Origin of the sequence: Nitratireductor alexandrii (assembly GCF_004000215.1) — a bacterium.
Classification (GTDB): domain Bacteria; phylum Pseudomonadota; class Alphaproteobacteria; order Rhizobiales; family Rhizobiaceae; genus Mangrovimarina; species Mangrovimarina alexandrii.
On record NZ_RBVY01000006.1, the window covers coordinates 229,254 to 286,543 of the forward strand.

Genomic DNA, 57,290 nt, shown 5'->3' on the forward strand with positions numbered 1-57,290 from the left:
GCGGAACGGACACGATGACGTTACGTCAAGTGATTGATTGGCAATGACGAACTCATCGGCATCGCGGCGCGGCAATTGGACCTGCGTCAAAATGTCATCCCTGTGGAGAATCACCGGGTCCGGGCCGCAACCGTGTCAACCGCACAGGTTCCAACGCGCCAGCACCGTATATTGCGTAAGCCATAGCTTACTGTGAACGAGCGCGAAGCCGCGCACCCAAAACCGGACCGGCGCGATCGCGCGCCTGGCGACCGCTGCATCGCCATAGGACAGCGTCATATGCGGAACGAATTGGCGCCCCGCCCGCAAGCCGTTTGCCCGCATGGCATCCCCGAGCCGCTCATAAAGCGCAAACAGCGGAGGATCGTCGCCAAGCAGAACGAGCGGCCGACGACGTGGAGCCTCGAAGGTGGCGGCGAAACGCAGGCTCACCTCGAACGGCGGCATCGCGACGGCGTTTCCCGCCTGGCGCGCGGCATAGACGAATTTCTCGCGCAAGCGCCCATAATCGCCGACATGATGCAGGGAAATGTGCAGACGCTGCGCGCCGAGCCGGTCTTGCCGCAGCCGGTTTTCGGCGACGAGTCGATCCGCCAGGCGCCAAGCCTGTGCAGCCGACTGCGGATCCGGAAAGATCGCGAAAAACAGCCGCTCCGGCCGTTTCGGCCTGACGGGAAAATCCCGAACGAAATCGAATACGCCCTGAATGGGAAGGGTTTGTTCGGGAACGTACGGCACGGGCCTTGCCTCCACACCCGCCCGCTTCCGCTTTCAAGCCGCACGCGCCGGCTCGCCCCATTCGATCGTTGCGCAAGCCTGAAACAAAACAAGAACATTTACAAGAGCACCCGGCGACGCCGACCGACACGCGGCCACCCCGCAGCCTGCTCAGGAGACCAGAGGCAGCAATTTCAGCGCCAGGTGATAGTGCAGCCGCATTTTCGGTTGCAGGGCCTTTTCACCGGTCAGCTCGTTGATCTGCGAGATCCGATAGCGCACCGTGTTGTGGTGGATGTTGAGCAGCCGCGCCGTCTCGCGGTAATTGCCGTTGCAATCCAGGAAGACCCGGAACGTTTCGATCAGGTCGATCCGGTGCGTCTCGTCGTGATCGATCAGCATGCCCAGCCACTCATGGACGAAGCGATGCACGTCCGGTTGCATCGCGCTTTTGGAAAACAGCCGATAAAACCCGGTCTCGTCGTAAAGATGCACCGCGCCGGCCTTGCTGGTGTTTCGGCCGTGCTCGAGCGCCTGTTCGGCCTGCTCGTAGGCGCGGTAGAAATGCTCCACCGCGGTGACCTGGCTGACACCCGCCGACCAGACCACTTCCTGCGCGCCGATCTTCAACAGTCTGGTGTCGATCTGTTCCTTGAAGACGTCTGGCTGGCACAGCCGCTCGTCGTCCTCGGGAACCAGTATGACGACGCGATCGTTGCGGATGACACCGGTGATGGTCTCGCTGTGCTTGGAGAAATGCACCCGCAAGGCGTTGGAAAGCGCGCGAAAGCGGTCGGTCCCGATATCGTGGAAGGCGACCACCACGCCGATGTAACGCGCGTGCAAGTGCTTGCCCATGGCGCTGTAGCGCGCCGCTAGCGCCGCCCGGGTCTGGCTGCCCGTGCCGCGGTCGATCAACGACAGGACGAATTCGTTCTGCCGTTCGAAGATGACGCTCTGGTCGGCCCGGATCTGACGAATTTTAAGCGATATCAGAACTTTCGCGTAGCTCAGATGGTCCAGCTCCTTATCGCTCAGCCTGCGGTTGCGTTCCACGACGACCAGCGTGCCGGTCATGCCGTTCGCCTGTTCGTAAGGCGTAAAGACGATGCTCGTGCGACGCCCCGTGCGGCGAGTGAGCGCGTTCTTGGCGTCGATCGTCTCGCTCGCCCAGCCCTCCTCCTCCAGAAGCGCCAGCGCGTCCTGCATATCCGGCTCGGGATTGGTCGGCGCGCTCAGCGCCAGGCCGTCCATCGGACTGATCACCATCACCGGGTTGGCCAGCAGCGCGTTGAGGTCGCCGAGCAGATCCTGCAGGGCCGAATCCGCCAGCATCGTCTGGCTGAAGCGGCCACCGAGCAGTTCGGGCTGCGCGACCTTGCCGGCCTTGGCTTCGAAGAACTTCGACATCACCGGCGTGATGATCTCCACCCAGGCAACGTCTTCGGGAACCACGATGATGGGAAAATCGAGCGCGTCGGCGCTGTCGATCATCTTTTGCGGCACGCGCTTCATGTAGCGGTTCAGCTTGAGGCCGAGCCCCGACGCGCCATGCTCGACCAGCTCGTGGACGAACCGGTCGAGCCGGTGGCGCAATTGAAGCAGCGGATAGGTCGAGGTCAGGGCCAGTTCCTGTCCGCGCAGCCACCGCACGGCGTCGGGCGCGTCAAGCACCGTCGCGGTTTCGACGACGCGGTCGAGCCCTTTCCGGCCGGCCAGCAACGATCCGTTCTGCATTGCGGGCAACGTGAGAATTTGCCCGACGGTCAACGCCATGACCTGCGCTCCCTTTCCTTGCCCCCGTATCGATGCGGGGACTCTTGTCGGCTTATATTTGTATTTTAGATACAAAAAAATTAGCCATCGATTCATGCCCGTGGTCAATAGTTTTTCGCCCTCGAGCCGATAGGGTTGCCGTCGGTTTAAGGGAGAGTGGACTGGTGAAGAACAACGACCTCGCGGTGGCGGAGGCGCCGTGCGACGCGCTTGCCTTTCTTCAGCAGGTCGTTGGCTGCAACACCGTTTCGCCGCCCGGCAACGAGATCGTTCTGGCCCGCATCATCGAGGCGCGACTGGCCGAGGCGGGCATTGCGGCGCAGATTTTCCGGGAGAACGAACACCAGGCGAACCTGATCGCGACCTTGAAGGGCGGCGCGCCCGGTCCGCGACTTGTTCTGAGTGGACATCTCGACACCGTGCCGATCGGCGACGCGCCTTGGAAACACGACCCCTTTTCGGGGGCCGTCGACGACGGCCATGTCTACGGCCGCGGCACGGCCGACATGAAAGGCGGCCTGCTGGCGTTGCTCTACGCCTTCATGCGGCAGAAGGAAATCGCGCCCGACCGGTGGTGCGGCGAATTGGTGTTCGCCGCCACCTATGCCGAGGAGGTCGGCGCGCTCGGCGCGGCCACCATGGTGCGCGAGCGGCAGATTCCCGAATTCGACGCCATGATCATCGCCGAGCCGACAAGCAACGGCCTGGTGATCGCGCACAAGGGCGTTTTGTGGCTGCGCGTGACCAGCTTCGGCAGGACCGCGCACGGCTCGATGCCGACGGCCGGCACCAATGCCGTCGACAAGCTGCATCTGTTTTACGAGCGCCTCAAATCGCTCGATCTCGGCGGCTCCACCACGCCGCTTCTGTCGGATCCGACCTTTGCCGTCACCACCTTCAACGGCGGCAGCAACACCAATGTCATTCCCGACCTGTGCCGGATGACCATCGACATCCGCACCGTGCCAGGACAGGACCACCGCGCCATCGTCGCCCGCATCGAGGCGATGGCCGCCGCGCTTGCCATGGAGGACCCGGACGCGCGTTTCGAAATCGAAACCACGCTCGATCTGCCCGGCCTACTGACCGACGAGGCCTCCAGAATCGTCGCCGACTGCCGGTCGGTGTTGGCCGAACGGGCGCCCGGCACGGACACGGTGCGCGGCGCGCAATATTTCACCGACGCCTCGGCCTTCGCCGCCCATGGCGGCGACATCGTCATTCTCGGACCCGGCGCGCCGGAACAGGCGCATCAGACCGACGAACACCTCGCCATCGACGCCTATTTCGGCGCGATCGAGATCTACCGCCGGATCATCGGGCGGTTTTTGAGCAGAAGCTAACAGGAGGAAAGGGAGATCATGATCTGTATCGCAAAGACCAAGGCCGCGCTCGCGGCTGCATTGCTGGGGGCCGGAACCGTGCTCGGAACCGGCATCGCCCAGGCCGAAACCACCTTGAAGGTGGGGCATGTTTTCGCCGCCGACCATCCCTGGCAGATCGCGCTCGAGGGCCTGTCCAAGGACGTGGCCGCGGCGACCGACGGCGAAGTCGTCATCCAAGTCTATCCGAGTTCGCAGCTTGGCGGCGACCGTGAAGTCGCCGAAGGGCTCCAGCTCGGCACCGTCGAGATGGGCTTGTTCGGCACCGGCGCCCTGCAGGTGCTCGACAAACGGCTGATCATCGAGGAACTGCCTTATGCCTGGCCGACCCGCGAGAAGGCCTATGCCGCCGTCGACGGCGAGCTCGGCGACGCGCTGGCCGAGATCCTGGCCGCCAAGAACATCAACACGCTCAGCTGGTGGGAAAGCGGCTACCGCCACATCACCAATTCGGCCCGTCCGATCGAAACGCCGGAGGATCTGAAGGGCATCAAGCTGCGCGTGCCCGAAGCCGAACTGCGCCTCGATACCTTCCGCGAGCTCGGCGCGCTGCCGACGCCGATGGCGTTTTCGGAAGTGTTCACCTCCCTGCAGCAGAACGTCGTCGACGGTCAGGAAAATCCGCTGGCGACGATCTACGCCTCCAAATTCTACGAGGTGCAGGAAAACCTGGCGCTGTCGGGCCATATCTGGGGCTCGGCGATCCTGACGATTTCCAAGCAGGCCTGGGACAAGCTCACCGACGAGCAGCAGACCATCCTGCGTGAGAAGGCGGAGATCTGGAAGGAGAAGGAACGCGAGATGATCCGCAAGAGCGACGAGGAGGTTCTCGCCAAGCTCGAAGCCGAAGGCATGAAGGTCACGCGGCCCGACCCCGCCGCGTTCCAGGAAATGGTCCAGCCGGTGTGGGAGAAATACGAGAGTGTCTTCGGTGAAGACCTGCTCGCGATCGTCCGCAAATACTCCAACTAGTTGAACATCTCGCGGGCCGGCGTCGGGCCGGCCCGCGAGCATCGGGGTGATATCGGCAATGACGCAAGCCTTGCATGCCGCAAAGCGGCTTCTCGTCAGGATCGTCCAATGGCTGCTTATGCTGATGCTGTTGGCGATCACGGGCGTGATGTTCGCCCAGGTCATCTGGCGCTATCTTTTGCAGTCGCCTCTGGTCTGGTCGGAGGAACTGGCCCTGCTGTTGATGGTGTGGATGACGTTCCTGGGCTCGGCGCTGATGCTGGAGCGCCGGGAACACGTCGCCATCGACCAGTTCGTTGAATGGCTGCCGCCGGCTCTCAATCGCCTGGCGCAGATCGTTGGCGCGGTGGTGGTCCTGGCCTTCAATTGCGCGCTGACCTACGGCGCCTTCGTGATCGCCGAGACGGCCAGAGAATCGATCATGCCAGGTCTGAAGATTTCCAGCGCATGGCAATATATCGGCGTCCTGATCGGCGGCGGCCTGCTCGTGCTGGTCTCTCTCGAGGCCCTGGTGCAAGCGCTGCGCGGCAGCACGGTGCGGGAGAAGCAATCATGAGCATCGTCCTGTTCGTCCTCCTTCTCGGACTGATCGTCATCAACGTCCCGATCGCCTTTGCGATCGGCTTCGCCTGCCTGAGCTATATCCTGGTCAAGGACATCAACATCGCCCTGGTCGCGCAGCGCGCGGCAACCGGCATCTATTCGTACCCGTTCCTGGCGCTTCCCATGTTCGTGTTCGCCGGCGTGCTGATGGAGCACGGCGGCATCACCCAGCGCATGATGCGGCTCGCCAACGCCGTCATCGGACATATTTCGGGCGGGCTCGCCGCGGTCACGGTCGCCGGCAGCGCGCTGTTCGGCGCCCTGTCCGGTTCGGCGATCGGCGACACCGCCGCGATCGGCTCGATCATGATCCCGGCCATGAAGGCCAAGCGCTATGCGGCCGGCTTCGCCGCCGCGCTTCAGGGCTGCAGCGGCGTGCTCGCCTCGCTCATTCCGCCGAGCCTGACCATGGTCATCCTCGGCGCGACCGGCAATATCTCGATCGCCGGCCTGCTGATCGGCGGGCTGGTTCCCGGCCTGCTGATGGCGTTCCTGCTGATCATGGTCTCGCTGCTCATCAGCCGCCGCCGCGGCTACGGCAAGGGCGAGCGCGCCACCTGGCGCGAATTCGTCGCCGCGGTTTCGGACTCCGTCCTGCCGCTGCTCCTACCGGTGATCATACTCGGCGGCATCCTCGGCGGCATCGTCACCGTCACCGAGGCCGCCGTACTCGCGGTCGTCTATGCGTTTTTCCTCTCGGCGGTGGTCTATCGCGAGGTCAAGCTCACCGATCTGCCCGAAATCAGCATGCAGGTGCTGCGCATCGCGGTGCCGGTGCAGCTCATCGTCGCGATCTCGCACCTGTTCGCCTGGATCGTGACCACGGAGCAGATCCCGCAGCAATTGACCGCCTTCTTCGCCGCGGTCGCGCCCGATCCGCTCACCTTCCTGATCATGCTCAACTTCCTGCTTTTGTTGCTGGGCACGTTCATGGAAAGCAACGCGCTGATCATCATCCTGATTCCGATTCTGATGCCGGTGGTCCAGCAATACGGCATCGACCCGCTGCATTTCGGCGTCATGTTCGTGGTCAATCTGTGCATCGGCGCCAACACGCCGCCGCTGGGGGTCACACTGATGACGGCGGCCAAGATCGCCGAAGTCCGCTTCGCCGAGGCCTCGCGCGCCGTGCTCCCGTTCCTTGCGGCGATGATCGTGGTACTGATCCTGACGATCCTGTTCCCGCAATTGTCGACCTTCCTGCCGAGCCTCTTCCTCTAGGTCGGGCCGGCGAGCCATCCAGGAGTGTGATGTTGGAAAAGACAGCCATCCAGATCAAGGAAAGCGACCATGTCGCGACCGCCACGGTCGAGCTTTTGCCGTCAGAGACGGTGATCGTGTCGGGCATCGGCAACGGCCGGCCGCTGAAGGTGGAGGAGCGCATTCCGCGCGGCCACAAGATCGCGCTGCGCGACATCGCCGCCCAGGAGGAAATCCACAAATACGGCGAAGTCATCGGCATCGCCACAAAGCCGATCTCCGCCGGCCATTGGGTGCATGTGCACAATTGCCGCGGCGCCAAAGGTCGCCGATTCGACACAAACCATGCGCAACAGCAAGGTGACTGACATGAAATTCAAGGGCTATCGCCGCGCCGACGGCTCGATCGGCATCCGCAACCACATCCTCGTCATCCCGACCGTCTCCTGCGTCAACCGGGTCGCGCTCGACATCGCCTCCAAGACCGGGGCGGTGACCTTCATGCATCCCTATGGCTGCACCTTCGACGCGGAGGAAAACACCACCACCGAGGACACGTTCATCGGCCATGGCCGCCACCAGAATGTCGGCGCCGTGCTGGTGGTCAGCCTTGGCTGCGAAACCGCCTCCGCCCGGCGCATCGCCGACGCGATCGCATCGACCGGCAAGCCGGTCGAGATGCTGATCGTCCAGAAGCAGGGCGGCGCGCGCTCCACGCGCGACACCGGCATCGAGATCGTCGAGCGTCTTAAGGGCGAGATCGCCGCAGAACCCCGCGACGAGGGCGATGTCAGCGAATTGATCGTGGCGCTGGAATGCGGCTCCTCGGACGCGTTTTCCGGGCTCACGGCCAATCCCGCCGTCGGCGAGGCCGCCGACATCCTGGTCGGCGCCGGCGGCACGGTGGTGCTGTCGGAAATCACCGAGATGGTCGGCGCCGAACGGGTCCTGTGGCGACGCGGCAAGACCGACAGGATCAAGCAGGACCTGATGGCGCTGATCAAGGAATACGAGATCGAGCTGTCGATGACCACGCAGGACGACAGCGGCGTCTTCATCTCCCCGGGCAATATCGAGGGTGGCCTGACCACGATCGAGGAGAAATCGCTCGGCTGCATCTACAAGGCCGGCACCCAGCCGATCGTCCAGATCGTCAAATATGGCGAACGGCCGACCGAAAAAGGCGTGGTCATCATGGACACGCCCGGTTTCGACATCGCCTCGGTGACCGGCAAGGTTGCCGGCGGCGCCCATATGGTGCTGTTCACCACCGGCAAGGGCACGCCGACCGGATCGTGCATCGCGCCGGTGCTCAAGATCAGCTCCAACAACGACACCTACAAGGCCCTACGCGAGGACATCGACCTCAGCGCCGGCGACGTGCTCGAAGGCACCAAGTCGCTCAAGCAGGTCGGCGAGGAAATCGTCGAGCTGGTGCTCGACGTCGCCAACGGCAAGGAGGCGAAGGCGGAGTATTTCAACATCCAGGAATTCGCCATCCCCAATGTCAGCGTGGTACGCAAGGAAGTGATCCACCAGAAGCTGGCCGAACAGAACGACTTCCGGTTCCAGCAGCCATGAAGCTTGCCTACATGTACGCCACGCCCGACGTGGCGCCCGCCAAAGTGACCGCCGTCCAGGGCCCGGTCGAGGCGACGATGCACACCATCGCCGCAACCGGCTATACCGGCGTCGAGCTTTTGGTGTGCGATCCCGGCCGGATCGACCGGCGCGCGCTCGCCGCCGCGATCCGCGCCGCCGGTCTCGACATGCCGGCCGTGTGCACCGGCGAGGTCTACGGCCAGGACGGTCTCTCCTTCGCCGACCCCGACCCGCTCCGCCGCCGGGAGGCGATCGAGCGCATGAAGGCGTCGATGGATCTTGCCGCCGAATATGGCGCCATGGTCAATGTCGGCCGGCTGCGCGGGCGCTGCACGGACGATGTCGAGCCGCGCCAGACCCTGGAATGGATCGGCAGCGCGGTCGAACAATGCGCCGCCGCCTTCGCCGACGTGCCGATCGTGCTGGAGCCGGTGAACCGCCACTACGCCAACTGCCTCTTGACCACGCGCGAGACCTGCGACTTCGTGCGCGCGCTTGGCGTGCCGAGCCTCGCCGTGATGCTCGACACCGCCCATATCCTGACCGAGCGGGAAACGGTGGCCGACGCGATCCGCGAGGCGGGCGCCCTGTTCCGGCATTTCCACATCACCGATTCCGACCGGCTCCCGGTCGGCGACGGCGCCTACGACATCGAGGCCGCGATGCGGGCCGTGATCGACAGTGGCTTCGACGGCTACGTGACGGTCGAGACCTTCCAGGTGCCCGATGCCGCGCATGCGATCGCGGCCAGTTTCGAGGCGATGCGCCCCTATTTTCCCGCTCGCGCCTGACGCGACCCCTAAAGAGGTGACTTCATGAAGATCGTTCGTTTTTCCCACCAGGGCAGCGCGTCCTACGGGCTGCTTGAAGGCGATTCGGTCGCCGTCCTGTCAAAACCGCCCTTCGACGGCATCGACAGGACCGGCCAGGTGCTGCCGCTCGAAGCGGTACGCCTGCTGGCGCCGGTGACGCCGAGCAAGCTCGTCTGTGTGGGCCTCAATTACACGCTGCACGCCGAGGAGTCGGGCGTGCCGGTTCCCGAAGAACCGATGCTGTTCATGTGTGCGCCGTCCGCGATCATCGCCGACGGTGAGGAGATCCGGCTCGACAACGCCGGCGACCGGATCGATTTCGAGGCCGAGATCGGCATCGTCGTCGGCACGAAGGCCCGCAACGTCGCGGCCGGCGACGCTGCAAAGCACATTCTCGGCTATACTTGCGCCAACGACGTGTCGAACCGCGTCCTGCAGAAGAAGGACGGCCAGTTCACGCGCGCCAAGTCCTTCGACACCTACAAGCCGGTCGGCCCCTGCATTGCCACCGATCTCGACCCGGACAATGTCGACATCAAGCTGTGGCAGAACGGCGAGTTGCGCCAGTCGTCCAACACCAACGACATGATTTTCCCGATCGGGCGGATCTTCGAATTCGTGTCGGGCATCATGACCCTGTTCCCGGGCGACCTGATCATCACCGGCACGCCCTCCGGTGTCGGACCGATGGCGTCCGGCGACGAGATCGTCGTCGAAATCGACAAGATCGGCCGGCTGCGCAACACCGTCGCCTGAGCAGGCGTCATAAGCGCCGGGGGTGTCGGGCTTCCCGCGCCTCAGGTCAGCGAGCCCCCTTCTCGACGCCCCGCCGCCTGCGGGGCGTTTTTTTTGCCCGCCACGAGTCGCCGGCAGCCGGCCTATCGCAGCAAGGCGGTCGGGTAGAGCGCGAGCGCGGGGATGTAGCTGATCGCCAGAAGCGCGATGATGAGGGCGATCAGGAACGGCTTTATCGCCCGCATGAACTGGCCGATGCTGGTTCCCGATATGCCGCAGGTCACATACATCAGCACCCCCAGCGGCGGCGTCAGCTGGCCGATGACCAGGTTGATGATCATCACGATGCCGAAATGGACGGGGTCGATGCCCAGGGTCTCGATCAGCGGCAGCAGGATCGGCACCAGAATGATGATCAGCACCAGCGTCTCCATGAACGTGCCGAGCACGAGCAGGATGATGTTGATCAAAAGCAGGATGAGCATCGGATTGTCCGAAACGCCGGACAGGAACGACAGGAGTTGCTGCGGCGCCTGGCCGATCGAGAGGATCCAGCCGAACGGCGCCGCCGTGGCCGCGATCACCAGGATCGACGAGGTGTCGCGGGCCGCGTTGGCGAAAACGCGCGGCAGTTCCAGAACCTTCAGCGTGCGATAGACGAGCAGGCCGACCAGAAAGGCATAGGCGGCGGCGATCGCCGCGACCTCGGTCGCGGTAAAAATGCCCATGCGGAAGCCGACGATGATGATCACCGGCATCAGCAACGCCCACGACGCGTCGAAAAAGGCGCTCCGCAACGTGCCGGCCGAAAAGGCCGCGCCGCGCCCAAACCCGCGCAGCCGGGTCATCACCGCCACGGTCACGACCAGCGCGGTCGCGATCACCAGCCCCGGCACGATGCCGGCGACGAACAGGTCGCCGATCGACACATTGGCCTGCCAGCCATAGATGACCAGCAGGATCGACGGCGGAATGATCGGCGCCAGCACGGCCGCCGACGCCGTCAGCCCGACGCTGAACCCCTTGTCGTAGCCGTGCTTGATCATCTGCGGCACGAACACGCGGGTGGTGGCGGCACAATCGGCGAGCGACGATCCCGAAATCCCCGACATGAAGACGTTGGTCAGCACGTTCACATAGGCCATGCCCCCGCGAATATGGCCAACCAGCGCGCCGGTCAGGGCGAACAGCCGCTCCGAAATGCCCGACGCGTTCATCAAGGTGCCGGCGAGGATGAAAAGCGGAATGGCGAGCAGCGGAAAGGACTGGACGCCGGCCGTCATGCGTTGCACGGCGATCGTCAGCGGAATGCCTTCCAGCCAGATCACCGCGATCGCCGAGGCGGCGAGCGCATAGGCCGTCGGCACGCCGACCAGCAGCAGCAACAGAAGCACAAGCAGCAACGTCGCGATCATGCCCCATCCCCCTCGCCGGCCTGGGCCTCGATGGTGCTCATCAAGGCCGTGCGAACCCCACCGTCAATACAGGCGCGGATCACGTGCAGCGCCGCGCATATGCTGGTGACGGGCAGGGCGAGCGTATAGAAACCGAAGGTGACACCCATCATCGGCGTCAGGTCGCCCCAGGTCGTGCGCGCATATTTGAGACCGTAATGAATGGTCACCCAAAACACGGCCAGGCAGGTCAGCACCGCCACGACCGACGCGACCAGCGCGTAGCGCGGCGGCAACACCCGCAGCACGATGTCGATGCGGATATGCTGGTGGGTCGACAGCGCGGAACTGGCGCCGATGAAGACCATCCAGGTAAACAGCATGGTCAAAAACTCTTCCGTCCAGGTGATCGGCGCGCCAAGCACATAGCGGAAGAAGACGGTGGCGGTCAGGATGATGAAAATCGCGGCCAGCAACAGCCACAGCGCATGATACTCGATCTCCCTGACCCGGTCGTCGAGCCACAGAACCAGCGTTTTCAACCGGACCTCCGCGGATAGGCGAGGAATGCCGGACCGCCTACGCGGTCCGGCGTCGAAGGCGGCTTACTGTCCGCGGATCGTCGCGATGGTTTCGCGCACAGCGGCGATCCGGTCTTCGCCCCACCGTTCGGCGAGCGCGGCAAAGACGGCTTCCGTCGACCTTTCGGCGAAGGCGGCCCTGTCGGGATCGTCGATGATGGCGATTTCGGTCGTGGCGGCGATCTCCTTCAGCATGTTTTCCTCGGCCCGCTGCTGAAGCAGCGTCATCTTCGCCGAGGCCGCGCCGACCTCTTCCAGAATGATGCGCTGATGGCGCGGGTCGAGGCGGGCCATCGTCTCCTTGTTCATCAGGATCATATTGTTCTGCAGCATGTGTCGCGACATCACGATATAACCCTGCACCTCGTAGAACTTGCGGGCATAGATGGTCGGAATCGGGTTTTCCTGGCCGTCGACTGTGCCCTGCTGCAACGCGGTATAGACGTCACTGAACGGGATCGGCGTCGGCGCCGCGCCGATGCCGCGGATCATCTCGACCCAGACCGGCGATTCCGGCACCCGGATCTTCAGGCCCGCCATGTCGTCGGGCGTGCGCACCGGCTTGTCCGAAAGCGTGAAATTGCGCCAGCCCCAGTACCAGATCTTGGTCAGCGGGATGATATTGTGCTTTTCCTCCAGCTCGTCGAAGGCCGGCTGCATCGCGGCGCCGGAAATCACCGCCTCGGCCTCGAGCCAGTTCTGCCACAGGAACGGCGCGCTCGGGATTTCCATCGCCGGAACCAGCGTGCTCGTGGCGGCCATCGAGGCGGCGGTCATGTCGAGCACGCCGTCGCGCAATTGCTGCACCATCTCGGTTTCCTTGCCGAGCTGCTCGCCCGGGAAGACCTGGATGGTGATCTCGCCATTCGTGCGTTCTGCGATCCGCGCGACGAACTCATCGTAGAGTTTGCTCGACATCTCGCCGGCGACATTGGGATGGCCGAACCGCAGCACGGTCTCGGCTTGCGCGCCGGTCGCCAACAGCATCGCCGCCGCGGCCACACAGGCGTGGAACGTTTTTCTCCAGATCATTTACCCCTCCCGGATCGAAAATTGCTCGTAAGGACCATACGGCCGGACACCTCCGTATCCGGCCGGTCTCGTTCGATCCTATGCAAAGGGTGCCCGAAAACTATTGACCAGCGGAATGAAATGCCGGTGCTGTTGTTGTGTCGGGGATACAATTGCGGCCGGGCGACCGCGTTAGACCGGGCTGGGCACGGCAGCGGCCGCCGGCGCATGGTCCGGCCAGCCGAGGATGGCTGCGAGAATATGCTCGACCAGCGCGCGGCCCTCGACCTCCACCGCGACGCTGCAGTTCGCCGGCGCGCGCGGCTTGATGTTTTCGAGCTTGCGTGTCGTCAGATTGCGGAAATCGCACACGGTCATGCCGCGCGCCGGCCCCTGTCCGAGCTCGATCTCCACCGGCGCTTGCCGATAGGTGATCAGGTCGGGAGCGATGAAGGGCACCAGCGCGCAGGGATCGTGCAGCGAGGCGGTGTCGAGCCCGTGTATCTCGCGCAACTGGTTGCGGAAAAACCCGAACAGTCCGCCGAAGACGCGCGCCACGCGCCCGCCTTCCGATAGCCGGGCGACATCCTGTTCGCACAGGCCGACCTGGCGGGTCACGTTGAGACCGACCATCCACAGCGGAATATCGCTGCGGAACACGATGTCGGCCGCCTCGGGGTCGCTCCACACGTTGAACTCGGCCACCGGGGTCGTGTTGCCGATCTGGGTCGTGCCGCCCATGACGCTGATGCCCCGCAGCCAACGGGCGAGCTGCGGCTCCTTGCGCAGGGCGAGGGCGACATTGGTGAACGGCCCGATGGGACACAGGACGAGTTCGCCGCGATGCTGCTTGGCCGTGTCGATGATGAAGTCGACCGCGTGGGCGTCGACGGGACCGCGCGCCGGCGCGGGCAGTTCGGCCCCGTCTATGCCCGTCTTGCCGTGAACGTCGCCGCCATGCCGGAAAATGCCGTTGAGCGGACGGTCGCAGCCGCGCGCCACCGGTATGTCGAGCCCCAGCAGGGTGAGAATGGACAAGGCGTTGGCTGTCGTCTTGTCGACCGACTGGTTGCCGTAGACCGTGGTCACGCCCACCAGATCGAGATGGCGCGCCGCATAAAGGATCGCCGTCGCATCGTCGTGGCCGGGGTCGCAGTCGATCAGTACCTTGTGCATCATCGTGTCCTAGAACTGTTTCGGGAGCTGGTGGAGCCGCGCTCGACCAGGAACGGGGCGATCGTCTGGCGTTCGGCGACCGCGTCCGGCGCGGCAATCATCGCGAACGCCGCCTCGACCGTGCGCGACGTCATCGCCTCGAGATTTTGATCCACCGAGGTCAGGTCGTAGGAAGGCCAGCCCGCCAGCGCGGAATTGTCGTAGCCGACCACCATCGGCCGCTCACCCTCCGGCGCGTCCGCTGCGCGAGCAGCGTCGAGCAGGGCGAAGGCGAGCGTGTCGTTGGCACAGAAAACCGCGTCAGGCGCGGCGCGCAGAATATCGGCCGCCACCACACGCGCCTCGGCATAGCTGTAGCGGCTCGACAGGCTCACGGCGAGATCGAAGCCGTGTGAGACGAGACGGTCGGTGAAACCCCGTTCGCGCTCCTTGCTGATGAAGCTGTTGTCCTCGCCGCCGAGAAAGGCGAAGCGCCGCGCGCCGCGCGCGACCAGATGGTCGGCCACCATCGCGCCGGCCGCTAGCCCGTCGCCGGCGACAACGCCGACATTCTCGTCGCCGTCATGGCGGTTCATCAAGACGAGCGGTTTTTCGCCCGCCACGCAGCTTTTTACGATCTCGTCGCTAAACGGCGCGGCCAGCGCAACGACTGCGTCGACCTGGTAGCTCATCAGCCGCGCGATGGCGTTTTCGGCCCCCTCGACCGTGTTGCAGGCAAACACGAGAGGCGCCAGCCGCCCGGCGCCGAGCTTTTCGACAAGAAGCTGCAAGGCGTGCGCGTGATAGGCGTTTTCCAGATCGGTCACCACCACGCCGACGATGCCGGTGCTCTGGTTCTTGAGGCCGCGCGCGATCAGATTGGGCCGATATCCGAGCTGGCGCGCTGCGGCCAGCACGCGATCGCGGGTCGCCTCGGAAATGCGCGCGTCGCCGGCCAGCGCCCGCGACACGGTCGAGCGCGAGATCTGAGCGAGCTCGGCGACCTCGATCGACCGGACTTTCTTGCCATCCTTTTGCAAGGTCGAATCCCTTCCGCTGTGCCTGAGCACCCGATGGGTGCCGCGAAATCTACCTCTTGACTAGCGCTTTCGGTTGCTATGATCTATGCACACGTGTGCACAACCTAGAGCACGGGTTGTCGCGAGGAAGCAAGTCCAAAAGCCCTAGGCCTGGAAGAACAACGGGGATCACGATGCATATTGGAAGACGTCAATTCATGGCCGGCCTCGCCGGCACGGCCTTTATCGGCTCGCTCGGCCGCCTGAACGCCCAGTCGGTATCGCTGTCGGTGCCGTGGATGGGCTGGCCCGAGGAACAGGTCCGCCCGCTCATGGCCGCCTTCGAAAACGAGAGCGGCGTGGCGATCGCGGAAGAACGCCTGCCGATCGTCGAGCTGTTCAAGACCCTTGAGGTCCGGCTTCAGGCCCGCAACGAAACGCCCGACGTCTATCTGGTCGACGGTCCCCTGACCGCCTCCTACGCCGCGCGCGGTCATCTGCTGGACCTCGGCGAGCTGATGGCGGGCGAGCGCGACCGCTTCGTGCCGACCACGCTGGTTCAGGGCACCTACAACGACACGCTTTACGCGATGCCGCTCGGCACCTCCTCGCAATTGCTGTTCTACAACAAGAAGCTGTTCGCCGAAGCGGGTCTGCCCGAGCCGTCGGCCGATCCCGCCGCGCGGATGACCTGGGAAGACCTGGTGCCGCTCGCCCGGGACCTGACCCGGCCGGACAGCTCGCAGTTCGGCTTCGCCTTCGAAAACATCAACCCCTACCAGTTGCTGGCCGTGCCGCAGAGCTGGGGCGCGGAAGTGATCGGGCCGGATGGCCTGACGGCGGCCGGTTATGTCGACGGCGAGGCCATGGTCGAGGCCATGAGCTGGTATCAGGCGCTGTTCCAGACGCACAAGGTCGGGCCTGTCGGCACGTTCCAGACCGGCGTTACCCAGGAGATGTTCGGCTCCGGCAAGCTGGCGATGATGGTCGGCGGCACCTGGAATCTCGTCGGACTGAACAAGTTCCAGGACCTGGATTTTGGCGTCGCCCCGCACCCCTATTTCGCCAAGGGCAAGCCGGTCACGCCGACCGGAAGCTGGCATGTCGGCATCAATCCACGCACCGCGCACATGGACGAGGCGACCGCATTCGTGAAGTGGCTGTCGACCCGCGACGCCATGGATCTGTGGTTTGAGCTGCGCCAGTACCCGCCGGCCCTCAAGCAGATCTGGGAAGAACGCGCCGACACGACCTTCGTCGACCCCGCCTGGGCGATCGTGCGCCACGAGCTCGCCGAGACGGCGACGCCGCGGCCGGCCACGCCGGGTTATCGCGAATACGAGGAGTTCCTCCGCACCGCGATGCAGGATATCCAGACCGGCGCCGATGTGCGCGACACCCTCGCCCGCGCGGCGCAGAATATCGATCGGGAAATGCGTAAATATCGCTGACCTGCAAACCCTATCCTCCCCCGACCGCGCGGAGCGGGACGGACATGTTTTCCGTCCCGCTCCCGTTTTGAGTGGCTCCCATGATCTCGTCGCGCTGGACGCCCTATCTCTTTCTCGCGCCGGCTCTTGCCGGTCTGCTCGTCTTCAAGCTGGTGCCGATCGCGGTCGCGGTCGGCGGCAGCCTGACGGGCATGTCGCTGATGGGCGACCTGCGCTTCGCCGGGCTTGAAAATTTCGAATATCTGTTCACCGATCCCGAATTCTGGTCTTCGCTGAAGATCACTCTGCTCTTCAACCTGATCATCAATCCGTTGCAGCTCGCGGTGGCTTTCGCGCTCGCGCTGCTGGTGTTCCAGCCGATGCCCGGCCTGTGGTTCTTCCGCACCTTGCTGGTTTTGCCGATGGCGGTTTCCACCGGCATCAGCGCGGTGCTGTTCGGGCTTTTCCTCGACGGCAATCTCGGGCCCCTGAACGGTTTCCTGGAATGGATCGGCATCGGCGCGCAACCCTTCCATCGCAGCCAGGAACAGGCGCTGGCCACCCTGATCGGCATCGCGACCTGGAAAGGCGCGGGGTACTGGATGCTGTTCCTGCTGGCGGGCCTCTACTCGATACCGGCCTCCGTGCACGAGGCCGCCCGGATCGACGGCGCTTCGGCATGGCAGCGTTTCCGCTATGTGACCCTGCCGATGATGCGCAAGCCGATGGCCTTCGTGCTGGTCGCCGACACCGCCATCAATTTCCTGTTCTTCGCACCGGTCTACATCCTGACCTCCGGCGGCCCGAGCGGCGCGACGTCGGTGCTGATGTTCCAGGCCTACCGCGCCGCCTTCACCTTCTCCGACATCGGTCGTTCGCTGGCGATCTCGACCATTCTCCTCGCGATCCTCGTGGTCATCGTCGTGCTCGAATTCCGCCTGCTCCGCGCGCCCGAGGAAGAACGGTCATGACCGCAAGCCCCCACGCCCTGATGCTGCGCTACGGCCTCCTTTCGGTTCTGGCCTTCATCGTCGTCTGCCCGCTGGCCTGGCTCGCCCTGGCCTCGCTGCGCCCGCAGGCCGAGATCTTCCAGCCGATCTCCGAGTTCGGCTGGAACACGTTCATCCCCTCGGTGCTGACGCTCGACAACTACCGCACGCTGTGGGAGGGCGACTTCCCGCTCGCCGTCAAGAACTCCACCATCGTCGCGCTGACGACGGTGGTCTTCGGCGTGACGGTCAACGCGCTGGCCGGCTTCGCCTTCGCGGCCTTCGACTTCCGTGGCAAGAACCTCTTGTTCCTGCTCGTCATCGCCAGCTTCATGATGCCGTTCGAGGCGATCGTCCTGCCGCTTTACGTGATGATCCGCGCCTTCGGCTGGACGAACAGCTATCAGGCCCTGATCGTGCCCGAGATCGCCAACGGCATGGTCATATTCCTGTTTCGCCAGTTCTTCGCTTCCATCCCGCGCGATTTCTACGAGGCCGCACGGGTCGACGGCGCGTCCTGGCTCTACATCTTCGTGCGCATCGCGGCACCGCTGTCCTGGCCGACGGTGGCCACGTCGAGCCTGATGCTGTTCCTCGCCCAGTGGGATTCCTTCTTCTGGCCGATCGTGGCGGCGAGCGCGCCCGATTACGCCGTGATCCAGGTGGCGATCGCCCGCAACATCAATTTCGAGCAGAACGATTGGGGCGGCCTGTTTGCGTCCACCAACCTCGCCATCCTGCTCGGCACCATCCCCTTCCTGCTGATGCAGCGCTTCTATGTCCGCAGCCTGATCTCCAGCGGCATCAAGTGACCCTAGGGACTCTCACGGAAAAGCGCCATGTCGACCATGAACGTTGAAAATCTCCGCAAGGCCTTCGGCGAGACCGAGATCTTGCGCGGCATCAGCCTCGACGTCAGGGACGAGGAATTCATCGCCCTGGTGGGGCCGTCAGGTTGCGGCAAGTCGACCCTGCTGCGCCTGATCGCCGGTCTGGACGAGGCGACATCGGGGCGCATCGCCATCGACGGCCAGGACGTCACCCGGCTTCCGCCCAAGCAGCGCGACGTGGCGATGGTGTTCCAGAACTACGCGCTCTATCCTCACCTCACGGTCAGGGCCAATATGGGTTTCTCGCTGAAGCTGCGCGGGGCCGCAAAGGCCGAAATCGAGGACAAGGTCGCGGGCGCCGCCGCCATTCTCGGCCTGGACGCCCTGCTCGACCGCTATCCGGGCCAGCTTTCCGGCGGCCAGCGCCAGCGGGTCGCCACCGGTCGGGCGATCGTGCGCGACCCTAAGCTGTTCCTGTTCGACGAACCCTTGTCCAATCTCGACGCCAAGCTGCGCGTGCAGATGCGCACCGAGATCAAGGCGCTTCATCAAAGACTGCGCAGCACGATGATCTACGTCACCCACGATCAGATCGAGGCGATGACGCTGGCCGACCGCATCGTGGTGATGCAGGCCGGGCGGATCGAGCAGGAAGGCGCGCCGCTCGACCTTTACGACCGGCCGGCCAACGCCTTCGTCGCAGGGTTCCTCGGCTCTCCGCCGATGAATTTTATCAAAGGGCGCCTGCAGGACGGTGCGGTCGTGACCCGGGACGGAACCCGCCTGCCCGCGCCCGGCACGCGTGTCGCCGACGACGGCAAGACGCTGTTGTGGGGCGCGCGACCGGAATCGATCGTGCCCGGCGCCGACGGTCTGCGCGGCACGGTTGAGGTGGTGGAACCGACCGGCCCGGACACGCAGTTGCTCGTCCGACTGGCCGGCGAACCGCTGATCGTGCTTTTGCGCACCCGCGCCGCCGTGCGGCCGGGCGAGGAAATATCCCTGCACGTCGCAGCGGGCGATATCCATCTGTTTAACGCAGACGACGGAAGCCGGCTCGACACCGGCGTATAACACCCGCCGTCGCAAGCGACCCCACGACCGCCGCCGGCCGGATCAGCCGGCTTGGTCCTTGCGCGCCAGCGCGACGGCCGCGACGATCTCGTCGGCGGCAAGCGCACGCCGATAAAGCCGCCTGCCGATCAGGAAGGCCGGCGTCCCGGCGAGCGCGAAAGCCTCGGCATGCGCGCCGTTGCGGGCAATCAGCGCATCGATCGCCTTCAGGCGCTGGTCGAGCCTGTCGCGTACAGCGCCGGCATCGGCGCCGACGCTGCGCAGCGCATCGTCGACCCGGCCATGCGTCAGCGCGCCTTCGAGCGCCATCACCGCGTCATGTGCGGCCGGGTAAAAACCGAGCGCCGCGGAAGCGTGCACCATGCGCGAGGCATACCAGGCGATGTCGCCGTTGATCGGCCAGTCCTTCATCACCAGCCGGATGGCGCCGTCGCCGCGCACGATCTCCTTCAACTGCGGATGAAGCGCCTTGCAGGACGGGCACAGATAATCGAAGAACTCGGCAATCGTCACGTCGCCCGCGTCATTGCCCAGCACCGGCAGGGCCGGATCGAACACCACCTCGTCGAGACTCGGCGCCGCGAAACCTGGCTGAAGCGGCCCGAAAGACGCGGCTGCGGCGCCGGCAAGCAGGCTTCGCCGCGACATCATCGCCTGGCCTCCACGCCCGGCACCGACAGGCTCGCCCGCAGGCCGCCCGCGTCCCGGTTTTCAAGCATCAGCACGCCGTCGATCCGCGCCATTGCTGCCTGGGCGATCGCCAGTCCGAGGCCGCTGCCGGTGGCGGACCGGTTTCGCCCACGCACGAATTTTCGCACCACCAGCGCCATCTCCGCTTCCGGAATACCGGGCCCTTCATCCTCGACGACGAAACGCACCGTCCGGTCGCCGCCCGCCTCGATCCGGCAGGTCACCGGCGTGTCGGCGGGCGCATGGTTGAGCGCGTTCTCGATCAGGTTTCTGAGCGCCAGCGCCAGGAATTGCGGCTCCACGCGGACGCTGCGCTGGACCCCGGCGTCGGCGTCCACCACCACGCGGCCATCGCCGGCGGGCAGCGACAACTCGGCCACCGCTGCCTCCAGAAGCTCTGCAGCGCGCGCCTCCACCAACGCCGGCTCGGCGTCGTTGGCCTCAAGCGCGGCAAGATCCAGAAGCTGCTTCACCAGCCGGGCGGTGCGGTCGACACCCAGCGTGATCTGCCGCAACGCGTTGGCATGCACGGCCGGATCGTCGCTCGCCAGCGCGATCTGCGCCTGGGTCTTCACCCCGGCAAGCGGCGTCTTCAATTCGTGCGCGGCAAAGGCGGTGAAGCTGCGTTCGCGCTCGCGCGCCTCCTGCACGCGGCGGAACAGCCCGTTCAGCGCCCCGACCGTCGGTGCGATCTCGCGCGGCAGGTCGACGCTGACCAGCGGCCGCAGATCGTTCGCCGGCCGCGCGGACAGGGTTTGCGCCATGTCGCTCAACGGCGACAGGCCGCGCCTCACGCTGATCAGGATCACCCCGGCCAGGAAAGGCAGGATCAACAGAGCCGGCACCACCAGCCCCTTGATGACGTCGCCGACCAGCCGATCGCGGATATGGAGGCTGTCGCCGACCATCACGCGCACGCCAAGCGCCTGGTTTTCGACCGTGAACACCCGCCATTGCTCGCCACCCACCTCGGCGTCCGAAAACCCCACCCCGGCCCCGGTCAGGCGCGTGTCGGGCGCATTTTGCGACCGGCCGACGAGCGTGCCCTCCAGCGACCAGATCTGGCACGAAAGCTGGCGCTCGTAGGAACTGCGATCCACCTCGAACGCGCCCAGGGCCTGGCTTGTCGCCGCCTTATCGAGCCCCGCCTCGATGCGGTGATCGGACAACAGCGAATTCACCATCCGCGCGGCCTCCATCAACCGTGCGTCCAGCACCCGCTCGACCTCGGCCTGGGTGCTCAGATAGATCCAGCCCACCGCCAGCAGCCAGACCAGGCCGGTCGACCCGATCAGAACGGCGATCAGCCGCGCGCGAATCGAGTTCATCCCGCGTCCTCCATCAGCCGATAACCGACGCCGCGAACCGTCTTGATGAAATCCGCGCCCAGTTTGGCGCGCAATTTATGGATATGCACCTCCACCGCGTTGCTCTCGAGCTCCTCCTGCCAGCCATAGATCGTCTCCTCCAGGGCCGATTTGGACAGGATGCTTTCCGGCCGCTCCATCAGCGCCTCCAGCACGGCAAATTCACGACGCGTCAGGCTCACCGGCGTGCCGTCGCGGCGCGCCGTGCGGCTGGCGGGATCGAGCACCACCCCGCACCAGTTCAGGGTCGGGCTGGGCCGCCCCTTGCCCCGGCGCACCGCCGCGCGCACCCGCGCGGCCAGTTCGTCGAGATCGAACGGCTTGCCGACATAGTCGTCGGCGCCGGCATCGAGCCCGGCGATCCGGTCCGCAACCTGGTCGCGCGCCGTCAGGAGCACCACCGGCGTGGCATCGTCGCGCCGGCGCAGATCGGCCAGCACGTCGAGCCCGGACCCGTCCGGCAGCATCAGGTCGAGCACGACGCAGTCGTAGCGCTGCGCCCTGACGGCCGCGCAGGCATCCTCGCGCGTACCCACCGCGTCGACCGTGAAACCGGCGAGCCCGAGCCCCACCGTCAACCCGTCCAGCAGCAGCGGATCGTCCTCGACCACCAGAATACGCATCGCCTTGGTCCATGTCGTCGGCCGCCCGTTCTGCGGCGCGGTCCGTTTTCAGCTCAAGATGAGCGGCTTTAAGCCACCAAAAGATGTTTCATTTTAGGATCGGGGATCACCACGATCGGGCTGCCGTCCCTTACCTGATCGTGAAGATGGATGACATCCTGGTTGATCAGGCGAATGCAGCCCGACGACACCGCCTTGCCGATGCTCCAGGTCTCCGGCGTGCCGTGTATCCTGTACAACGTATCCTTGCCGTTCAGGTGAATATAAAGCGAACGGGCGCCGAGCGGGTTGAGCAGGCCGGGATCCATGCCGCCATTGGCGATGCTGTAGGGTTCGAGCGACGGCTTGCGCGCCACCATCTCGTCGGGGGGCGTCCAGCGCGGCCATTTGCGGCGATAGGCCATGATAGCGCGGCCAGCCCAGGAGAACCCGTCGCGTCCCACACCTATCCCGTAGCGCATGGCGCGATTGCCCGCCTTGACGTGATAGAGATATTTGCCGGGCGTATCGACGATCAGCGTGCCGGGCTTTTCCGCGCTCGGATAGTCGACCTCCTGGCGCCAGAAGCGACGCTCGAGCTGGGTGATATCCACCTCCGGAATCGGAAACTGCTCGTCGGGCATCGCGTAATACATCGGCGGCACGGCCGGCTTCGGCGCGGCCTCGACGCGTTTCGGCGCTGCCGGCTCGGGCGTGCTGACACAGCCTGAAACGACAAGCCCGCTCAAGCCGGCGAGAAAGGCCCGCCGCCCCATCGGGCCCGTGGCCGTGCGGTGCTGCGCTCCGTCTTCGTCTGCCGCCGCCACGACGCGTTTATCCATGCGGCTATGCGCCATCTTAAAACTCCTTCTGTCTCGATGGCCGCCCAAAACCGCACCCAGCTTAAGGCTGCCTTAAGTTGGGCCCGACACCTCGAATGTCGAACCGGCCCGCCGCATCGGCGGGCGCAAAGGACCCGCGCGTAATGAAGACGATCGTTTTCGCCTTGTTGGCAATGTTCACGGCGGCCATGCCCGCGCCCGCTGCGGCCCAGCCCGGCACCCCGCTGCCGGTCGACGCGGCGTTCGGCCTCGACGTGGCACGCGCGCCGGACGGTCGGTTGACCCTCAAATGGGAGATCGCGCCGGGTTATTATCTCTATCGCGAGCAGATCGCCGTCAGCACTGCCACCGGCCAGGCCGTCGCCGTCGACACATCGCCCGGCACCCGCAAAGACGACCCCACATTCGGTCCGTCCGAGGTCTATTACGGCCAGGCCACCGCCCGCCTCGCCGAGCCGGTTTTCGGCACGATCGAGGTCACCTATCAGGGCTGCCAGGACGGCGGCATCTGCTATGCTCCGGAAAAACGCCGGGTCGACGCGCTGACGCTCGCTGTGTCCGCGCCGCCGCGCCCCGCACCGGGCGCGGGCGTGGCCTGGCTGACGGAAGAGGCGAGCACAGGCGATGGCGCACTGCCGGACGGGGCCGGTTTCGCGCTCGCCGCCGATGACGGGCTGATCGACACGCTGCTCGGCCAGGGCGGCGTCCTGCTGGTGGTCCTGAGCTTCCCGCTGTTCGGCCTCCTGCTCGCCTTCACCCCGTGCGTCTTTCCCATGTATCCCATCCTCGCCGGCGCTCTGGCGCGCGAAGGCGACAAGCTCACCGCACGGCGCGGCTTCGTGCTGTCGACGATCTACGTCCTGTCGCTCGCCCTGGCCTTCGCGTTTCTGGGCGCGGCGGCGGGCTGGTCGGGGCAGAACCTGCAGCTCGTGCTGCAGTCGCCCGTCACCATCGGCCTGCTGGCGATCCTGTTCGCCGTGCTGGCGTTGTCGATGTTCGGGCTTTACGAGTTGCAACTGCCAGGCGCGTGGACAAGCTGGATCGCCCGCCGCACCGGCGGTCTCGGCGGGTCGAAACGCTCGGCCGCGCTGCTCGGCTTTTCCTCGGTGCTGATTGTCGGGCCCTGCGTGACGGTTCCGCTCGCCGGCGCGCTGCTCTACATCGCCCAGACCGCCGACGTCGCGCTCGGCGCGGCGGCCCTGTTCGGCCTCGGCATCGGCAAGGGCCTGCCGCTGATCGTGCTCGGCACGCTGGGCGGGCGGGCACTGCCGCGCGCCGGCGCGTGGATGGACAGTGTCAAGCGCGTCTTCGGCTTCGGTTTCCTGGCCACGGCGATCTGGACCGCCACCCCGCTCCTGCCGGCAGGAATCGACCTGGCACTGTGGGCGGCGCTGCTGATCGCGATCGCCAGTTTCGCCTTGACCGCCAGGCTGCCCGCGCCAACCCCGCTTGCCGCCGCGCGCGCGCTCGGCGCCATCGCCCTCGTGTGCGGCGTCATCTTGATGCTGGGCGCCGCATCCGGCGGCACGGACCCGCTCAGGCCGCTGGCGCAGTTCGCCCAGCGGGGCACGCAGGTCGGACCCGGCCGCGAACTCGCCTTCGCCAGCGTCGGCTCTGCGACCGAACTCAAGGCCAGGCTCGGCGCCGCCGGCGGCCGGCCCACCCTGGTCTACTTCACCGCCGACTGGTGCGTGACCTGCCGCGTCATCGAACGCTCGGTCCTGCCCGACCCGGCCGTGGCCGACGGGCTTGCAAACTTCCAGCTCGTCAAGGCGGACCTGTCGGAGTTCAACGACGACAACGCGGCCCTGATGCGGGCGATGCGCGTCGCCGGGCCGCCGACCATGGTGTTTTTCGACGCCGCCGGAAGCGAGGTCGCCAAAACCCGCCTGATCGGCTCCGTCACCGTCGACAGCCTGACGCGGTCGGCCGCCGCGGCGCGGGAGCTGTGACATGAACGCCGTCTCGCTCGGGCCGCTCGTGCTGGCGGCCGATCGCTTTGCCGTGGTGCTCGGCCTGTTCGTGTTCATGATCGTCACCGGCATCATCAGCCGGCGCGTCGATCCGCGCTTCAATGCCTGGTCGTGGTGGGCGTTTCTCGGCGGCCTCGCCGCCGCCCGCCTCGGCCACGTTCTCCTGCATCTGCAAAGCTTCCAGGCCGAACCGCTGCGCGTCTTCGCTCTCTGGCAGGGCGGGTTCTACTGGCCGACCGGCGCCGCCGCCGTCGCGGTCAGCCTGTTCCTCGTCCTCAGCAGCGCCAGGCAGCGCCTGTGGGCGCTGCTGCCGCTGGCGCTCGCCGTCGTGGTCTGGAACACGAGCTGGCAGCTCACCGGCGGCACCAGGCCGCTCGCCGTCCCCGAGCGCGCCTTCGAGACGCTGGCCGGCGCCTCCTATCGGCTCGGCGAACGCGACGGTATGCCGCGCGTGGTCAATCTGTGGGCGACATGGTGCCCGCCCTGTCGCCGCGAGATGCCGATGATGGCTGAACTCGCCGCCGCCACCGAGGGCGTGGCGTTCGTCTTCGCCAACCAGGGCGAAGGCAAGCAGGCCGTCCGGCGCTATCTGGAATCGGCCGGCCTGTCGCTGGAAACGATCCTGATCGACCCGTTCAGCGAGCTGTCGCGCTTTTATGATGCGCCGGGACTGCCGGCCACTCTGTTCATCGACGCTGAGGGCATTCTTCGCCACGCCCATCTCGGCGAGATTTCGCGCGAGGTCCTCCAGTCCAACATCGACCGCCTCGCCACCCGATGAGGCCAAACAGGAGAACTCCGAAATGATCGACCGTCGAAACCTGCTCGCAGCGGGCGCGGCCGCCGCCACCGCTCTCATCCTGCCGGTGCGCGCGGCAAAGGCGCAAAACTATCCCTCGGTGGAGGAAGTGCTGTTCGACCCGCAAATACCGGTGATCGGCAACCCGCAGGGCGACGTGACAATCGTCGAATTCTTCGACTACCAGTGCCCCTATTGCAAACGCGGCCATCCCGATCTCGTCGAGGTGGTGCGCGCGGACACAAAGGTGCGGCTGGTAATGAAGGACTGGCCGATCTTCGGCGCGCCCTCCGTCCACGCCGCCAGCCTCGTTCTGGCCGCCGGCGAGGCCTATCAAAGCGCGCACATGGCCCTGATGGCGACAAAAGCCCGGCTGAGCAGGGAGGAGATCGACCGCACGCTCCAAGACGCCGGCCACGACCCCGAACGCCTGCTGGCGCGCTCGAGGCAGGATGCGGCGCGCATCGACGGCATTTTGGCCCGCAACATGGACCAGGCCAACGCCTTCGGCTTCCGCGGCACGCCGTCCTTCCTGTTCAACACCGCCATCCATTACGGCGCCATGAGCCGGCAGGCGATCGTCGACGCGATCGCGCAGGCGCGTTCGGGCTAACGGCCCCGTTTCAGGCCGAACCGGACTTTTCAGGAACGGCCACCGCCACGCCATAGGCGCTCTGCGCGGCCTCGCGCGACAGATAGCCGTCGAGCACGTCGTCGACGACCGTTTCGGGCGCTCGTCGCGCGGGGTCGCCCCAGCCGCCGCCGCCGGGCATGGCGATGTGAACCCGGTCGCCCGCGCGCACGACGACATTGGCGAATTTGCTCGGCGAGACCTTGCCGTAGGTTTCACGGGCGTCGTTCCAGTCCTCGCGCCCGGCCAGTTTGAACCGGGTCGCCGCCAGCGCGGCCACCCCGCCGCCATTAAGCCCCCACGGCGCCACCTGCTGCCGGTCGCCGACATGGCTGACGACGACCTCGTCGGCGCGGCACAAGATGGTCTTTTGCATCCCGAGCCCACCGCGAAACTCGCCCGCCCCGCCCGAATCGGGCACCAGCGACCAGTCCTCGACCAGCCACGGATAGCGCGTCTCGTAAACCTCGACGGGAATGGTACGGCAATTGCCGTTCATGCTGGAGACAGCATCGTTGCCGTCGGCGCCGTTGCGTCCGCCCCAGCCCACCGTGTGCAGATCGTAGGAGGTGTAATATTCGCCGCTACGCGGATCGGTCCCGCCGAACAGGAAGTTCGACCAGGTGCCGCCGTCGGCGGCCGGCACCCTGTCCGGCACCGCCTGCGCCAGCGCTCCCAGCACCGTATAGACGATCCGCGGATGACACTCCGTATTGCCTCCGACCGACGGGGCGGGAAACTCCACATTGAGCAGGCAGCCAGGCGGAACCAGCACGCGGATCGGCCGGAAGCAGCCGGCATTCTTGGGAATGGTGAAGTCGGTGATCTGCAGGAAGGCGTTGAAGGCCGCCGCCTGCGGCACGCTGAGCGGCGTGTTCATCGGCCCGCGCGCCTGCGGGGCGGTGCCGTTGAAATCGACCACCGCCTCATTGCCGCCGACATGAACAGCAGTTCTTATCGGCAGCGCGCGCGCCTCAACCCCGTCATCCTCCATCATGTCTTCGAACGCGTAGCGGCCGTCCGGGATGTCGGCAATCTCAGCGCGCATGCGCGCCTCCGAATAGTCCAGCAGATCGGCCGCGGCACCCGCGAAACCGGTTGCGCCGTAGCGTTCGACGAGTTCCAGAAGCCGTCGTTCGCCGAGATCGACGGCGGCGATCAGCGCCCGGTAGTCGCCGTAATTGGCGCGCGGCGTGCGCACATTGGCCAGCATCATCTTCCACACGTCGGGACAGTCCTGCCCGGCACGCTTGATGCGCACCGGCGGGATCCGCAGCCCCTCGGAAAACGCCTCCGTCGCCTCGGCGAAGAAGCTGCCTGGCACCATGCCGCCGATCTCGCCGATATGGCCGATCGCGCCGGCAAAGCCAACCAGCGCGCCCTGGCGGAAAATCGGTTTCAAGAACGTGTGCTCGGGCGTGTGCATGCCGCCCCGATACGGGTCGTTGTGGACGATCACGTCGCCCTCTTCCAGCGTCTCGACGGGATATTCATCGACGATCGCCTGGACGATCAGCGGCATACCGCCGATCATCGAGGGGCAGAAATCGCCGACCGCGATCATCGCGCCGGAGGCGTCGAACAGGCCGCAGGTGAAGTCGAGCGATTCGCTGAAGATCGGCGAATAGGCGGTGCGCATGACGGTGACGCCCATATCGCGGCAGATCGAGGCCAGATTGCCGTCCAGGATCTTCAGGTCGACGACGTCCGTCTTGCCGCGATAGGTGGCGCGATCGACAGCGCCGGACGACGCGGCCACGTCCTGCGCGCCGTTTTCGGCCCATTGCAGGCACCATTCGCCGCACACGAGACCGCCCTTGTCGCGCTCGATCGCCGCGTCCCGTCGATACAACAGAACGCCGCAATTGCAGCATTTGTCGTAGGATTCGACATAAAACCCGTTGGCGGCAAAACGCATGGTCAGGCTCCCTTGTTCGCTGTCTTGCCGGCGGAGATCACCAGATTGCCGTACACGTCGACCTCCAGCCGGAATCCCGGCCGCACCACCGTCACCGAAACGTCCTCCTCCACCAGCGCGGGGCCGTCGAAACCATGGCCCGCGGCCAGCGCTTGGCGTTTGAACACCGGCGTCGGCAGGCACCCCTCCTCGAACGTCACCATCCGCGTCGCATCGGGCTCGGCCGGCCCGGCGGCGACGGGCAGCCGGGGAAGTTCCGGCTTCGGCATGTGGGCGATCGCGGTACAGCCCATGTCCACCATCTCGATCGGCTCGTCCGGCAGATGGAAACGGTAGCGCTCCTCGAACCGGTCGTGAAAGTCGCGCCAGATCGCTTCCATTCCCTCGGCCATGAAACGATCGACCGTCAGCGGCACCTCGAGCTCGTAGTTCTGGCCGAGATAGCGCATCTGCATCGAGCGCCGCAGTTCGATGCCGCCGTCATGGCCCTGCTTGTGCAGGTCCTCCAGCACCTCGCGCGAAAGATCGGCCAAAACCGCGTTGGCGCGCGCCAGGTCGAAATCCCGCGACGATAGCAGCGTCGAGCGGCGGCGGTCGCTGCGCGCATCCGCCATCGTGAACCCGTAGGCGGAGAACTGGCCGGGATGGTTGGGCACGATGCCAAGCGGGATATTCGCCTCATGCATCAGATCGCACACATGCAGCGACCCGGCACCGCCAAACGTCATCAGCGTGAACTGGCGCGGGTCGAACCCCTGCTCGATCAGCACCGCCCGCAGGGCGCCCACCATGTTGTTGTTCATGATGCGCAGGATCGCCAGCGCCGCCTGCTCCACGCTCCAGCCATGCGGCGCCGCCACGGTTTCGATCGCCGCGCGCGCGGCCGCCGCGTCCAGCGTCATCTTGCCGCCAAGAAACGACTGCGGATCGATCCGGCCCAGAACGAGATTCGCGTCCGTGACCGTCGGCCGTGTGCCGCCGAAACCGTAGCAGGCCGGCCCCGGATTGGCGCCGGCGCTCTCGGGACCGACATGCAGGCCGCCCACCTTGTCGATCCATGCGATCGAGCCGCCGCCGGCTCCGATCGTGCGGATGTCGATCATGGGAACGCGGAGCGGAATGCCGAATTCGAGCTCGTAATCGTCGGTGAAGCGTTCCCGTCCCTCGACCACCACGGAGACATCGGTCGAGGTTCCGCCAATATCGAGCGTGACCAGATTGTCGATGTTCTTGACCGCGGCAAGATGCTTGGCCGCCGTCACCCCGCCCGTGGGTCCGGACACGGCCAGGTTGACCGGTTGCGCCTCCGCGACCTTTGTCGACATCTCGCTGCCGTTGGATTTCATCAGCGCGATCCGGCCGGTGACGCCGGCCTCCACCACCCGCGCGCGGAAACTGCGAACCTGCTGGCCGACCAGCGGCTTTACATACGCATCCGCCAGCGTCGTCATCGCCCTTTGATCCTCTTTCCAGCGCGGATCGATCTCGTAGGACAGTGACACCGGCAGGTCCGGCGCCTCCTTCGCGAAAATATCGCGGATTGCCAGTTCGTGGTCGGGCCTCAGGAAGGAAAACAACAAGTTGACGGCGACCGCCTCGACCTCGCCGGTCTCCGCCAGATGGCGGGCGAGCCGGCGCACGGCCTCTACGTCGAGCGGCACGATCACCGCGCCGGTGTGGTCGACACGCTCGGTCACCTCGAAGGCGTGGCGACGCAGGCAGAACGGTTTCGGCTTCACCCACGACAGGTCGTAGTGCGAGCGCCGGTTGCCGCGCTGGATAAAGGGCACGTCTCGAAAGCCGCGTGTCGCAAGATAGGCGACGCGCGCGCCCCGGCGTTCCAGAAGCGCGTTGGTGGCCACCGTAGTGCCGAGACGCACCGAGCTGATCTGCCCCGGATCGGCCACCTGCTGCAATCCGGTGATGACAGCGGCGGTCGGATCGCCCGGCGTCGACAGGACCTTCCAGGCCTTCAGGCTGCGCTGCTCCTCGTCGTAGAGCATGAAGTCGGTGAACGTTCCACCGGTGTCGATTCCAAGGTGCAGACTCATTCGGTTTTCCCGCGACAATGCTTGTGCGCGCCGGTCGGCGCGTCACGGTTTGGGTCTGAGAGGCGCGACGTTGTCAGCGCTTGGCGCGCCGCAACTGATCGAGCCAAACGATCACGATGATCAGGGCGCCGGTGATGATCCGCTGCCAGAACGGGTTTACGTTCAAGAGATTGGCGCCGTTGTTGATGGTGGTCAAAAGCAGCGACCCGAGCAGGGGTCCAGGCACACTGCCCACCGCGCCGAACAGACTGGCCCCGCCGATCACCGCCGCCGCGATCGATTGCAGCTCCCAGGCCTCGCCCGTGGTCGCCACCCCGATCGAGATGCGGCTGGCCGTCAGAATGCCGACGAAGGCCGCACAGCTGGCCGACAGGATATAGGCCAGATAGATGGTGCGCGAGATGCTGATGCCAGACAACCGCGCCGCCTCCGAATTGCTGCCGACGGCGAAGAGGTGGCGTCCCCAGCGGCTGTGGCTGAGAAGCACATAGGCCGGAACGGCGACCAGCACCACCATCCACGCCAGCGACGGGATGCCGAGAAAGCTCTGCCGCGAGAAGGCGGTAAAGGCGTTGGGCAGGCCCGCGATCGTCTGGCCGTCGGTGAGCAAAAGGCCGATACCGCGCAGACCGGTCATGGTCGCCAGCGTCATGATGAACGGCGGCAGACCCATCCTGAGGATGCCGAAGGCGTGGAACGCGCCCACCACTGGGCCGATGCCCATGGTGATGAAGACAGCCAGCCAGATCGGCAGGCCCGCTTTCAGCAGCACCGCAACGACGGTGCTCGACAGGCCGACGATCGCACCCACCGAAAGGTCGATGCCGCCGGTGATGATGACGAAGGTCTGGCCGACGGCGATAATCGCCCACAGCGACGCCTGACGCGCCAGATTGGACAGGTTCGCCGAGGTCATGAAGCTTTCCGTCATCAGGCTCAGGCCGAGCCAGACGAGCAGCACCAGCCCCAGAAGGGTCAGGCTTCTGACGAACGCGAAACGCGATTGGCGCTGCTCAGCCCTGGACAGCCCGGCTTCCTGCGTTTCCGGTGCGGCGTCTTTCATGCGGCTTTTCCCCCGTTGGACGTCTTGTTGGCCGTCCCCATCGCGTCGGCCAGAATGGTCTCGTGATCGACGCCGCGCGCACCGTAGCTGCTGACCTGCCGCCCCTGGCGGAAGACATGCAGCGTGTCGGACAGATCGTAGACCTCCGGCAGGTAGGAGGAGATCATGATGATGCCGGCGCCCTTGCGCAGCAATTCGGCGAAGAGACGATAGATTTGAAGCTTGGTGCCGACATCCACGCCCACCGTCGGCTCGTCGACGATGAACAAATCGGCCCCGTGATTAAGCCACTTTCCCAGAACGATCTTCTGCTGGTTGCCGCCCGAAAGCGTCCAGGTCGGCGCCTGTTGGCCGGCGGCGGAAATGTCGAGCGCGCGCATCTGCGTCCCGATCGCCTCGGCCTCGCGCCGTCGGTCGATCAGGCCGCGCGGACTGAGACGCCGGAAGATCGGCAGCGTCAGGTTGAAACCGACGTCGAGATTGAGGCACAGGCCCTGATCGCGCCGGCTTTCCGGCAACAGCACGATTCCGGCCGCGATCGCCTCGGCCTCGTTGACACCCTTCAACGCGCGGCCGCCGATCGTCACCTGGCCCGCGGTGCGGCGGCGCCTGCCGAACACGCACTCGACGAATTCGCTGCGGCCGGCGCCGATCAGCCCGTAGAGCCCGACGATCTCGCCGCGTCGTACCGACAGCGAGACGTCCGAAAATCCGGGACCGGACAGGCCCTCGACGCTCAAAAGCGTCTCGCCGAATGGGATGTCTTCCTTATGATGGATCTCGCCGAGGGAACGGGCGACCATGTCGCGGATCAATTGTTCCGGCGTGGTTTCGGCGACCACCCGACTGGCGACCAGTTCACCGTCCCTGAGGACGGAAACGCGGTCGGCCAGTTCGAAAATCTCTTCCATCCTGTGACTGATATAGGCGATGGTGACGCCTTGGCTGTGCAGCCGCCTGACCAGCGCGAAGAGCTGGTCCGTCTCCGCCCGTGTGAGATAGGCCGTTGGCTCGTCGAGGATCAGGAGCTTGGTGCCGCGGATTGCCGCCCTGGCGGTGGCGACCAGCTGCTGCTGGCCGATGGTCAGCGCCGACAGCGGCGCGGCGGCCGACAGGCGAAAACCGAGATCGTCGAGAATTTCCTGCGAGCGCCGCACCATGGCGCGCTCGTTCAGCAGGCCGAGCCGCTGCTGTTCCATTCCCAGGAACATATTGGCGGCCACCGTCAGGTGCTCGCACAGAACGACTTCCTGGTGCACGGCGTTGATGCCGAGATCGAGCGCTTCCTGCGGAGCGGCGAGCGCAACCTCCTGCCCCTGCCACAGAATGCTTCCCGAACTGCGCTTGTGAGCGCCGGTCAGGATCTTGATCAGGGTCGATTTGCCGGCCCCGTTCTCGCCGATGATGGCGTGGATCTCGCCGTGTCGCATGGCGAGATCCACGCCCTTGAGCGCGTACGTCCCCGGAAAGCGCTTATGAACGTCCTTGAGTTCGACGAGAAACCGCCCTTGCTGGCTGGTTTCAGCGGTTCCGCGTGGTTGATCAAGTAAGGTCATCGTCTCCCACCGGGTTGGTTCTTGCGCGGACTCTCAGTCGATTTTCGGGTTGAGCAGTTCCTGCGAACGCTCGCTGTCCATATTCTCCTGGGTGATCACGTTGACCCCGGTGTCGACCATCTCGGGCACCTTTTCGCCCTTCGAGGCCGCATAGGCAATCTTCACCCCGTCATAACCCATCCGCATCGGATCCTGGATGATGAGCGCGGCGACGATGCCGTCGGCAAGATGCTGAACCAGCTGCTCGTTGCTGTCGAAAGCCACGATCTTGATCTGGTCCTGAAGATTGTTCTCCGCCACGGCCTGGCTGACGGCGACCGCCATCTTTTCGCTGCTCGCAAAGATGCCACGCAGCTTGGGATTGGCCAGGATGACATCGTTGGCGATGTTAAGCCCGGTCACGATCTGGCCGTCCGCGACCTTGTCGGCCACAATGCGGATATCGGGATATTTGTCGGCCAGAACGGCTTTGAAACCCTCTGCCCGCTGATCGAGCGATTCCGCGCCCGGCACCGAGGTGATGAGCATGACGTCGCCCTCGGCGTCGCCATGAGCCTTTGCGATCGCCGCGGCCAGCGCCTCGCCAGCCGCGCGGCCGCCTTCGACATTGTTGGTGGTGACGAAGGAGGCGTAGGCATCGCTGTTGGCGCCCGAATCGACACCCACCACGATGGTCTTGGTTGCCGCCTCGTCGATTGGCTTGCCGAGCGCCTCGTATTGCGACGCAGCGATGACGACCGCGAGCGGATTGTTGGCCACGGCGTTTTCGAGAACCGAAATCTGTCCGTTGATGTCGGAATCGGTCTGGGGACCGAGTTCGGCGATCTCGATGCCGAGTTCGTCGCCGGCCTTGCGGGCACCCGCCAGAAGCACGCGCCAATAATAGGTCGAGGTATTTTTCACGATCACCGGGATCGTGCCTTCTGCGGCAGCAGTCGTCGGCGTTGCGGCGTGCGCCGCAAGCCCGATGATCGCCGCCGCGATCAGGCTTCTGGTTTTCAGCATGGTCCTCTCTCCCTTTGTTGCCCGGCCCCATGACCGGGCTTTCGGACATGTCCCGGCTCCGGGTGGAACCGCGACCGTCTCTCGTCAGTCGGCCCGGTCGCCTGCCGCGTCCGGACACTGGGTCCGGACGCGGACTGACGCGATGTCAGGGCCGACCGGATCGGTCATCGCCGCGCGAACGGTTCTCCTCCCGTCCGGCGCCAGGCGACTGGTTCATGCGGGACAGCGGTAAACGCGCCCTTATCATTCGTCTTCGTCACGCGACGCGCCCTCCGCCGAAACGGGGACGCCGGGCGCCCAACCGCCTCCGACCGGGCGCCGGCCGCGTCAGGCCGCCTTTGCGGCCCGCTGCTTCAGCGCGGCGATCGCCGCCTTGACCACCGCCCCGACCTCGGCCCGCTCCTCACCCACAAGATCGAGACGCGGGCGACGGACATGTTCGGGCGCGCCGTAGACGAGATGCTCGGCAAACTTGATGTACTGGACGAGCTTGACGCTGGTATCCAGATGGAACGCCGGCATCAGCAGCCGATAGAGGGCGCGCGCCTCGGCGTAGCGGTCGGCCTTGCACATCTCGAACAGGGCCACGCACTCGGCCGGCCACACATTGGTCATGCCCGATACCCAGCCGACTGCACCGACGGCGACGCTCTCCACGATCAGGTCGTCGATGCCGCAGAAAACCGCGTAGCGATCCCCGACCCGGTTGTAGATGTCGGTAATGCGGCGCGGGTCGCCGCACTCTTCCTTGACGCACATGATCGTGTCGACATCGGCGAGCGCTTCCAGCTCGTCGGGCCCGACATCGACCCGGTAGGCGAGCGGATTGTTGTAGATCATGATCGGCAGGTCGCTCGCCGCGCCGACGGCGCGATACCATGCGACCGTCTCGCGCGGGTCGGTGCGATAGGCGAGGCTGGGAAACAGCATCAGCCCGTCGACGCCCATGCGCCGATAGTCGCGCGCCGCCGCCGCCGCGGCGTCCTCGGAAAGATCGGCCAGGCCGGTCAGGACCGGCACGCGACCCGCCACGACGTCGCGCGCCGCCTCGATGACGGCTTCCCGCTCATCGGCGCGCAGCGACGCGTTTTCACCCAGCATCGGCAGCATGATCACCGCCGAAACCCCATTGACCACCAGCCGGTCGACGCTTCTGCGCGTGGCGTCGAGATCCAGGCTCCCATCCGCCTTGAGTTTCGTCGTTACGGCTGGGAACACCCCGGTCCAGTTGATCATTGGTCGTCCCTCTCACTCTGCAGACCGGGCATCGCCGGCTATTTGCCGAATGTATACATTCTTCATTCGACCTTGCAAGAGGGAAACGAAACGCATAGCAATATTTGTCACCAGATGGATTCCCGCTCCATGAACAAGCCCCTGATCGAAAAGAACACGGTTGCCGACCAGGTCTGCGTCGAGCTCAGGCGTCGCATCGTTGCCGGCGAGTACGAAAGCGGCATGAGGCTGCGGCAGGAAGAGATCGCCGCCGAGCTCGGCATCAGCCGGAGCCCCGTGCGCGAGGCGCTGCGTCAGCTCGAGGCCGAGGGGCTGGTCACGCTCACCTCGCAAAAGGGCGCCAAGGTCGCGCCGATTCTCGCCGAGGAGATCACCGAACTCTTCGAACTCAGGCTGCTAATCGAGCCGCATCTTCTCGCCCTGGCGATCCCCGCCAGCACCGAATCGGACTTCGAAGCGGCCGAAAAGACCATTTCTGAGATGAAAAACGCCGATATGTCGCAATGGAGCAAGCTGAACTGGCAGCTTCACCTGCAGCTCTACCAGCCTGCCCAGCGGCCGACGACACTTGGCAAGCTCGAACGGATCCACCAGACGATCGACCGCTATCTGCGCGTTCAGGTGACGCTGACCGACGGCCGTGAAAAAGCGCATGAGGAACATCAGGCGATCCTGCAGGCCTGCCGTGATCGCGACACGGAACTGGCCACGGCAATGCTGCGCAGCCACATTCTGGCTGCGGCGCGCTCCTCGCGCGGCGCGAGCTAGGCCCGCGCCTGCGAAACTTTGCACGTCGATGCAGGGGGCGCCGGCGGGCGCTCGCGCGCCGTCTGCGCATCGCCCCTCGACGGCGGCGTTTAAATGTGCTCAAGATGCATAATGTCGACATTTTGAGGAGTGAGAGATGCCCGACCGTTTGCTGCGGCTATCGCCGAACGACCATGTCGCCGTCGCGCTGACGGCGCTGGAACCGGGCGAGGCGCTGTCGCCCTTTTCAGACGCCACGGTTCGCGGGCCGGTGCCGGCCGGACACAAGGTGGCGCTGCGTTCGGTCGGGACGGGCGAGCAGGTTCTGCGCCTCGGCCAGCCGATCGGCATCGCCGCCAGGCCCATCGCGGCGGGCGAGCATGTCCACATGCACAATCTCGACTATCCGGGCTCGCTCGCCGGCCACACCATCACCGTGACGCCGCCGCCGGCCTTGACCAACCGTGAGCCGCCGACCTTTCTCGGCTATCGCCGCGACGATGGCCGGGTCGGCACGCGCAACTATATCGGCGTCCTGACGACGGTGAACTGCGCTGCCGGGGTCGCCCACCTGATCGCCAATCGCTTTGCCGATCCGGCCTGGCGCAACGAGCATCCCCATATCGACGGCGTGGTGGCGCTGAGCCACGGCAGCGGCTGCAGCGTCTCCGACGGCAGCCCCTCGATGGACATGCTGCGCCGGGTGCTCGCCGGGTATGCCCGCCACCCCAATTTCGCTGGCGTGCTGATCGTCGGCCTCGGCTGCGAGGACAATCTGATCGAGCTTTTGTGCGAGCAGGAGGGACTTGAGCTCGGCGGCACCGTGCGCAGTCTCACCATCCAGCAAGTCGGCGGCACTCGCGCGACGGCCGATACCGGCGCCGCGATCGTGCGCGAGATCATGGCCGAGACTGGCAACCAGGGCCGCGAACCCCTTCCGGTTTCGGAGCTCTGTGTCGGCCTGCAATGCGGCGGCTCCGACAGTTTTTCCGGCATCAGCGCCAATCCGGCGCTCGGCGTCGCCGCCGACATCCTGGTCGGTCACGGCGGAACCGCGATCCTGTCCGAAACGCCGGAGATCTACGGCGCGGAGAACCTGCTCCTGCAGCGGGTCGCAAGCGAGGATGTTGGCCGCCGGCTGATCGAACTGCTCGACTGGTGGAAGGACTACACCGCGCACGAGCCTAAGGGTTTCGACAACAACCCCTCCCCCGGCAACCGCGCGGGCGGCTTGACGACGATCCTGGAAAAATCCCTGGGTGCCCTGTCCAAGGGCGGTTCGACGACGCTTATGGAGGTCTACCCCTATGCCGAAGCCGTGCGCAAGCGCGGCCTGGTGTTCATGGATTCGCCCGGCTACGACCCGATCTCGGTCACCGGCCAAATCGCCGGCGGTGCCAATCTGATCTGCTTCACCACCGGGCGCGGCTCCTGTTTCGGCTGCCGGCCCTCTCCCTCGCTGAAGATCGCGACCAACAGCGCCATGTATCGGCGCATGCAGGACGACATGGATGTCAATTGCGGCACCGTGCTCGACGGCGAGGCGTCGCTGGAGGAAGCCGGCCAGGCGATTTTCGAGGCAATGGTGCGCACCGCCTCCGGCGCGCCGACAAAAAGCGAGTTGCTCGGTTACGGCGAGCACGAGTTCCTGCCCTGGCACGTCAACGCCTGGGTCTGAGACCGGCCCGGACAGGCGGCCGCCACGACGATGCAAACCGCAAGCGCGGGCTCGGGATTGCCGCCAGTCTTGTCGGCATACCCGGGTCTTTCGGCCAAGCGTCGCACCCGCTAAAGATGAGCTGTAGCGGCTTCGCCGTCGCGACGCTCGACATGTGGCGCGGCACGGGCACCGGAATGAAAGACCAAGCGGCTGATGCGGGAAAAAGCTGAAAATATTTCGGAATTTCTTCTCGGCCTTTATGCCAATGCCGCCGAAGCGTCTCCGGACGAATTCCGCCGACAGACCTTGCGGCGGCTCGGCGGGCTGATCGCATTCGATTTCGCGCTCTGGGGCGGGGGCCGCGCCGAAGACCGCCGGGTGAGCGACCTGACCGCGCTCGGTCAAACGCCGCGCGTGATCGAGGACTGGTCGGCGGTGGCGGATACGGACGCCTTTTGCGACATCGCGCTGAACCGGATCGGACAGACCGCGCGTTTCGACGATGTCGAGAATTATCGCCGCACCCCCGCCTACAACGAGCACTGGAAGCGTTTTGGTGCCCGGCAGATGATGGCCACGATCGCGGCCGAGCCGCAGGACGGTTATGTCAGCTTCGTCGGGCTCTGTGCCGACACCGAAACGGCGGTCTTTTGCGATGCCGCGCGCAGGCTCAAACACGCGCTGATGCCGCATCTGTCGGCAGCGCTCCGCATCAATCGGCAAACGACGCTTTGCCGTCACGCCGACCGCGACGAGGCTGTCGGCCTGATCGGCCGCGACGGCTGGGTTCTGGCCTCGCATGGATGTTTCACCGAATTGCTGCGAGGGGAGTCCGACCGGCCGGACCGGCTGCCGGCCGCGCTGCGCGCCGCCCTGCCGACCGGTTCGCCCTGGCAAGGTCGAACTGTGGCCGCGATCGCAGAAAGGCTCGGCGAGCACTACCTGCTGCGCCTGCGCCATCTCGGGCCGCTCGCGCGCCTGACCGGCCGGGAGCGCGAGATCGCGCAGCATTATGTCGACGGCCTGACCTATCGCGAGATCGCCACAGCCCTCCGCATCGCCCCGTCGACGGTGCGCAACCATATCTTCAATCTCTACGGCAAGCTCGACATCGCCAGCAAGATCGAACTGGCGCGGCTTTGCGGCCGGGAAGCGGACGCCGCGCCGCGCCCCGGTGTGCCGCACAGCGGGTGAAGCACGTTTCGGCTCTGCGGCGAGACGACCGGGCAGCCTGCCCGTCTTCACGCCGTTGCCGGTAGGGCATATGTCTCATTCACGCCGACCGTGCGACCTTGGTAAGCTTCCTGCCATGCTGCGAGCGGCTCGCCGATGGCCGCGCGCTGAACGGAAACGGCGATGACGCCCCGGCCTTGGCGGCGCGGCGCGAGGATGACGAGATGGCACAAACACGCAATGGCGGCAAAAGAACCCTGGCTGGATGGGTGGTCGCGGTTCTGAGCACGGCGATGCTCGCCATTGCCGGCACGCCGACCCTGGCGGAAATCGACGGCCACGGCCCCGACGCCTGGCGTGTGACCGGCGTTTCCCCCCGCGACGCGCTCAACGCCCGCATGGGACCGGGCACGGCCTACTCGGTGCTGACGCGTTTTGCCCATGACGAGCGCGGCATGCAGCAGGTCACCTGTGTGCCTTATTACACCCCCGCCCACCGCGCCGCGATGTCGCGGGCCGAGATCGCCGCCCTGCCGCCGCGCTGGTGCCTGATGCGCAGCGCGGACCTGGCCAGGGCCGGCTGGGTCAACGCCGACTATCTCGAACCCGATTATGGCGGGCCGGCAGGCGGCGGCGATCTCAGCCGCGAACCGGGCGACGATCTCATCGTCGCGGGGGAGGAACTGGTCAGGACCCTTTACGAGATGCGCTCGATCGAGGATGCGGGCGGCAACACCGGGCTCTATCGTCTTCAGGGCGCAAAACGCTATTTCCATCTCGAGGTCGCCAGGGCGTTGGTGTCGGGGCAGGCGGGCGCCGATCCGATCTATGGCGCGCAGGATTTCGACGGCCATTGCGAGGAACCCCGGCGGGACGCCGACAGGCCGATGTTTCGCGGCATGATCACCGTCCATGTCGACTGCGTCAATTTCGGCCGGCCGCAACGCGCGACCTACAGCCTGCGGGCCGATCCCGACCAGGCGGGCGCCCCCTTGCGGATTTTCCGCATCGACCATGACGGCTGGTCCTTCCCCTAACCTTTTCCCTTGATCTCCTTCCCCTGACTTCGGCCGCGCCCGGCGCTGCCTCGCTCCCCATCCCGACCACACGAGGAAACCCAGATCATGCACCCTTTCGTTCACCGCATCGCCGCGCTGGCGCTGACAAGCATCCTGTTCCTGACAGCCGGAAAGGCCGTTGCAGTGGAAACCGTCCGGCTCGGAACCGTCACCGCGGTCATCGACGCGCAGGCCTATCAGGGCGAAACGCTGCGCGTGCCCAGCGAGGGCACGGCGACGGCGACGCTGAGTAATTTCGGCCCGCTCAGCCGCGTCTCCGTTCAGGCACACGCCGTGGACGGCAAGAGCCGGATGAAAAACGTCCTGGTCGTGGAATTCTCGCTGATGGGAGCCGGGCCGGACGCGCCGGCTTCCGACCCGAGCATATCCTGGTGGCCCGAAGGCATGGGCGCGCCGTTTTATGTTGCCGGCGACGAGGGCGGCTCGGTCGAACTGACCCTCGACACGCTGACCCTTGGCGGCGAACCGGAGACCTCCGGCAGCTTCGTCGCGCGGCTCTGCCGCAAGCAGGACATGTTTTCCGAACCCGATGCCGACGCCTGCATCGATGTGGAGGGGACGTTCGACACGCCTCTGGTCGCGGACTAGAGTTGCAGGCAAAGCGGAAACCGGTTCGCCGTTCGCAAACGCGTCAAAATAACAAATGGGGCCGGTCTGCGCGTCCGTGAAAAGCAGAACGGCTCCAAGGCCGCGGCGGGCGGCTCCGGCGTGTCGGCGGCGCAAAAGCCGGGACGGCGGCGGAGCCGGATGACCGTCCGCCGCCGCAGCCGGTCATAGCCACGCTTGGTAAAGGAGCCCGCTCGCCAGCGATCCGACCAGGGCAAGCACGATATAAAGCACGAACACCGGGCGCCGCACCAGGGCGAAGACGGCGATCGCGGCGGGCAACGACGTCACGCCGCCGGCCACGAGAAAGGCAAGCCCGGCACCCGGCGCCATGCCCTGCTCGATCAAGCCCGACACCAGCGGCAGCGCCGCGTAGCCGTTGAGATAGGCGGGGACGCCGACCAGGGTCGCGGTGACGATCGGCGCGATTCCCGCGCCGCCAAGGCCGGAGGCGATCCATTCCTGCGGAACATAGGCCAGCATCAAGCTTTCCAGCAGGAAGGCGAGGCTGAGCCATTTGAGCAGAAACAGCGTCGCCGAGCCGGCCGCGCGCGCGAAGCGGGTGCGCCGCTCGGGCTCGGACCAGAACGACCAGGCGACCGGGCCTGGAGCGCGGACCGCCGACGCGCCGCAGCCGCCATTGCCGACGCCCGGCCGCAGCGGATCGCCAAGCAGTCCCATCTGCATCAACAGATGGGTCGCGTAGCCGCCGAACAGTCCGAGCCCCACGGCCGCGAACGTCTTGGCGAGCGCGAACTCGAACCCGAGAAGCCCCGATGTCAGGACGAACATCGACGGGTCGATCACCGGCGAGGCGAGCCAGAACGCCATCACGCCGGACAGCGGCACCCCCATGGCCAGGAGCGCGGCAATCAGCGGGATAACCCCGCACGAGCAGAACGGCGACAGACCGCCGAATGCGGCGGCGATCGCGATCATGACCAGCGGCGAACCGGCAAAGACACGGGCGATCAAATTGTCGGCCCCGCTCGCCGTCGCATAGGCCGCGACCGCGATCGAAAGCACGAGATAGGGCGCGGTCTCCGCCAGCGAGCCAATCACGAACCACAGGCTGAGCCGCGCCTGGGCCGGGGCCAGCGCGGCGAGGAGAGCCAGGATCAGGGCGGTAACCAGCCAGACGCCGCCGCCGCGCCACGCCTCGCGGACAAGGCCCGTTCCCCGATTTCCGATCCGCAAAAAAGCTTCCGTCATCTCGACCTGTCCGGCTGTTGGTTTCCGGGAGCGGGGCAGACGGCCCCGCCCTGTGACGGCACGACACCGATATATCGACAGCGCACAGGCGCTCGTCCGCCCTGCGACGTATCTGTTTAAAAACTATATAACTAATTTTCTAGTTTAATCAAGCGCCATCCGTACCTGCCAAGGACCGACCGCCGTGACCTGGATCACCTGATCTTGGCGCAACGGCGGGCGACCGTCACAAGCCCGCCATTCGAGCCGGCGACCGCGTGCGTGACATCGAAAGGGTCACCGGCGACTGTCGAGCACCTTCTCCCGTGAGCGAAGCAGCAGCAGACCCAGCCATACCAGCACTGCCATGGTTGCCGAATAGCCGGCCAGCGGCCAGGCCGTGTCGCCGTCCAGCAGCGTGATCCAGGCCGTTCCGACGACGCTTACGATCAGGCTTTGCAGGCAGAAATAGAAGGCGACCGCCGCGCCTGCGATGTGGTCGAACTGCGACAGAGCGCCATTCGCGGTGACCGATACCGTCAAGACGATACCGACCGCCGCGACCCACATCGGCAGGATGAACGTCGCAAAGGACGCCGTGCCGAAGAGTTGGGCAAGCCCCAATAGCGTCGCCCCGCACAGGAGCAGGGCCATTCCGCGGGCCACGCACCCGGCGACGCCCCATCTGGTAACGAACGCCTTGGTAAAGCGGGTGGTCGCGATCATCACCGCCGCGACACTTGCGAAGGCGAGGCTGAAGCCGATCTGCGAATAGCCGGCCGGCCCTATCAGCACGCGCGGCGCCGTCGAGAAAAACACGAAAAACGTGCCCATCGCCGCGCCGAATGCGGTCGTGTAGACCCAAAAGGCCGGACTTCGGAAAATCGGCAGCACCGATCTGCGGCTTTGCGCCCGGTCCAGGGGCCGCGTTTCCGGCCATTTCAGGCTGGCGTTCGCAACCGCGATCGCGGCCATCGCCGCTAGCGCGACGAAAATCGCCCGCCATCCGAAAATGCCGGCGATCGACGCGCCGACGATCGGGCCCAGCGCCGGAACGAATGCGAGGATCGAACCGAACAGGCCGTATATGACCGCGCCTTCGGGGCGTTCGGCATAGATGTCGCGGATCGTCGCGAAGGTCGCGACCAGCATGGCCGACGCGCCGATCGCCTGGAGGACCCGAAACGTGACGAAAAGCGTCGCGGTGGAGACCGAGGCCATCCCGACGGAAGCGGCGAGGAACAGCCCTGCCCCGCACAGCAGGACCGGACGACGCCCGACGCGGTCCGACAAGGGCCCGAAGACCACCTGCCCGACGCCAAGCATCACCATGTAGAGGCTGAGCGTCAGTTGAATCACCAGCGGCGTGGTGTTCAGCACGCCGGGCATCGCCGGAACGACGGGAAGATAGATGTCCATTGCCAGCGACGCCAGGACATCGAAGGGCGCCATCAGAAGCAGGGTCGACGGCAGCGTATAGGCCCATTTGGGGCGCGGTGTGGTCATGACGAAACGTCCGCTCGAAAGGAAAACGAACGGCGTCCACGCGTCAGGGACCGGCTGGAACGAGACGAACGGAACGCCGCAGCAACAAGGAGAGTTGCTGCGGCCTATCTGTCTGTTGAAACGACGCTTCCCATACCTGCCACCGGAAAACAGCTGATGGTGCGGCGCTTATCCGACAAAGCCGCGTTTGGCAATATCGTGGCCGTCAAATGCCTCAGCGCGGCGCCTGGCGCTCGAGCACGGCGTAAAAATCCTCGAAGATTGCGTCGCGATTGATGTCGAAGGCTTCCAGCATCGCGTGGCGCCCGCCGGGATGGCGCCAGTAAAGTTCCTCGTCGAGAACCGGGGAGGTGGTCAGCGTGGTGGCGACGTAGCTTGGGTCGAACAGCCAGGCGATGTTGATCACGTCCCAGATCACCCAGGTCTTGGTCTGCGCCTCGCTGATCGCGAACATCTCGTGCAGCGGATTGTGCGTGTAGAGATGGAACAGATAATCGCCGATGGCGCCGCGGCCTTTGACGAAGCGCTCCATCTCCGGCAGCGATATCTTCAGCTGCGCGCCGACATGGTAGCCCGGCAGGTAGACATGCGGCACGCCGCAATCGAACAACAGCCGCGAGGCCAGCCGGTCCTGCACCAGATTGAGCGACGGCTTGTTGGAAAACGGCGCATGGGAGGGAAAGCCCGAGGTCCACACCACGACGATGTTTTCGATGATGTCGGGTGCCATCAGCAGGGCCGAGGCGACATTGGTCAACGCCCCCATCGCGGCGATGTAGAGCGGGCCGTCGCCCTTGGCGCGCGCGCGTTCGATGATGAACCGCGCCGCCGGCGTGTCGAGCGGCTCCTCAAGGCTGGTCAGATAGCCGGGCGAGCCGCGAAACGCCTTGCCGTCGGCCGGCAGATGGCATTTGTCGAACACGCGCAAAATTTCCTGATAGGAGAGCTCCGCGCCCTCCTCCGGTCCGACGAAGCGGATGTCCTCGGCCCGCCGCCCGGCCGCGACCACTCGTTCGGCCCAGCCGCCGAGCCCGCCCATGAAGCGCTCCTCCTCGGCGTCCTTGGGCCCGCCGGCGCGCACGATCTCGGTGCTGCGGATCAGCCCGTCGCGATGATGCGCGAAGGAAAACGGCACCGCGGTCACCCCTTCCAGATCGAGCCGCTCGGGACAAAGCAGCGCCCAGGCCAGCGCGTACTGGTCGTCGATCTCGTTGGCCGCGTCGGTGTCGATGATGACCCGCGGCCGCGCCGCCGGTCGCCCCAGGCGCTTTCTCACCAGTTCGGGAGGAAGTGTGGGGAAGCGCTCCAGGATCGAAGCCGGTGTCGTCATGATGGTCGTGTCCTCAATTTCCGAAACCCTTGCCGAACGCCTCTTCCTTGATGAAGCGTTCCGACAGGATGAGCAGGATGATCCCCGGCAGGGTGACGATCAGCGTGATGCCGGCGGCCGAGGCGTCGAGCGTGCCGCCGGAAATCTTGGAAAACAGCAGCGTCGGCAGCGTGACGATCTGGCCCTGGCCGAGGAAAAAGGTCAAAAGGAAGATGTTGGTCGATACCAGGAAGGTGAACAGCGCTCCCGCCACCACGCCCGGCAGCAGCATCGGCAGCGTCACGCGCCACAGGATCTGCCGGCGGTTGGCGCCCAGGATCATCGCCTGTTCCTCGAAATCCCGGCCCAGCCCCTGATAGACCGCCGTCAGCATGCGCACCATGTAGGGAATGGTCGGGATCAGATGGGCGATGATGATGCCGACATAGCTGCCGGCCAGGCCGAGCCGGATGAAGATCATCAACAGCGCGATGCCGATGGCCGCCTCCGGCACGATTAGCGGCAGGGACAGGAAGAACTCGAACGCGCTCTTGCCGCGAAAGCGCTCGCGCGCCAGAACCCTGGCCGCGGGCAGGCAGATCGCCAGGCAGATCACCGTGACGACGCTGCCGATGAAAACGGTATTGACCGTCGCCTCCCAGACCCGCGAATAGGGCGAGAACACGTAGTCCCAGGCGAGCGGCAGCATCGACTTGTCGCGCTGCTCCAGCCACCAGGTCGACGGCAGCAGGTCCGGCCAGGCCCAGCGGAACGCGAAACTCTGGATCAGCAGCGGAATGAACGGCCCCAGAATGAAGCCGGCGATCACGATCAGATAGAATTTCTGAAACGGCGACAGGCGCTCCGACAGGCTCTGCACGTGTTTGAAGGCCATCTCAGTTCCGCCCCATATTCATCTCGTAGCGCCGATAGGCGGCCAGATAGGCGAAAAGGATGACCCCGGAGACGAGGCCGATCGACACCACCGTCGCCATGCCCTGTAGCTGCAGCGTGTAGTCGGCGTCGTTGAAATAGCGCCACGCCACCACCGGCAATGTGTCGGGAAAGCCGCCGCCGAGGATGAAGGGCGCCTCGAAGGCCCCGACATTGAAGGCGAAGCAGATCAGCGTCGAGGACACGATGCCGGGCAGGATTTGCGGCAGGGTCACGCGGAAAAAGATCGTCTTGCGGTCGGCCCCCAGGATCGCGGCCGCCTCCTCCGTCTCGCGCCCGATCCCCAACAGGACCGCGTAGACGGCGAGCGTGATGAAGGGCACCTGTTTCCACACATAAACGGCGATGATACCCCAGCCGTAATGGGTCTTCAGGATCTGCGGAAACTGGCCCGGATCGTCGATCAGCCCGGCAAAGGCGGCGAGTCTCGACAACATGCCGCCATTGCTCAGCATCAACACGGCGAGTGCGATGCCGACCGTGTAGGGGATCATCAGCGGCAGCTTGTAGAGATATTTGTAGAAGGTCTTGCCGGGAAACGCCTTGATCAGCGCCAGCGCGAGAAGAACCGCCAGCACCAGCGCGATCACCGTCGACACGGTGGCGTAATAAAGCGTCAGCCCGAGCGACCACCAGAACGAGGTCGACGACCACAGCGCCCCGAAATAGGAAAAATCGGGAAAGGTGTTGACGCCGAACCAGGGCGCGAAGCCGAGCGACTGCAGAACCGCCAGCACCAGCGCCCCGCCGAACAGCACGAACAGCACCGCCAGGATCGGCGTCAGTTGCAGGATGACGCGCAGCCGCTCCCGTCTGCGCATCGTGTCGTGTCGTGCCTGTGTCACCGTGGCCTCCGGGCGGAGCTTCCGCCGCCGCCCAAGGCGGCGGCGGCGTTGGCGTTACTTGTTCAGGTTCTCCGCCGCGCGCGCGACGATGTCGGCGATCGGCGCGTCGCTACCGCGCTCGATATAGTCCAGCCAGGTCGCCTCGATCACGTCGACCAGCGTGGCGTTGGTGTCGGGGGCGGTGTTGGCGTCGAGTTCGGCCGGGTCCACGCCGACATGGCCGGGCGAGGCCTCGGCGAGCGCGGCCACGTCTTCATCCGACAGTTTCCAGGGATCGATGCCGGCCGGCATGCCGACATTCTTCAGCTTGGACACCTGCGAATCGACCGAGGTCATGTAGTTGACCAGCACCAGCGCGGCGGCCGGGTTCGGCGCGTTGGCCGGGATCGCCAGATAGTTCTTGTTCTTGATCATGTTGCCCTTGGGAAAGATGAATTCCTGGGCTTGTTCGGGATAGGTCCCGGTCGCAAGGCCGGTCGCCACGGCGTAGAGGCCGAACTTGCAGTTGAAGTTCACCTCGCCGTTGAGGAACAGCCCGTCGAGTGCGGCATTGTCTTCGGGATAACGCGGCTTGCCGCCATTGGCGTCCAGAAGCAGCGGCTCCAGTTCCTTGAGGTATTCTAGACCCGGCGTGATCAGGCGCGCGAGTTCGGCAGCTCCGATCTCGTCGAGCGAGGCCTGGAAGGCCTCCGCGCCGTTGCCGTCCGGATTATGCGCGTAGATCGCGGCCTGGACGAACGTGTTGCCGAGATAATGCGGCGGCTTGATATAGGTGAACTTGCCCGGATTCTTCTCCAGATAGGCGCGCAGTTCCTCGAAGGTCGACGGCACGTCGCCGGCCTCTACGCGCGCGGCGTTGACCGCGCACACATATTGCTCGCCCGACCACGGCATTTCCTTGCCCTCGGTCTCGACGCCGAAATCCCGGAAATTGAGCAGCGAGCGGCTGTCGGACTGGTCCCATTCGATGTTGACCGCGTTCGGCAGCAATTGCGCGAAGCTGCCGAACAGCGCGTCCTGGCGCTTCAGGGTGGCGAAATTCTCGCCGTTCAGCCAGATCGCGTCGACGCTGCCCTCTCCGACGCCCTTGCCGGAATTTTTCTCTGCCAGCACCAGGTCGATGGCGTCCTTGGTGCTGGTGATGCGCACGGGGTTGAGCTTGACGCCCTCCGCCTCGAGCGCCGGCGCGACCACGCGGTCCATCCACACGTTCAAGACATCGTTGCCGCCCCAATAATAGAGATTGACGGTCCCTTCCTCCTTGGCCCGGGCCTGGACTGTGTCCCAGCCGGCCGATCCGTCCAGGAACGCGTCGCGGAACTGCTGGGCCTGTTCATCGGCGAAGGCGGCGGTGCCGTACATCACGAGTGCGGCGGCGAGATATTTTGGGGTCGATCGCATTGTTTCCTCCCGTTGGTGCAGTCAAATCTCGGTTTGGATCGTTCGCCTGGGCATCAGCCAGATTCGGTCCGGCGCAATGTCGAGCCACACGGTGCTGCCGACATCGACAAGCCGGCGCGACTGTTCGCTGACGGACAGCCGCGCCTCGCCGCACGCCACCGTGTAGTTCACGTTGGCGCCGAAGAAGTCGCGCGCCACGATCTCGCCGGACAGCGCCTGGTGGGTCGCCGCGTCGGGCCGCTCGAGCATGTCGATCGCCTCCTCGCGCAGCACCACGTCGATCTCCTCGCCGGTCCGCAAATCCGCTCGCGGCGAGACCTTGAGCGTGCCGAAGGCGGTTTCCGCGCGGTCGGGCGCGGCAAGCCGGGCGGCAAACAAATTGCTTGCCCCCATGAAATCGGCGACATCGGTCGTGCGCGGCCGCCGGTAAAGCGTGTCGGGCGTGTCGTATTGGGCGAGATGCCCGTCGAAAATCACCGCCACCCTGTCGGCCAGCTCCATCGCCTCGACCTGGTCGTGGGTGACGAAAATCGTGGTAATGCCGAAGCGCTGCTGGAGGTTGCGAATGAAGCGCCGCATCTCGCCCCTGAGCTTGGTGTCGAGATTGGCGAGCGGCTCGTCCATCATCAGCACCGACGGCTTGGTGATCAGCGTGCGCGCGATCGCCACGCGCTGCATCTGGCCGCCGGAAAGCTGGGCGGGAAACCGGTGCCGAAATCCGCTCAGCTGAACGACGTCGAGGATCTCGGCGAGCCGTTCTTCGATTTCCGCCTTGGGCACCTTGCGCACGCTCAGTCCGAAGGCGACGTTTTTTTCCACCGTCATGTGCGGAAACAGCGCATAGCGCTGAAACACCATGCCGACATTGCGGTCCTGCACCGGCAGATGCGACACGTCCTTGTCGTCGAACATGATCTCGCCGCTGGTCGGCGCCTCCAGCCCCGCGACCATACGCAAAGTGGTGGTCTTGCCGCAGCCCGAAGGGCCCAGCAGCGCGACCAACTCACCGGACTCGATCGTCAGATCGATATTCTCGATGGCGGTAAACGTGCCAAAGACCTTGCGCACACCGCTGAGCTGCACCTTCGTCAAGCGCCGGTCTCCTCCCTTGGCCTATCGTATCCAACCAATTTGTTAATACAAATTAATTCTAATCAAGCGACTATGTCAACCGGGTCCGGGCATTTCCCGCGGTCGCTGAGCACCCGTTTTCAGTGCGGCAAACCGTCATGCGCGCGGATCGGCCCGAGCCGCTCGAGCGCACTCCAGGCGGCGAATTCCTCGAACGTCCGCGCCCAATGTCCCGGAACGAGCACGAAATGATGCTCGAGCCCGTGTTCCATCACCGTCGTGACCACGTCGCGCGCCGTGAGCCCGCTGCCAGACGCGGGCGCGGTAAAAGCGCCCACCCACCCGCGACAGCCGGTAAAGCCGCTCTCCGGCGCCTTGTGCACCGCGGCTTCGAGCGCGAAAATGGCCTGGCCGTCGCGCGCCACGCGCAGGATCGTCATCGGGCCCTCTGCGAACTCGTAATCGGCGATGGCGCCGAAACACGGCCCCGCCTCGGTGCCGCGCCCGATCATCGGATGGTTGATCCAGGCCGGACGTTGTTTGGCCATGTAAAGCGGCCCGCCGCCGCCATGCCACATCAGGATGCGGTCGGCATCGAGATCGGGCGAGGTCATATCGAGCAGGCAGCCCACCCGCCCCGTCATGGCGGAAACCGCGATCTGCGTCACCGCGCCGAGCACGTCGCCCTCGGACGCGACCGGCAGATTGTCGACCTCTTCCAGCCAGCTGAAGGCCGCGCCGGGATGCATGCCCGGCTCCTCCTGCAGGGCCGGCCAGTCCGACACTGCCAGCGCATCGTAGTCTCCCTCGCGGGCGATCGCCCGCAGCGCCAGCGCGGCGCGCGCGGTGAGCGTCATCTGTTTATCAGACACGCCGCGAATGTCGGCCGCTGCCGCCATGCGCGCGACTTCCTCGGCGACGGTGTCGTCGCTGGCAGCGGCCATGCCCGCCGTCATGCGATGGATGTCGATATGGTCGACATCCACCCCGAGCCCTGCTTTCAGAGCGTTGCTGGATACGTCCATATTGTAGAAGGTCGGCGCCAGCCCGCCGACGACGCCGATGCGCGCCGTCCGCAGCGCCGCGCGCGCCGCCAGCGCCCTGATCGTCTGGCCGAGCCGGGACTGGAGGGCAGGATCGCCGGGCGCGCCGAAATACCACTGCACCGGAGCGCGGGCGAGGTCGCGCACCCCGCGCGCGATCGACATGCTCATGTTGAGCGACACGAAATTGTTGAGTTGGATGTCGCCTTCATGGCCCGGCTCCGGCGTCGCCCACACGCCCATCGGCACGCCCGCGACGGCGATCTGGCGCGCGACGTCGCCCATCGTGAACCCGCCATGCAGCAGGAGCAGGAACTCGGCCCCTTCCGCCAGGCAGTGGTCGACCGCCGCCTGGGCGGCGCAGCCGTCCATCGGGATTTCCGGCGCGACGACCAGGCGGGCGCCAAGCGCGTCGACAAACGGCTCCAGCATGGCGACGGCATCGGTGAAGACGCCGTGCCGGTCCGGAAAATAGCTGGGCAGCGAGGCCCGGATCAGACCAACGGTTATGGGCATTGCAAACGAGCTTCCCTGTGGAACGGCCTCATGACCGCGCGCCGGTGCCGCAGGCCAGGCGGCGATGAAACGGGCAGAGTGAGCGGCATCGCCGAAACCATGAAATCAAAACCGCGTTAGCTGAGCTGTTCCTGGCGCCGGCTGCCGCCCAGGTTGAAGGTGATCGGCGTGTTGCGGAAAACCTCTTCGAAAAACACCGTGCCCTGCTCGTCGTCGAAGGCGGTGCAGGCCTGGACCAAAAGCGGCGTCTGCACCGGCACCTGCAGGAAGGTGCCGATTTCGTCGGACGCGACACAGGAGCGGATCGTCTCGCAGGCGCGGCTCCACTCCAGGCCGAAACGGCCGGACAGAACCCGCAGGATCGACTGGTCCTGGCCGGTCTCAGGGAAATCCTCCGCCGTAATTCCCGCCACCCGCGCGGTGGGCAGCCAGGTATTGACCAGCATTTTCGGTTCGCCGTCGACCGTGCGCAGCCTGCGGATACGCACCAGCGACTTGCCCAGCATGTCGTGGACCGCCTCGGGCGCATCGCCGTCGAAAAAGGTGATGTCGATCAGCCGGGCGCCGGGTTCGCGCCCCTCCTTCAGCACCGAATCCGTGAACGAGGTCAGGCACGTGCTCGACGGCGGCGACAAGGTGTCGACCAGATAGCCGCTGCCCTGGCGTGCGACGAGATAGCCCTCGCTCACCAGCATGTCGAGCGAGCGGCGCACCGTGACCCGGCTGACCTCGAACGTGGTGGCCAGCGCGTCCTCGGTCGGCAGGCGTGTGCCGACCGAATAATAACCGTCCTGCAGGCGTTTGCGCAGCGTGTCGTAAACGCGCTTGTATTTCGGACCCGGCTTGTCGTTCATGGTGCGCCCACCCGCAACAGGATCAATTTGTCCGACTCTATTGATCATAGCGTGGATTGCCAAACGCTCTTTGTCTGACTGTAGAGCGCGATGGCCTCGCGTCCCATCTCGCGGCCATAGCCGCTCTGTCCCATGCCGCCGAACGGCGAGGCCGGATCGGTTTCGCCCCAGCAATTGGTCCAGATCGTGCCGGCTTTCAGCCGCGCCGCCATCCGGTTGGCGCGCCCGAGATCGCGCGTCCACAGTCCGGAGGCGAGCCCGTAGATCGTGTCGTTGGCACGCGCCAGCACCTCGTCTTCCTCCGAAAACGGCAGCACGCACAGGACCGGGCCGAAAATCTCCTCGCGCGCGACCCGCATGTCGTCCGCGACCCCCGTCAAAATGGTCGGCGCGACGAAATAGCCGGGGCGATCGAGCCGCGCCCCACCGGCCGCGCACGCGGCCCCGGCGGCGACGCCATCCCCGACATAGGAGAGCACCGTGTCCATCTGCTTGCGCGAGATGACCGGCCCCAGATCGTGGCCGGGCTCTGCCATGCCCGGTCCCACAGACAGCGCATTCGCCAGCTTGGTCAGGCCATCCACCACCCTGTCGTGGATGTTGCGATGGACATAAAGCCGGGCGCCGGCGGTGCACGACTGGCCGTTATTGCCGAACAGCGCCCAAAAAGCGCCGGGAATCGCGCGCTCCAGATCCGCGTCGGCAAACAGGATGTTCGCCGCCTTGCCGCCGAGCTCGAGCGAGACCTTCTTCAGGTTCCCCGCCGACGCTTCGACGATCCGCCGGCCAGTCTGCGTCGAGCCGGTGAAACCGACCTTGTCAACGCCTGGATGGGCGGCAAGGGCGGCGCCGGCCTCGTGGCCGAGGCCCGGCACGACATTGAGCACGCCCGGCGGAAACCCGATCTCCAGCGCCAGGTCGGCGAGGTAGAGCACGCTGAGCGGCGTCTGCTCGGCCGGTTTCAGAACCACCGCATTGCCGGCGGCGAGCGCCGGCGCCAGCTTCCACGCCGCCATCAGCAGCGGATAGTTCCATGGCGTGATCAGCCCGCAAACGCCAACCGGCTCGACGCGCGTATAGTTGAAACGATCCGGCACGGAGACCGGAACCGTCGCACCCTCGATCTTCGACGGCCAGCCGGCGAAATAGCGAAAATGCCGGGCCGAATAGACCGCGTCGACATCGCGCGCCACCGCAAACGGCTTGCCGTTGTCGAGCGCGTCGAGCTGGCCGAACACCGCCTTGCGTGCCTCGACCGCCTCGGCGAGCCGCCACAGAAGCTGGCCGCGATCGTGCGGCGTCATCCGCCCCCAGGGGCCGGCCATGGCCGCGCGCGCGGCTTCGACCGCGGCGTCGATCTCGGCCACGCCGCCGGCCGCGACCTCCGCGATCACCGCTTCCGTCGACGGGTCGACCACCGCGAGCCGCGACGCGGCCGCGACGCGGGCGTCGCCGATCCGCGCCCCCTGCGGCGTCGCCAGGAACGCCTCGACCTGAGGCAGAAGGGACAGGCTTGCGCTCATGACACCACGGCGGCCAGCCGCGCGAGCCGCTCGCGGCCCGGTCCGCGCATCCACGCTTCGGCCGCTTCCGGCCCCTCGGCGCCGTAGACGGCGATCGCGTCGCTCCAGATCGCGCGCCCACACATGAAGCCGGCCATGTCGACGCCCGCCGCCCGCGCCAGGCCGAGCGCGCCCTCGAACTGCTCGAACGTGACGCCGGCGCTCAGATAGACGATCGGAATGTCGCCGGCGGCGTCTGCGGCGCGGCGAAACGCGGCCTCGGCGTCCTCCCGACTCATCGCCGGTTCGCCAAAACCCTCGACAAAATTCAAATTTACCGGCACTTCGACCTTCAAAACGTCGATTTCGAAGCGAGAATCGGCAAAAATACGTGTCGCCTCGGTCACAAGTTGAGGTTTTAGGGTGGCAAAATCCGACGAGGCGCCGTCCGGCACCGCCCGGTCGTAGACGATCGGCTCGAACAGGAACGTCACCCCGGCCGCGCTGCATTGCCGGCCGATATCGGCGACGAGCGCGAATTTCCTCTCGTTGATTTCAGCCGGGTCGCGCGGCCCGAAATAGAGAAAGAACTTCAGCACCCGCACACCGAGGCCGGGATAGTCGGAAACGCTTAGATTGTCCGGCAGGACCGTGATCCGGTCCTCGTTGGAGATCCGGTAGACGTCGGCCTCGAAGGCCAGCATTTTCTCGCAGCCCGGCGCGAAATACGGCAACAATTCGCGCCCATGGACGGCGTCGACCAGCAAGGTCGTCGCCTGGCCGCTGAGCGCCTCGACCACGAGCCGCTTGAAGCGGAACAGATCGTCCGGCGCCGCCGCCGGACCGCGCGCCTCGCGCAACGCCTTTTCCAGCCCGCTGCCCTGGTCGACCGCCACGCCGCAGATCGGCTTTTTCAGGAAAGATCCGTTTGCGGTCATGCGCGGTGGTCCTCGATGCGTGGAAAGAACGGGCTGTCGGAAGGCGCGCACCACAAATCGAGCATGCGCGGATCGGGCTCCAGCAGCGAAATCGAAAACCCGCCCATCTCCTGGGTGGTGACGTAGGAGCCGATCATCGGCGCGACCGCGTCGATGCCGCGCCTGGCAAGCGCGGCGCGGGTCTCGCGGTAGACGGTCAAGAGCTCCATCAAGGTGGTGCCGCCCATGCCGTTGACGATCACCGCCGCGCTCGCGCCCTCGGCGATCGGCCGGTCGGCGAGCAATGCGGCCACCATGCGCTCGACGAGTTCGTCCACCGGGCCGACCTTGACCCGGCCGATGCCGGGTTCGCCGTGCACACCCATGCCGAGATAGATTTCGTCGTCGGGCAGGCAAAACATCGGCTTGCCGGTCAAGGGCGAGATGCCCGCGCTGGCCGCCGCGGCCAGGGTCGTGGTGCGGGCGCGCACGGCTTCGCCGAGCGCCATCAAATCGTCGAGACCCATGCCCCGTTCGGCCGCCGCGCCCAGGATCTTGTAGACGAACATCGTGCCCGGCGCGCCGCGCCGGTCGTGCAGCCGCGCGCGCGGCGCCGAGGAAATGTCGTCATACATCGGCAGCGCGCGGACCTTCAGCCCCTCCTCCTCAGCCAGCATCACCGCCGCGCGGCCGTTGATCATGTCGCCCGAATGCTGCGAGATCAAAAGCAGGGCGCCGGCCGGTCCGGCGATCTCGCGAATGCCGTCGAGGATCAGATCGGCCGACGGCGCGGCGAAGACGTCGCCGACCACATTGGCGTCGAGCAGGCCCGCGCCGACGAAGCCCATCGCGATCGGCTCGTGGCCGGACCCGTTGCCGATCAGGAGCGCCACCTTGCGGGCGGGGTCCTTGACCTGCCGCGCCCGAACCACGATCCGCGGATCCTGGGCGCCGCGCCGGACCTGCGGGTAGGCGGCGACATACCCGTCGATCATGTCGTCGACCATGCGCTCGGCGCTGTTGAAGAGTTTTTTCACGACGCGTCTCCGATGTCGGCCAGCGTCTCGAGAAGATGGACGACGGAGGTCGCGCCGGGGTCGACATGGCCGACACCGCCGCCCTCGACATATTGCGCCCGCCCGCGCCGCGCGGCGAGTTCGCGCGTGGCCTCGCGCCCGGCCGCCGCAGCAGTCACCGCCTGCGGCAGCGAACCGCGGCCGGCAAGCGCACGCACCGCCGGCGCCAGCGCGTCGACCATGCTCTTGTCGCCCTCGGCCACATGGCCGAGATCGCGGATGCGCGCCTCGGCCCGCGCCAGCCCGTCGGCGAGCGGCGCGCCCGCGTCGAGATGGCGTTCGATCTCGTGCAGGATCAGCCCGAACAGCGTGCCGGACGCGCCGCCGGAAGCCCGCATGAACGCCTTGGCCCGCAGGCCGGGCCCGGCCGCCGCCGCCTTGACCAGGCCGCGCCGCATGGTGGTGCCGTGATCGCCGTCGCCAAGCGCCGCGTCGAGCGTGTTGAGCGGCTCGACCAGCCCGTCGAAACGGGCGGCAAGTGCCGTGAAATAGGCCCCGGCGCTCATGCAAACACGCGCTTCATGAAGGAAAGCGCCGCCCGCGCGGCCTCCGTCGGATCGGCCTCGATCGCGCGCCAGATGTTGAGATCGGCGCTGGTGGAATGGCCCGGCACCACGAACATCTCCGCCGTCACCCAGCCATCGTAGCCGATGGCGCGCAGCGCCGCAGCGCTGGCGGCGAAATCGTAGCGACCCGATCCGGGCACGCCGCGGTCATTGTCGGAGACGTGGAAGTGGTAAAGCCGCTCGCCCGCCGTGGCGATCGCGGCAGGCGGGTCCTTTTCCTCGACATTCATGTGAAACGTGTCGAGCAGCACCCCGATCTGGGCCGAGCCGGTCGCTTCGGCGATTGCGACAGCTTCGGCGGCGGTGTTGGTCAGGTCGGTTTCGAAGCGGTTGATCGCCTCGATGCCGAGCCGCACCCCGCCATCGCGCAGCCGGCCGTCGAGACGGCCGAGCGTTTCGGCCGCGCGCGCGGCGCGGTCGGCCTTGCGGGCCGGCTCGAAGACGCCCCACGGCGCCGCCACCACGCCGGCCAGGCTTCGCGCGCCGAGCGCCTGGGTGGTGGCGATCGCCTCGGCCAGAACCGCCTCGGCCCGCGCGCGCATAGCCGGATCGTCGGAGGTCGGATCGGCATCGGCGGCCAACCCGGTGGAGCAGGTCAGTTCGAGGCCGAGCGCTTGCGCCTGGCGCCGCAGGTCCGCGGCCCGATCGAGCCCGATGCCCAAAAGCGACAGCTCGACACCGTCGAAGCCGATATCGGCCGCGGTCCGCAGGATCGGCGCCAGGTCGTCCGACCAGCTCCGCATCCAAAGTCCGGCGTGGATTCCGAATTTCATTCCGACATGTCCCGAGGCTGAATGTACGAACAGATTAGTATGAACAAATTTGTTACGTCAACCACCTTCGGCCGCGCGCAGTGCCTTGCGGTTGATCTTGCCCGACGAGGTCATCTCGAACGCCTCCACATAGGCGATCTCGCGCGGCGCCTTGTAGGGCGCCAGACGTTCGCGCACATGCGCGCGCAGATGCTCGCCGAGTACGGCATCGCCGGCATAACCGGCCGCCAGCCTGACGAAGGCCTTGACGATCGCGCCGCGCTCGGCGTCCGGTTTGCCGATCACCGCCGCCTCGGCGACCGCCGGATGGGCAAGCAGGCATTCCTCGATCTCGGCCGGACCGATGCGGAAACCCGACGACTTGATCAAATCGTCGGAGCGGCCCTTGTACCAGAAATAGCCGTCGGCATCGCGCACCGCGAGATCGTGCGTGCGCATCCACGGGCCGAGCCGCAACTCGGCCTGCTTGTCCGGGTTGTTCAGATAGCCGAGATAACGGGTCGGCGCGCTTGCAGGCGTGACGATCTCGCCGGGCTCGCCGTCTTCCACCTCGTTGCCCTCCGCGTCGACCAGGCGCACAATATGACCGGGATAGGCGACGCCCATCGAGCCGGGTTTGCGCGGATAAAGCGCCGCGCAATTGCCGATCAGATGATTGACCTCGGTCATGCCGTAGAACTCGTTGCAGACCACGCCGAGCCGGGTCTCGGCCCAGTTGAGCGTATCGGCCGCCAGCGCCTCGCCGCCGGTGCAGATCACCCGTAGCGCCAGATCGTATTCGGCGCGCGGCTTGGCCGTCTGCGCCAGGCGCTTGATCGCCGTCGGCGCCAGGAAGGTGTGGGTCACCTTGTGACGCGCCATGAACCGATAGGCCCAGTCGGCCGAAAACCGCGCCTCCGACGTGACCACCGGCCGGCCGGCGAGCCAGGCCGGAAACAGCATGTCGAGCAGCCCCCCGACCCAGGCCCAGTCCGAAGGCGACCAGAAGACGGCGTCCTCGTCGTCCAGCGACAGATCGAAGAACAGATTGATCGACGGCCGATAGGAGGCCAGCACCCGGTGGCCGTGCAGAATGCCCTTCGGCATGCCGGTTGACCCGGACGTGTACATCAACAGCGCCGGATCGTCGGCGCCGGTATAGGCGGGCTCGAAATCCCCGGGCGCCGGCGCGGCCAGGATGGCGGCGAGGTCCGGCTCGCCGCCGGTGGCGCCGCTGACCAGCACATCGTTGAGATGCGGAAAAAGCTCCGCCGCCGCCTGTCGCAACGGCGCCCAGGCCGCCTCGGTGGTCAACAGGCAGCGCGCCGCGCAATGGTTCAGCGCATGCGCCAAAGCGTCCGGACCGTAGAGCTGCGACAGGGTCACTGCCGTGCCGCCGAGCTTGCAGACCGCCATATGCGCGATCGCGGTGTCGGGCCGCATGCCGGTATGGATGCCGATCAGGTCGCCGCGCCCGTAGCCGAGCGCGCGCAGATGCGCGGCCAGC

General features: G+C 65.9%; 52 protein-coding genes (1 of these 52 only partly in view). 20 read left to right on the forward strand and 32 right to left on the reverse strand.

All coding sequences use genetic code 11. The features are described from left to right. Positions 1–135: 135 nt before the first annotated feature. Together EP380_RS15585 and EP380_RS15590 are read right to left on the reverse strand one after the other, a co-directional pair. Positions 136–738, reverse strand: coding sequence for a 2'-5' RNA ligase family protein (locus EP380_RS15585; RefSeq protein WP_164749875.1), 603 nt, complete (start codon positions 736–738; stop codon positions 136–138). A 150-nt stretch (positions 739–888) separates the two neighbouring features. Beyond that, positions 889–2,493, reverse strand: coding sequence for a PucR family transcriptional regulator (locus EP380_RS15590; protein WP_164749876.1), 1,605 nt, complete (start codon positions 2,491–2,493; stop codon positions 889–891). Between the two features lie 164 nt (positions 2,494–2,657). Between EP380_RS15590 and EP380_RS15595 the strand changes: the two genes are divergently transcribed. The 8 genes from EP380_RS15595 to EP380_RS15630 are packed head-to-tail and all read left to right on the forward strand — an operon-like array spanning position 2,658 to position 9,820. Next, positions 2,658–3,836, forward strand: coding sequence for a M20 family metallopeptidase (locus EP380_RS15595; RefSeq protein ID WP_164749877.1), 1,179 nt, complete (start codon positions 2,658–2,660; stop codon positions 3,834–3,836). Positions 3,837–3,854: 18 nt separating this feature from the next. After that, complete coding sequence (locus tag EP380_RS15600; RefSeq protein WP_127599262.1) at positions 3,855–4,847, forward strand: TRAP transporter substrate-binding protein; 993 nt, start codon at positions 3,855–3,857, stop codon at positions 4,845–4,847. Between the two features lie 58 nt (positions 4,848–4,905). Next, a complete protein-coding gene (locus EP380_RS15605) occupies positions 4,906–5,403 on the forward strand; it encodes a TRAP transporter small permease (protein WP_127599263.1) in 498 nt (165 codons plus the stop codon). Next, a complete protein-coding gene (locus EP380_RS15610) occupies positions 5,400–6,671 on the forward strand; it encodes a TRAP transporter large permease (RefSeq protein ID WP_164749878.1) in 1,272 nt (423 codons plus the stop codon). The genes EP380_RS15605 and EP380_RS15610 overlap by 4 nt, the downstream gene beginning before the upstream one ends. 29 nt (positions 6,672–6,700) lie before the next feature. Continuing rightward, positions 6,701–7,018, forward strand: a complete 318-nt coding sequence (locus EP380_RS15615) for a UxaA family hydrolase (RefSeq protein WP_106572034.1) — start codon at positions 6,701–6,703, stop codon at positions 7,016–7,018. Between the two features lies 1 nt (position 7,019). After that, positions 7,020–8,231, forward strand: a complete 1,212-nt coding sequence (locus EP380_RS15620; protein ID WP_158264384.1) for a UxaA family hydrolase — start codon at positions 7,020–7,022, stop codon at positions 8,229–8,231. After that, on the forward strand, positions 8,228–9,043 hold the full coding sequence (locus EP380_RS15625) for a sugar phosphate isomerase/epimerase family protein (RefSeq protein WP_127599265.1): 816 nt from the start codon (positions 8,228–8,230) through the stop codon (positions 9,041–9,043). The genes EP380_RS15620 and EP380_RS15625 overlap by 4 nt, the downstream gene beginning before the upstream one ends. 24 nt (positions 9,044–9,067) lie before the next feature. Continuing rightward, positions 9,068–9,820, forward strand: coding sequence for a fumarylacetoacetate hydrolase family protein (locus EP380_RS15630; protein WP_127599266.1), 753 nt, complete (start codon positions 9,068–9,070; stop codon positions 9,818–9,820). Positions 9,821–9,942: 122 nt separating this feature from the next. Here EP380_RS15630 and EP380_RS15635 read toward each other — a convergent pair whose 3' ends face one another. From EP380_RS15635 to EP380_RS15655, 5 genes are all read right to left on the reverse strand, one after another. Continuing rightward, complete coding sequence (locus EP380_RS15635; protein WP_127599267.1) at positions 9,943–11,214, reverse strand: TRAP transporter large permease; 1,272 nt, start codon at positions 11,212–11,214, stop codon at positions 9,943–9,945. After that, entirely contained in the window at positions 11,211–11,735 is a 525-nt protein-coding gene (locus EP380_RS15640; RefSeq protein WP_127599268.1) for a TRAP transporter small permease, read from the reverse strand. Before EP380_RS15640 ends, EP380_RS15635 begins: the two co-directional genes overlap by 4 nt. Positions 11,736–11,798: 63 nt before the next feature. Next, positions 11,799–12,806: a TRAP transporter substrate-binding protein gene (locus EP380_RS15645; protein ID WP_106572040.1), complete on the reverse strand. Its 1,008-nt coding sequence runs from the start codon at positions 12,804–12,806 to the stop codon at positions 11,799–11,801. Positions 12,807–12,977: 171 nt separating this feature from the next. Then, positions 12,978–13,964, reverse strand: coding sequence for a nucleoside hydrolase (locus EP380_RS15650; protein WP_127599269.1), 987 nt, complete (start codon positions 13,962–13,964; stop codon positions 12,978–12,980). Further along, a complete protein-coding gene (locus EP380_RS15655; protein WP_158264385.1) occupies positions 13,961–14,980 on the reverse strand; it encodes a LacI family DNA-binding transcriptional regulator in 1,020 nt (339 codons plus the stop codon). The genes EP380_RS15650 and EP380_RS15655 overlap by 4 nt, the downstream gene beginning before the upstream one ends. A 197-nt stretch (positions 14,981–15,177) precedes the next feature. On the opposite strand from EP380_RS15655, the gene EP380_RS15660 reads away from it, so the two are divergent. From EP380_RS15660 to EP380_RS15675, 4 genes are all read left to right on the forward strand, one after another. Then, on the forward strand, positions 15,178–16,410 hold the full coding sequence (locus EP380_RS15660) for a sugar ABC transporter substrate-binding protein (protein ID WP_164749879.1): 1,233 nt from the start codon (positions 15,178–15,180) through the stop codon (positions 16,408–16,410). 80 nt (positions 16,411–16,490) lie between these two features. Beyond that, positions 16,491–17,360, forward strand: a complete 870-nt coding sequence (locus EP380_RS15665) for a carbohydrate ABC transporter permease (RefSeq protein ID WP_106572044.1) — start codon at positions 16,491–16,493, stop codon at positions 17,358–17,360. After that, positions 17,357–18,190: a carbohydrate ABC transporter permease gene (locus EP380_RS15670; protein WP_106572045.1), complete on the forward strand. Its 834-nt coding sequence runs from the start codon at positions 17,357–17,359 to the stop codon at positions 18,188–18,190. The genes EP380_RS15665 and EP380_RS15670 overlap by 4 nt, the downstream gene beginning before the upstream one ends. 27 nt (positions 18,191–18,217) lie before the next feature. Beyond that, positions 18,218–19,282: an ABC transporter ATP-binding protein gene (locus EP380_RS15675; protein WP_127599271.1), complete on the forward strand. Its 1,065-nt coding sequence runs from the start codon at positions 18,218–18,220 to the stop codon at positions 19,280–19,282. A 42-nt stretch (positions 19,283–19,324) separates the two neighbouring features. Here EP380_RS15675 and EP380_RS15680 read toward each other — a convergent pair whose 3' ends face one another. From EP380_RS15680 to EP380_RS15695, 4 genes are all read right to left on the reverse strand, one after another. After that, a complete protein-coding gene (locus EP380_RS15680) occupies positions 19,325–19,933 on the reverse strand; it encodes a thioredoxin domain-containing protein (RefSeq protein WP_127599272.1) in 609 nt (202 codons plus the stop codon). After that, positions 19,930–21,300 (reverse strand): ATP-binding protein, encoded by a 1,371-nt coding sequence (locus EP380_RS15685; RefSeq protein WP_127599273.1) that lies wholly within the window; start codon positions 21,298–21,300, stop codon positions 19,930–19,932. Before EP380_RS15685 ends, EP380_RS15680 begins: the two co-directional genes overlap by 4 nt. Continuing rightward, entirely contained in the window at positions 21,297–21,962 is a 666-nt protein-coding gene (locus EP380_RS15690; protein ID WP_127599274.1) for a response regulator transcription factor, read from the reverse strand. Before EP380_RS15690 ends, EP380_RS15685 begins: the two co-directional genes overlap by 4 nt. Before the next feature lie 68 nt (positions 21,963–22,030). Beyond that, complete coding sequence (locus EP380_RS15695; RefSeq protein ID WP_127599308.1) at positions 22,031–22,717, reverse strand: L,D-transpeptidase; 687 nt, start codon at positions 22,715–22,717, stop codon at positions 22,031–22,033. A gap of 209 nt (positions 22,718–22,926) precedes the next feature. Here EP380_RS15695 and dsbD point away from each other — a divergent pair, with 209 nt between their 5' ends. From dsbD to EP380_RS15710, 3 genes are read left to right on the forward strand one after another with little or no spacing between them, the layout of a single operon-like run. Continuing rightward, entirely contained in the window at positions 22,927–24,735 is a 1,809-nt protein-coding gene (gene dsbD, locus EP380_RS15700) for a protein-disulfide reductase DsbD (protein ID WP_127599275.1), read from the forward strand. Between the two features lies 1 nt (position 24,736). Further along, positions 24,737–25,537 (forward strand): TlpA disulfide reductase family protein, encoded by an 801-nt coding sequence (locus EP380_RS15705; RefSeq protein WP_127599276.1) that lies wholly within the window; start codon positions 24,737–24,739, stop codon positions 25,535–25,537. Positions 25,538–25,559: 22 nt separating this feature from the next. After that, positions 25,560–26,168, forward strand: a complete 609-nt coding sequence (locus EP380_RS15710; RefSeq protein ID WP_127599277.1) for a DsbA family protein — start codon at positions 25,560–25,562, stop codon at positions 26,166–26,168. A gap of 10 nt (positions 26,169–26,178) precedes the next feature. On the opposite strand, the gene EP380_RS15715 is transcribed toward EP380_RS15710, so the two are convergent. From EP380_RS15715 to EP380_RS15740, 6 genes are all read right to left on the reverse strand, one after another. Beyond that, on the reverse strand, positions 26,179–28,104 hold the full coding sequence (locus tag EP380_RS15715; RefSeq protein ID WP_127599278.1) for a hydantoinase B/oxoprolinase family protein: 1,926 nt from the start codon (positions 28,102–28,104) through the stop codon (positions 26,179–26,181). Positions 28,105–28,106: 2 nt separating this feature from the next. Next, positions 28,107–30,155: a hydantoinase/oxoprolinase family protein gene (locus EP380_RS15720; RefSeq protein WP_127599279.1), complete on the reverse strand. Its 2,049-nt coding sequence runs from the start codon at positions 30,153–30,155 to the stop codon at positions 28,107–28,109. 73 nt (positions 30,156–30,228) lie between these two features. Beyond that, positions 30,229–31,218, reverse strand: coding sequence for an ABC transporter permease (locus tag EP380_RS15725; protein ID WP_106572055.1), 990 nt, complete (start codon positions 31,216–31,218; stop codon positions 30,229–30,231). Next, positions 31,215–32,774, reverse strand: coding sequence for a sugar ABC transporter ATP-binding protein (locus EP380_RS15730; RefSeq protein WP_127599280.1), 1,560 nt, complete (start codon positions 32,772–32,774; stop codon positions 31,215–31,217). Before EP380_RS15730 ends, EP380_RS15725 begins: the two co-directional genes overlap by 4 nt. Before the next feature lie 33 nt (positions 32,775–32,807). Then, positions 32,808–33,779 (reverse strand): substrate-binding domain-containing protein, encoded by a 972-nt coding sequence (locus tag EP380_RS15735; RefSeq protein WP_127599281.1) that lies wholly within the window; start codon positions 33,777–33,779, stop codon positions 32,808–32,810. 327 nt (positions 33,780–34,106) lie between these two features. Further along, positions 34,107–35,015 carry a dihydrodipicolinate synthase family protein gene (locus EP380_RS15740; protein WP_127599282.1) on the reverse strand — a complete coding sequence of 303 codons (909 nt, stop codon included), beginning with the start codon at positions 35,013–35,015 and terminating at the stop codon, positions 34,107–34,109. 129 nt (positions 35,016–35,144) lie between these two features. On the opposite strand from EP380_RS15740, the gene EP380_RS15745 reads away from it, so the two are divergent. The 5 genes from EP380_RS15745 to EP380_RS15765 all read left to right on the forward strand — a co-directional run bounded on the left by EP380_RS15745 (position 35,145) and on the right by EP380_RS15765 (position 40,262). Next, complete coding sequence (locus EP380_RS15745) at positions 35,145–35,783, forward strand: GntR family transcriptional regulator (RefSeq protein ID WP_158264387.1); 639 nt, start codon at positions 35,145–35,147, stop codon at positions 35,781–35,783. Positions 35,784–35,919: 136 nt separating this feature from the next. After that, complete coding sequence (locus tag EP380_RS15750) at positions 35,920–37,440, forward strand: UxaA family hydrolase (protein WP_127599283.1); 1,521 nt, start codon at positions 35,920–35,922, stop codon at positions 37,438–37,440. 195 nt (positions 37,441–37,635) lie between these two features. Next, positions 37,636–38,616 carry a helix-turn-helix transcriptional regulator gene (locus EP380_RS15755; protein WP_127599284.1) on the forward strand — a complete coding sequence of 327 codons (981 nt, stop codon included), beginning with the start codon at positions 37,636–37,638 and terminating at the stop codon, positions 38,614–38,616. 203 nt (positions 38,617–38,819) lie between these two features. Beyond that, complete coding sequence (locus tag EP380_RS15760) at positions 38,820–39,632, forward strand: SH3 domain-containing protein (RefSeq protein ID WP_127599285.1); 813 nt, start codon at positions 38,820–38,822, stop codon at positions 39,630–39,632. An 87-nt stretch (positions 39,633–39,719) separates the two neighbouring features. After that, positions 39,720–40,262, forward strand: coding sequence for a hypothetical protein (locus EP380_RS15765; RefSeq protein ID WP_106572063.1), 543 nt, complete (start codon positions 39,720–39,722; stop codon positions 40,260–40,262). A gap of 183 nt (positions 40,263–40,445) precedes the next feature. On the opposite strand, the gene EP380_RS15770 is transcribed toward EP380_RS15765, so the two are convergent. From EP380_RS15770 to EP380_RS15840, 15 genes are all read right to left on the reverse strand, one after another. After that, entirely contained in the window at positions 40,446–41,492 is a 1,047-nt protein-coding gene (locus tag EP380_RS15770; protein WP_127599286.1) for a permease, read from the reverse strand. Positions 41,493–41,768: 276 nt separating this feature from the next. Further along, positions 41,769–42,977 carry a CmlA/FloR family chloramphenicol efflux MFS transporter gene (gene cml, locus EP380_RS15775; RefSeq protein ID WP_127599287.1) on the reverse strand — a complete coding sequence of 403 codons (1,209 nt, stop codon included), beginning with the start codon at positions 42,975–42,977 and terminating at the stop codon, positions 41,769–41,771. 214 nt (positions 42,978–43,191) lie between these two features. After that, positions 43,192–44,307, reverse strand: a complete 1,116-nt coding sequence (locus EP380_RS15780; protein ID WP_106572066.1) for a nucleoside hydrolase — start codon at positions 44,305–44,307, stop codon at positions 43,192–43,194. Between the two features lie 13 nt (positions 44,308–44,320). Next, entirely contained in the window at positions 44,321–45,181 is an 861-nt protein-coding gene (locus EP380_RS15785) for an ABC transporter permease (RefSeq protein WP_199190483.1), read from the reverse strand. Between the two features lies 1 nt (position 45,182). Next, on the reverse strand, positions 45,183–46,085 hold the full coding sequence (locus tag EP380_RS15790) for an ABC transporter permease (RefSeq protein WP_199190484.1): 903 nt from the start codon (positions 46,083–46,085) through the stop codon (positions 45,183–45,185). A gap of 54 nt (positions 46,086–46,139) precedes the next feature. Next, positions 46,140–47,486, reverse strand: a complete 1,347-nt coding sequence (locus tag EP380_RS15795; protein WP_106572068.1) for an ABC transporter substrate-binding protein — start codon at positions 47,484–47,486, stop codon at positions 46,140–46,142. Between the two features lie 21 nt (positions 47,487–47,507). Next, on the reverse strand, positions 47,508–48,569 hold the full coding sequence (locus EP380_RS15800) for an ABC transporter ATP-binding protein (RefSeq protein WP_238719885.1): 1,062 nt from the start codon (positions 48,567–48,569) through the stop codon (positions 47,508–47,510). A gap of 128 nt (positions 48,570–48,697) precedes the next feature. Beyond that, positions 48,698–50,116 carry a hypothetical protein gene (locus EP380_RS15805; protein ID WP_127599289.1) on the reverse strand — a complete coding sequence of 473 codons (1,419 nt, stop codon included), beginning with the start codon at positions 50,114–50,116 and terminating at the stop codon, positions 48,698–48,700. 116 nt (positions 50,117–50,232) lie between these two features. Continuing rightward, positions 50,233–50,970 (reverse strand): GntR family transcriptional regulator, encoded by a 738-nt coding sequence (locus EP380_RS15810; RefSeq protein WP_158264388.1) that lies wholly within the window; start codon positions 50,968–50,970, stop codon positions 50,233–50,235. A 44-nt stretch (positions 50,971–51,014) separates the two neighbouring features. Then, positions 51,015–52,493, reverse strand: coding sequence for an aldehyde dehydrogenase family protein (locus EP380_RS15815; protein WP_127599290.1), 1,479 nt, complete (start codon positions 52,491–52,493; stop codon positions 51,015–51,017). After that, entirely contained in the window at positions 52,490–53,410 is a 921-nt protein-coding gene (locus EP380_RS15820) for a tagatose 1,6-diphosphate aldolase (RefSeq protein ID WP_127599291.1), read from the reverse strand. The genes EP380_RS15815 and EP380_RS15820 overlap by 4 nt, the downstream gene beginning before the upstream one ends. Further along, positions 53,407–54,426: a dihydroxyacetone kinase subunit DhaK gene (locus tag EP380_RS15825; RefSeq protein ID WP_127599292.1), complete on the reverse strand. Its 1,020-nt coding sequence runs from the start codon at positions 54,424–54,426 to the stop codon at positions 53,407–53,409. Before EP380_RS15825 ends, EP380_RS15820 begins: the two co-directional genes overlap by 4 nt. After that, positions 54,423–54,971 carry a DAK2 domain-containing protein gene (locus tag EP380_RS15830; protein ID WP_127599293.1) on the reverse strand — a complete coding sequence of 183 codons (549 nt, stop codon included), beginning with the start codon at positions 54,969–54,971 and terminating at the stop codon, positions 54,423–54,425. The genes EP380_RS15825 and EP380_RS15830 overlap by 4 nt, the downstream gene beginning before the upstream one ends. Continuing rightward, positions 54,968–55,804: a sugar phosphate isomerase/epimerase family protein gene (locus EP380_RS15835; protein ID WP_127599294.1), complete on the reverse strand. Its 837-nt coding sequence runs from the start codon at positions 55,802–55,804 to the stop codon at positions 54,968–54,970. Before EP380_RS15835 ends, EP380_RS15830 begins: the two co-directional genes overlap by 4 nt. A gap of 57 nt (positions 55,805–55,861) precedes the next feature. After that, positions 55,862–57,290: the 3' portion of an acetate--CoA ligase gene (locus EP380_RS15840; RefSeq protein WP_127599295.1), read on the reverse strand. The gene runs 221 nt beyond the window's last position; the window shows 1,429 of its 1,650 coding nt (coding positions 222–1,650); its start codon lies beyond the right edge, outside the window; the stop codon is at positions 55,862–55,864.

Excerpts from the sequence above, each read along its gene's own strand:
- EP380_RS15590 (WP_164749876.1), bottom strand. The coding sequence starts at position 2,493 with ATGGCGTTGACCGTCGGGCAAATTCTCACGTTGCCCGCAATGCAGAAC.
- EP380_RS15805 (WP_127599289.1), bottom strand. The coding sequence starts at position 50,116 with ATGCCCATAACCGTTGGTCTGATCCGGGCCTCGCTGCCCAGCTATTTT.
- EP380_RS15660 (WP_164749879.1), top strand. The coding sequence starts at position 15,178 with ATGGCCGGCCTCGCCGGCACGGCCTTTATCGGCTCGCTCGGCCGCCTG.
- EP380_RS15650 (WP_127599269.1), bottom strand. The coding sequence starts at position 13,964 with ATGATGCACAAGGTACTGATCGACTGCGACCCCGGCCACGACGATGCG.
- EP380_RS15620 (WP_158264384.1), top strand. The coding sequence starts at position 7,020 with ATGAAATTCAAGGGCTATCGCCGCGCCGACGGCTCGATCGGCATCCGC.
- EP380_RS15750 (WP_127599283.1), top strand. The coding sequence starts at position 35,920 with ATGCCCGACCGTTTGCTGCGGCTATCGCCGAACGACCATGTCGCCGTC.
- EP380_RS15745 (WP_158264387.1), top strand. The coding sequence starts at position 35,145 with ATGAACAAGCCCCTGATCGAAAAGAACACGGTTGCCGACCAGGTCTGC.
- EP380_RS15630 (WP_127599266.1), top strand. The coding sequence starts at position 9,068 with ATGAAGATCGTTCGTTTTTCCCACCAGGGCAGCGCGTCCTACGGGCTG.
- EP380_RS15785 (WP_199190483.1), bottom strand. The coding sequence starts at position 45,181 with ATGGCCTTCAAACACGTGCAGAGCCTGTCGGAGCGCCTGTCGCCGTTT.
- EP380_RS15715 (WP_127599278.1), bottom strand. The coding sequence starts at position 28,104 with ATGCGTTTTGCCGCCAACGGGTTTTATGTCGAATCCTACGACAAATGC.
- EP380_RS15835 (WP_127599294.1), bottom strand. The coding sequence starts at position 55,804 with ATGAAATTCGGAATCCACGCCGGACTTTGGATGCGGAGCTGGTCGGAC.
- EP380_RS15830 (WP_127599293.1), bottom strand. The coding sequence starts at position 54,971 with ATGAGCGCCGGGGCCTATTTCACGGCACTTGCCGCCCGTTTCGACGGG.
- EP380_RS15695 (WP_127599308.1), bottom strand. The coding sequence starts at position 22,717 with ATGGGGCGGCGGGCCTTTCTCGCCGGCTTGAGCGGGCTTGTCGTTTCA.
- EP380_RS15755 (WP_127599284.1), top strand. The coding sequence starts at position 37,636 with ATGCGGGAAAAAGCTGAAAATATTTCGGAATTTCTTCTCGGCCTTTAT.
- EP380_RS15705 (WP_127599276.1), top strand. The coding sequence starts at position 24,737 with ATGAACGCCGTCTCGCTCGGGCCGCTCGTGCTGGCGGCCGATCGCTTT.
- EP380_RS15780 (WP_106572066.1), bottom strand. The coding sequence starts at position 44,307 with ATGACGACACCGGCTTCGATCCTGGAGCGCTTCCCCACACTTCCTCCC.
- EP380_RS15685 (WP_127599273.1), bottom strand. The coding sequence starts at position 21,300 with ATGAACTCGATTCGCGCGCGGCTGATCGCCGTTCTGATCGGGTCGACC.
- dsbD (WP_127599275.1), top strand. The coding sequence starts at position 22,927 with ATGAAGACGATCGTTTTCGCCTTGTTGGCAATGTTCACGGCGGCCATG.
- EP380_RS15665 (WP_106572044.1), top strand. The coding sequence starts at position 16,491 with ATGATCTCGTCGCGCTGGACGCCCTATCTCTTTCTCGCGCCGGCTCTT.
- EP380_RS15815 (WP_127599290.1), bottom strand. The coding sequence starts at position 52,493 with ATGAGCGCAAGCCTGTCCCTTCTGCCTCAGGTCGAGGCGTTCCTGGCG.
- EP380_RS15730 (WP_127599280.1), bottom strand. The coding sequence starts at position 32,774 with ATGACCTTACTTGATCAACCACGCGGAACCGCTGAAACCAGCCAGCAA.
- EP380_RS15600 (WP_127599262.1), top strand. The coding sequence starts at position 3,855 with ATGATCTGTATCGCAAAGACCAAGGCCGCGCTCGCGGCTGCATTGCTG.
- EP380_RS15615 (WP_106572034.1), top strand. The coding sequence starts at position 6,701 with ATGTTGGAAAAGACAGCCATCCAGATCAAGGAAAGCGACCATGTCGCG.
- EP380_RS15770 (WP_127599286.1), bottom strand. The coding sequence starts at position 41,492 with ATGACGGAAGCTTTTTTGCGGATCGGAAATCGGGGAACGGGCCTTGTC.
- EP380_RS15675 (WP_127599271.1), top strand. The coding sequence starts at position 18,218 with ATGTCGACCATGAACGTTGAAAATCTCCGCAAGGCCTTCGGCGAGACC.
- EP380_RS15820 (WP_127599291.1), bottom strand. The coding sequence starts at position 53,410 with ATGACCGCAAACGGATCTTTCCTGAAAAAGCCGATCTGCGGCGTGGCG.
- EP380_RS15710 (WP_127599277.1), top strand. The coding sequence starts at position 25,560 with ATGATCGACCGTCGAAACCTGCTCGCAGCGGGCGCGGCCGCCGCCACC.
- EP380_RS15760 (WP_127599285.1), top strand. The coding sequence starts at position 38,820 with ATGGCACAAACACGCAATGGCGGCAAAAGAACCCTGGCTGGATGGGTG.
- EP380_RS15635 (WP_127599267.1), bottom strand. The coding sequence starts at position 11,214 with ATGATCGCGACGTTGCTGCTTGTGCTTCTGTTGCTGCTGCTGGTCGGC.
- EP380_RS15810 (WP_158264388.1), bottom strand. The coding sequence starts at position 50,970 with ATGAACGACAAGCCGGGTCCGAAATACAAGCGCGTTTACGACACGCTG.
- EP380_RS15645 (WP_106572040.1), bottom strand. The coding sequence starts at position 12,806 with ATGATCTGGAGAAAAACGTTCCACGCCTGTGTGGCCGCGGCGGCGATG.
- EP380_RS15740 (WP_127599282.1), bottom strand. The coding sequence starts at position 35,015 with ATGATCAACTGGACCGGGGTGTTCCCAGCCGTAACGACGAAACTCAAG.
- EP380_RS15725 (WP_106572055.1), bottom strand. The coding sequence starts at position 31,218 with ATGAAAGACGCCGCACCGGAAACGCAGGAAGCCGGGCTGTCCAGGGCT.
- EP380_RS15680 (WP_127599272.1), bottom strand. The coding sequence starts at position 19,933 with ATGATGTCGCGGCGAAGCCTGCTTGCCGGCGCCGCAGCCGCGTCTTTC.
- EP380_RS15670 (WP_106572045.1), top strand. The coding sequence starts at position 17,357 with ATGACCGCAAGCCCCCACGCCCTGATGCTGCGCTACGGCCTCCTTTCG.
- EP380_RS15625 (WP_127599265.1), top strand. The coding sequence starts at position 8,228 with ATGAAGCTTGCCTACATGTACGCCACGCCCGACGTGGCGCCCGCCAAA.
- EP380_RS15735 (WP_127599281.1), bottom strand. The coding sequence starts at position 33,779 with ATGCTGAAAACCAGAAGCCTGATCGCGGCGGCGATCATCGGGCTTGCG.
- EP380_RS15795 (WP_106572068.1), bottom strand. The coding sequence starts at position 47,486 with ATGCGATCGACCCCAAAATATCTCGCCGCCGCACTCGTGATGTACGGC.
- EP380_RS15765 (WP_106572063.1), top strand. The coding sequence starts at position 39,720 with ATGCACCCTTTCGTTCACCGCATCGCCGCGCTGGCGCTGACAAGCATC.
- EP380_RS15690 (WP_127599274.1), bottom strand. The coding sequence starts at position 21,962 with ATGCGTATTCTGGTGGTCGAGGACGATCCGCTGCTGCTGGACGGGTTG.
- cml (WP_127599287.1), bottom strand. The coding sequence starts at position 42,977 with ATGACCACACCGCGCCCCAAATGGGCCTATACGCTGCCGTCGACCCTG.
- EP380_RS15610 (WP_164749878.1), top strand. The coding sequence starts at position 5,400 with ATGAGCATCGTCCTGTTCGTCCTCCTTCTCGGACTGATCGTCATCAAC.
- EP380_RS15720 (WP_127599279.1), bottom strand. The coding sequence starts at position 30,155 with ATGAGTCTGCACCTTGGAATCGACACCGGTGGAACGTTCACCGACTTC.
- EP380_RS15605 (WP_127599263.1), top strand. The coding sequence starts at position 4,906 with ATGACGCAAGCCTTGCATGCCGCAAAGCGGCTTCTCGTCAGGATCGTC.